Source organism: Salinisphaera japonica YTM-1, from assembly GCF_003788585.1.
Classification (GTDB): Bacteria; Pseudomonadota; Gammaproteobacteria; order Nevskiales; family Salinisphaeraceae; genus Salinisphaera; species Salinisphaera japonica.
This window is the reverse complement of the sequence record NZ_AYKG01000014.1, coordinates 1-57,174: the sequence shown is the minus strand read 5'-3', so window position 1 is coordinate 57,174 and position 57,174 is coordinate 1. Positions and strand designations below refer to the sequence as shown.

Below are 57,174 nucleotides of genomic sequence, written 5' to 3'. Positions count from 1 at the left end.
TATCGCCGATACGCCCGATTTGTAAACGCCGGGCAAAAAAAGACGCAATCCAGGGATTGCGTCTTTAGGTAGCCGCCGCTCGTTGCCGAGCGGCGTGTTGTTGGCTAGCGGATCAGGGCGTCAGCACGTCGCCCACGCCGCCGAGCAGCCCGCCCAGTAGATCGCCGAGCGTGGTTCGCAGATTGCTTAGAGCGTCGACCAAGCCAGCCCCTGGCCCGTTCTCCGATCCATCCTGAAGATCAGAGATATCTAGGTTGTCGAGGGCGTTCTCCAGCGACGACAGGGCATTGTTGACGTCGTCGTCACCGTTATCGCCCGTCAGGCTTATGTTCGACAGTGAGTTATCGAGTGTATCCAAGGCGCCGGACAGACCGCTTGAGAGACCGGTCGTTCCGTCACTCAGATTGATGGCGTCGATCGAGCTCTTGATGTTGGTCAAAAGACTCTCGAGCACGTCGTTGTCGACATCATTACCGCTGTCAGCCAGGCGGTTCTGAAGCTGACTCAGCGTATTGGTCAGTGTCGCGACCGGATCACCATCGCCAATCACAGAAGTCAGCTGCATGCGCAGCTGGTCGAGACCCTGCTTGATCGCATTGTCGTTCATCTCGCCCAGATCGGCGTTGGCCAACGAGGCCAGCAGAGACTGCAACGGGTTGTCGGAACTGCCATCCTGCACGCTCTGTATCGTGCCGTTCAGGTTGTCGAGAACGTTGGCCAGCGGATCGGATACCGCGCCGTTGGAAGCATCGAGCCGTGTAATCGCCACTTGTAGTTGGCTGAGCGCGCTCTGGGCGGCATTGGACAATGCGTCGTCTGCATCCTGACTGGCGAGCGCGTCGCGAACCTGCATCAACGCATTCTGTACTGCCGCACTGGCGTTACCTCCATTATCGTCGCCCAGGCCGGATAGAGCCCCTTGAAGCTGGCTCAGCGTATTTTCCAGCGGGTTGTCGTTGTCGCCAGCGTCGGGATTGAACCCACTCAGGCCGGTTGTGAGGTTTGTTACCAGGTTATCGAGCGAGAAGTCGCCGCCGGCCATTGTCAGCTGCGACAGCTGATCCTGGAGAGTCATGAGCGCCGAGTTCACATCGCTCGACAGATTTTGGGTATTGCCCCCATTGAGTGCGGCGGCCAAGGCGTCGGTGACGCGGGTGACGGCATCGTTGAGTCCGTCGCTTACCGCGTTGTCGTTGCCAAGATCGGTCAACTGCGCGGTCAGACCCGAGAGGGCGTTGGAAAGCCTGTCGGTGTCAGTGACTTCACCGCCATCCGGAATCGTGCCGTTCTGTACGCAGGCAGAAAATACGTCGACATTCGAAAGCGCATTCACGCCACCGTTCAAACGTAGACGGATGGCATCGAAAGTCTGGTTGGTCTGTACGAGCGCCAGCTGACGGCTATTGTCGCCGATCAGTCCCAGTAGATCCAGATTCAGCAGGTCCGAGTCGTTCGAGTCGGCGACTTCTTCACCGTCGTTGAACAACGTGACATCCAGACTACGAATGAGATCGAGCGTCAGGACGTTGTCGGGACGCCCCAGAACAAATCCGACACGACGGTTGCCGGAGTAATCCTGGTTCCCGGTTATCGTGATGAAGGCGCTGCCGCCCAGAGCGCCGACCGTGGTGTTCAAACGGGCCGCGTTGTCCAGGTTGCTGTCGATAGCGTTGTTCGGATTCTGTACGCCGCAGAGCAGACACACGCCGTCAGCACCGGAGGCCACGTTGACATCATTGCTGTCGTCGTCGGCGTTCGCGATCGGCGAGAATGCGGCATTGTCGCCAAAGCTGCAGGAAGATGCCGCGACGTCCGAATCGGTATCGCAGACATCGCCCACGCCGTCACCGTCGGTATCCGTCTGATCCGGGTTGGGGGTGGTGGGGCAGTTGTCATCGTCGTTGTTGACGCCATCACCATCTGCGTCGCCGTCACCGTTGCCTTGGTCGCTATCACAGGCATCACCGATGCCGTCGCCGTCTGAATCCTGCTGATCCGGATTCGAGGTCAGCGGGCAGTTGTCCGGGCCATCGGCGATACCGTCATCATCGTCGTCGTTATCGCAAGCATCGCCGATGCCATCGCCGTCGGTATCGGTCTGGTCCGGGTTTGCGATCGCCGGGCAGTTGTCGTTGTTGTCGTTGATGCCATCGCCGTCGGTATCGACGGGTTGCATGCTGTCGTTGCCGTTATCGGCCTGGCCTAGATCGACGTCTTTATCGTCGCTACAGCCGGTTACCAGTAGCGCACAGGCTATAAGCCCGGTCGCTCCCCAATACTTGATATCGGACATTGTAGTCTCCCTTGTGATTTCGGTACTAAAACTTTTTAGAACCGATGTCCAAGAAAGTTACAAAGCTTTAGCTTCTCGTCAACATTAATCGGAACGGTTTGTTTTTTTTTCATGAAGACTCAAAGATAAAATTTTAAATACATGATTAATATAATAATTTTTATATGTTACGCAATTTTATTAGAATCTAATAAGTTGGTAAAAATATAATAAAAAGCCGATTCGGCGCAGTATAAAAATTTATTTCTTATGGTAGCAAACGGTTATTAGTCGAACGATGTCTTTTGAGTTAATCGACCAACGATCACATCGATCAAGCCGTTGAAGCGAAAGGAACGATCGATAGTTCGTGCTCGTGCTGCGTAGACATATTTGATGGCCACCCTCGGTGTCGCGCTGAGCGTTTTGGCGGCCAGGCCAAGTCTGTCGATCAACTGGTGTATGAGAGAATTCAACCCCTAATAGGTCCAGCGTTGCCGGCGTGAGTATTTGCCGGTCAGCGCTGAGCATGGGGTGATCACCGGGCTGCCTACGGCTGGCTTCATGCTTGATCGCACGTAAAAAGGCGCAATCCGAAGATTACGCCTTTAAGCATCGCTCGATGCGTTGGGCGGGGTCGGCCCGAAGGCCGCCCCTTTTGGGTTAGCGGGGTTGTCTCACGCAGACCGCGGAGACATCCACGACGCTGCCGATATTGGCCAGTCCGCCGACCAGGACACGGCCCGCATTGAAGGGCTGGTCAGAGCTGAAGACCAGCGCTTGCTGGGTCACGTCGTTAATGACGTCAAACAAGCGCATCGTCAACGGCAGGTCGCCGAGCGTCGAGGCAAGCACGCCGTTGTTCAGCGTCTCGAACGACACGGCTGAAAGCAGGCTGCGACTGAGCAGGCCACCTTCACGCGAGACCAGGAAGGCAACTTCCGAGCCGGCCGGGAACATCCGTGCCGTATCCGTGACCGTGACGCCCGCGTTGCTGAGCACGTTGAACGGGATCGAGATACGCGAGACGTTATCCGGATTGTCGTCGATCAGGTTCTCCGGATTGCGAATCGAGCAGCCGAGACAGAAGGGTGAACGCTGACGCGTCACCTGTGCCGTGCTGCCGGTGATCGGGACGAAGTCCTGATTTGTGCCACAGGCGATCGCGTTGCTTGAGTCGCAGGCATCGCCCACGCCGTCGCCGTCACGGTCTTCCTGAGCCGGGTTCTGTGTCAGCGGGCAGTTGTCGTCACAGTTCGTGCGATCACCCGCCGTACAGGCGTTGTCGCCCTGCGTGCCTGAGTTGTCGCCGTCGTCCAGGATGCCGTCGTTGTCGTCGTCGGCGTCACAGGCGTTGCCCTGGCCGTCGCCGTCGGTATCGAGCTGATTGGCATTGGCCACGTTCGGGCAGTTGTCGTCGTCATTGACCACACCATCACCATCAGCGTCGTTGTCGGCGCCGTTGTTGTTGGTGTCATCACAGGCATCGCCCACGCCATCGCCGTCGGTGTCTGTCTGCTGCGGGTTGGCCGTCAGCGGGCAGTTGTCCGAGCTGTTGTCGATGGTGTCGCCGTCCTTGTCGATATCACAGACATCGCCGATGCCGTCGTTATCGGTATCCAGCTGATTGCTGTTGGCTGTCATCGGGCAGTTATCGACGTTGTCGTTAACGCCGTCGTTGTCCGAATCGTTCATCTGCGTCGGGGTGTCGTCACAGACATCGCCGATGCCGTCGCCATCACTGTCTTTCTGATCGCGGTTGGCGATCATCGGGCAGTTGTCCTGGCTGTTATTGACGCCATCACCGTCGGCATCGCCGTTGGCGCCCTCGTTACCGTTATCGGTATCGCAGGCATCGCCAATGCCATCGTTGTCGACGTCATTCTGGCTGGGATTGCGAGTCATCGGGCAGTTGTCGATCCCATCCGGCACGCCGTCGCCGTCTGAGTCGTTGCCGCCGGTGTTGCCGTCATCGCCGTCGTTACCGCCGGTGCTGCCGTCGTCGCCGCCGTTACCGCCATTACTTCCGTCGTCGCCGCCGTTACCGTTGTCGGTACCGTTGCTGGGATCACAGGCATCGCCCAAGCCGTCGCTGTCGCGATCTTCCTGTCGCGGATTGGCGATCATCGGGCAGTTGTCGTTGGCATCGTCGATACCGTCGTTATCGGAGTCGTTGCCGGGGCCGTTATCGGTACCTTCGTTGACGCCGTCGTCGGTATCACAGGCGTCGCCCGTGCCGTCGTCATCGCGGTCAGCCTGGTTCTGGTTCGGCGTCATCGGGCAATTATCGTTGCCGTTATTGATGCCGTCGTTATCAGCATCGCCGTTGTTGCCACCCATGTTGCCGTCGTCGGCGCCATCGCTCGGGTCACAGGCATCGCCCACACCGTCGCCGTCCGAATCAGTCTGATCGGGGTTAGGGATCGTGGGGCAGTTGTCGTTGGTGTCATTGATGCCGTCGTTATCGGCATCGTTATTGCCGGCGTCGTTGCCGCCGTTGTTATTGCCATCGTTGTTGTCGCTATCGCAGGCATCACCCACGCCGTCGCCGTCGCTATCGGTCTGATCGCGATTGGGGATGAGCGGACAGTTGTCGGTGCCGTTGTTGACGCCGTCGCCATCGCGGTCGGTGTCACACACGTCGCCAATGCCGTCACCGTCGGTATCAGCCTGGTTGGCGTTCGGGGTTACGGGGCAGTTGTCGTCACAGTTTTCGGTGTTACCGGCGGTGCAGGCGTTATCGCCTTCGCCGTCGGTCGGGGTGCCACCCATGCCACCGTTCATGCTGTCGTTATCGTCGCCGTTGTCGCCGTTGTCGCCGTTGCCGTTGTTGCCGGTGGCGCCGTCGTTGTCGCCGTCGTCCGGAATACCATCGTTGTCGTTATCCGGGTCACAGACATCGCCAAGGCCGTCACGGTCGGTGTCGAGCTGATCAGGATTGGCAATTAGCGGGCAGTTGTCGACTGCATCATTGATGCCGTCGCCGTCGGTATCACGCGCTGAGTCGTCTTCGTTGGGCGTGCTGTCGCACACGTCGCCGATGCCGTCGTTATCCGAATCCTGTTGGTTCGGGTTGACGTTGACCGGGCAGTTATCACTGCCATCGGGAATGCCGTCGCCGTCATCGTCGGTGTCACAGACGTTGCCAAGGCCATCGTTATCGCTGTCCAGCTGGTCAGCGTTCGGGATAGTCGGGCAGTTATCCGTGTTGTCGATGATGCCGTCCCCGTCGGTATCGTTCGGGGCATTCGGCGTGGCGTCGCAGGCATCGCCCTGGCCGTCATCATCGCTGTCGGTCTGGCCCGGGTTCGAGACCATGGGGCAGTTGTCGGCGTTATCGGCCACACCGTCCATGTCGTCGTCGTTCGGCGTATTCGGGGTGGCGTCACAGGCGTTGCCTACGCCGTCATTGTCCGTATCTTCCTGGTTCGGATTGACTACGAGCGGACAATTGTCGCGATTGTCGTGGATGTCGTCGTCGTCATCGTCGGAATCGCAGGCATCACCGAAGCCATCGCCGTCGGTGTCTTTCTGGTTGGCATTGGGAACCGTCGGGCAGTTGTCATCGCCGTCGGCCACGCCGTCGTTGTCGTCATCGGTCATTTGGCCGGGGGTATCGGGCGCGCCACTCCCGTTGCCTTTGTTTCCGTTCAGATCTACATCTTTGTGATCGCTACAGCCTGTGACGGCGAGAGTGCACGCCATCAAAGCCGCAAAGAACGCATATCGCATGCTTTGCATCAAACCGCTCCCTTTGCAGGTATGGCCGATTTTCAGATCGGCTCGTTATGGGGAAGCAGAATTTCGGTTGTGCCCAATCTTCTGTCAATTGTCTCTGATTGCAGACACAAAAAAGCGACCGTTTGGTCGCATTGAAAGCACTTTGATACCAAGCAAAGCAATCTTTTTTACGGGTCGATGAGCGCTCGTCTGCACCATTTTGTTCCAATGTTTTGCACTACGACTGCGCTCTTTTCGCCAATCTTTTGAGTGGAGGCTGTCATCGTGTACGGCGTGTCAGTCGGGTGTTCCGAGCAGTGCCCGTAGTGCCGCGGCCGGGTCGGGTTGTCGCATGAATGACTCGCCGATCAGAAACGCGCCGAAATCGGCGGTGGCCAGGCGTGTCATGTCCTCGTGTGTGAAAATCCCTGACTCGCTGACGAGTAGGCGGGTGGGGGCGACGTGCTCGCGCAGGGCAAAGCTGGTGGCCAAGGTGGTCTTGAACGTCTTCAGGTCTCGATTGTTGATGCCGAGGATGGTGTCGTTCGGTAGGGCCAGGACACGATCAAGCTCGTCGCGGGTATGCACCTCAGCCAGCACGTCCATGCCCAGCTCGCGTGCTCGGCCGGCCAGCTCAGCCATGAGATCGGTCGATAGCGCGGCTGCGATCAACAGGATGCAATCGGCCCCGAGCGCCCGCGACTGATCGATCTGTATCGGATCGATCATGAAGTCTTTTCGTAGCACGGGAAGATCGCAGGCGTTTCTGGCCTGGGCCAGAAAGTCGTTGTCGCCCTGAAAATAATCGCGATCAGTCAGTACTGACAGGCAGGCGGCCCCGCCGGCGGCATAGCGCTCGGCCAGCCAGGCAACATCGAAATCCTCGCGGATCAGCCCTTTGCTGGGCGATGCTTTCTTGATTTCGGCGATGACCGCGCGGGGCGATTTGGCGGCCAGTGCTGCGGCAAAACCGCGAGGGGTATCAGCAGCAGCGATCTCGTCAGCCAGCCGGGCCGTATCCAGCCCGGTGCGATAGGCCGTGATCTCGTCACGCTTGGTGGCCAGGATGCGGTCGAGCACGGTATCGGTCGTTTGAACGCTCATGGGGGGTTATCTCGCGACGGTGCGCTGCTGTGTGAAAGCCGCGATATCGGCCAGGCGCTGGGCGGCTGCGCCCGAGGCAAGCGTTTCGCGCGCCAGGGTGACGCCGGCCTGCAGGGTGTCGCGCACGCCGCCGACATAAAGTGCGGCCCCGGCGTTGAAGGCCACGATATCGCTCGCCGGAGAAGGCCGGCCGGCCAGCACATCGCGCACGGTGATCAACGATTGCCGGGCATCGGCCACGCGAAGCGTATCCAGCGTGGCCCGCTCCAGGCCGACGTCCTCCGGGGCGATCTTGTAGGTCGTGACCTGGCCGTCTTTGAGTTCGGCCACGCGCGTCGGGGCGTTGATCGAGAGCTCGTCCAGGCCGTCTTCGCCGTGCACGACCATCACGTGCCGGCTGCCCAGCCTGTGCAGCACGTGGGCCAGCGGCTCGCAGAGATGGCCGTTGAACACGCCCATCAATTGATTGCGCGCGCCGGCCGGGTTGGTCAACGGGCCCAGCATGTTGAACAGCGTACGAATACCCAGCGCGCGGCGTACCGGCACGGCGTGTTTCATCGCCCCGTGATGGGCCGGGGCGAACATGAAGCCCACGCCCAGCTCACGGATGCCGGCTGCGACATCGGCCGGCGTGGTATCGAGCGCGATACCGGCACCTTCCAGGAGATCCGCACTGCCGGATTTGCTGGAGACCGAGCGGTTGCCGTGCTTGGCGACACGGCCGCCCGCCGTGGCAGCCACGATGGCGGCCGCGGTGGAGACGTTGAAGATGCCCGCGCCGTCGCCGCCTGTGCCACAGGTATCGACCAGATGCTCGGCCAGATCGGGATCAACCGGTACCGACGTGGCCAGCTCGCGCATGACGCCGGCGGCGGCGGCGATCTCTTCGATCGTCTCGCCTTTCATTCGCAGGCCCATCAAGAAGGCCCCGATTTGCGAGGCTTCGACCTGCCCGGTCATGATCGCGCGCATGGCCCCGGCCATTCGCGGGCCGTCCAGATCGCGCCCGCGGGCGATATCGTCGAGCAGGGCCGCGTCGATCATGCCGCCTCGGGGCTGATCTCGCCGCAGCGCTTCAAGAACGTGCGCAGCATTTCATGGCCGTGATCCGAAAGGATGGATTCGGGATGAAACTGCACGCCTTCGGCGCCGGTGGGGGTATGGATCATGCCCATGATTTCGTCCATCGAGCCGTCGTCGTGTTCGGTCCAGGCCGTGATCTCGAAATCATGGGGCAAGCCGTCGCGGGCCACGATCAACGAGTGATAGCGCGTGGCCGTGAGCGGATCGGCCAGGTTTTCGAACACGCCGCGCCCGGTGTGGCGAATGGTTGAGGTCTTGCCGTGCATGACCTGTCGTGCGCGGGTGACCCGGGCGCCGAACGCCTGGCCCAGTGCCTGGTGGCCCAGGCAGACGCCGAAGATCGGCAGCCGATGGGCCAGCTTTTCCATCAGCTCCAGCGACACCCCGGCTTCGTTGGGCGTACACGGCCCCGGCGAGACGACCACACCGGTCGGGGCCATGGCTTCGATTTCGGCCACAGTGATCTCGTCGTTACGTACGACATGCACTTCGGCATTCAGCTCGCCGAGATACTGCACCAGGTTGTAGGTGAACGAGTCATAGTTATCGAGCATCAGAATCACGTCATTGCTCCTTGCCCGCGCCTTGGGTGGTGCGCCGGGTCGACAGCCCTTGCTCGGCCAGGGCGGCTGCCCGCATGACCGCGCGCGCCTTGTTCATGGTCTCTTCCCATTCGGCCTGGGGCTCGGAATCGGCCACGATGCCGCCACCGGCCTGAACATGGATCTCGCCGTCCTTGATCACGGCGGTGCGAATCGCGATTGCCAGATCCATGCTGCCGTTGCCGGCCAGATAACCCACCGCACCGCCATAGACGCCGCGCTTGACCGGCTCGATCTCGTCGATGATCTCCATGGCCCGAATCTTGGGCGCGCCGGATAGCGTGCCGGCCGGAAAAGCCGAGCGCAGGGCGTCCATCGGGGTCAGATCGGCGCGTAGCTTGCCCGTGACGTTGGATACGATATGCATGACGTGTGAGTAACGCTCGATGGCCATGCGCTCGGTCAGCTTCACGCTGCCCGGCTCGGCCACACGCCCGACATCGTTACGGCCCAGATCGATGAGCATGAGGTGCTCGGCGATCTCTTTCGGGTCAGCCAATAAATCGGCGGCTAGTGCCTCGTCCTCGGCGGCATCGATACCGCGTTTGCGGGTGCCGGCGATCGGGCGCACGGTTACTTCGCCGTCCATGGCGCGCACCAGAATCTCGGGCGAGGCGCCCACCACGTGATGATCGTCGAAATTGAAGAAGAACATATACGGCGACGGATTCAGGCTGCGCAGCGCCCGGTACAACGACATCGGCTCGGCCGCGAAGGGGGCCGACAGGCGCTGGCTGGGCACCACCTGCATGATATCGCCGGCCTGCGTGTAGTCGCGGATACGCGCCACGGCCGCCTTGTAACCGGCCTCGGTCAGGCCCGAGACAAAACCCGAGTCGTTGAGAGTCGGGGTGTCGGCATCGGTGCGGGTGGCCGGCTGTGCCAGTGGGGTGTCCAGCGCATCGAGAATCGTGTCCAGGCGCTGCTCGACCCGTGCCCGATCGGTCGCATCGTCTTTCAGATGATGGGCCACGACATACAGCTTGCCCGAGAGATTATCGAAGATGACCAGCTCTTCGGCGACCAGCAGCAGGATATCCGGCAGGCCGAGCGGGTCGTCCTTGTCTGCGCCGCCACCCGCCAGGCGCGGCTCGATATAGCGAATCGTATCGTAGCCGAAATAACCGACCAGGCCGCCGGTCAGGCGCGGCAGCTCCGGTAGGCGGGGCAATGGCCGCGCATCGTTGAACGCCTGAATCCAGGCCAGCGGGTCGGCGGTTTCGATTGTCTCGCACGCCTGGCCGTCGCGCTCGTGGACGAGCGTGGTGCCGGTTACCCGAATACGCTCGGCAGCCGGCAGGCCGATGATGGAATAGCGCCCCCAGCGCTCGCCGCCCTGGACGGATTCCAGCAGAAAAGAGTAGGGGGCGTCGGCGACTTTCAAATAGGTCGAAAGCGGCGTGTCGAGGTCGGCCAATGCTTCAACGACCAGTGGCACGCGCACGGCAAGCCGGGTATCAACGGGCCGGGAATCTACGGACTGGGACATAACGCATCGTTCGGTTTTCAGGCAACTAGGATAACGGCGCATGCGGGCGCCGGCCGGGCGAGTTCAGCCTCGCCAGCACGCTAGTGGCCATCGCAAGGCCGCGTTGATGCGGCAGCCGACGTGTCGTGTCGAACGATTCATTTTCATGGCTGAAATCCTGCCGGAATTCGAACGTCTTGCCAAGGTCCAGGCCCGGGCTCCTCGCAAACGATTGGTATCACTTACGGCCACTTGTGGACTGTCGAAGTCGTGGCTAGTGTTATTACTTAGCGCTCACGTCACACTTGAACGGTATGTCCATTTTGAGTGATCAGACAAAACGCGATATCGACGCCCTGGTTTCAAGCGGACGATATCGGTCGGAAAAGGATGTTATTACGGACGGTATTCGTCTCGTGCGCGATCGTGAACATCGACTGGCATTGCTCGATAATGACGTTGCGCGCGGTGTGGCCGATATCGACCATGGGCGTGTTCGAACAGCCTCAGACGTCTTTACGCGTCTGAGAGCCAGATACGCGCAATCGGTGGCTGAATCGACAGAACCATCGTCGTGATCGTTGAAATAACCGCATCAGCAGAGCGTGATCTCGAAAACATTGCCGATTACATCGCCCGAGATAGTGCGCTGGCCGCGCTGCGTTTCATTGATGCCTTGCAGGCGAAATGTGTTGATCTCGGCGAATTACCGTATGCGTTCCCGTTGATACCGCGCTACGAAAAACACGGTATACGCCGTCGAGTTTATGGTAACTATCTAATTCTCTACCGTGTCGATGCCGAGCGCGTGGTGGTGCTTCGTATCTTGCACGGCGCGGTCGCCTACGAAGCGGTTTTGTTTCCAGACTAACGGTCGGCCGTTGCCTGTATCGTCCTTGAAAGCCGAGTCAGCCCGCGTTGAGGGCCTGCTTCATCGCGCCGATCGTCTCGCCGTAATCATCGGTTTTGAAGATGGCCGAGCCGGCGACGAAGGTATCGGCGCCGGCGGCGTAGATGTCCGCGATATTGTCGATCTTCACGCCGCCATCGACCTCGATACGGATCTCGCGGTCGGTGCCTTGGACCACCATATCCACGATCTCGCGGGCCTCGGCGATCTTGGCCAGCGATTCGGTGATGAACGACTGCCCGCCAAAGCCCGGATTCACCGACATGATCTGGATGATATCGATCTTGTCGAGCACGTATTTCAGCCATTCAAGCGAGGTGGCCGGGTTGAACACGAGCCCGGTCTTGCAGCCCAGATCGCGCGCCAGGGCCAGGCTACGATCGACATGGCGGGTGGCTTCCGCGTGGAAGGTGATCGAGGCCGCCCCGGCCTCGGCAAAGCCGCGGATGAGATCGTCAACAGGCTCACACATCAAGTGTACGTCGATCGGGATGCCCGGGCGCGAGGCGCTCAAGCGTTTGGCCAGTGCGGCACAGACCGGCGGGCCGAACGTCAGATTCGGCACGTAGTGATTGTCCATCACGTCGAAATGGATCCACTGGGCACCGGCATCGATGACGGCCTCGCACTCGTCGCCGAGGCGGGTCATATCGGCAGACAGGATCGAGGGCGCGATCAGCGGGGTGAAAGGAGAACGGGCCATGGGCTCAGCAAGACGAAAATTTGAGTGCCAAAGCTCGGCCAAAGCCGGGTCCACGTCAAGGCTGCGCTGATAGAATGCGCGCCCGTCACACGCGCCGCACAGGAAGCCCCGGCATGGCCGACGTATTGTTCGAGTCCGATATCCAGTCGTTATCTTTGGTCATGCGCGGCAAGGTCCGCGATGTGTATGCCGTGGACGCGGATCATCTGTTGATCGTGGCCACGGATCGGCTTTCGGCGTTTGACGTGATTCTGCCGGATCCGATTCCCGGCAAGGGGCGCGTGCTCACGCAGGTATCGAATTTCTGGTTCAAGTATTTTGCCGGCACCGTGGCCGATCAGCGGGCTGATATGGCACTCGATGGGGTGCTCTCGCCGGCCGAACTGGCCCAGGTCGATGGCCGTGCGGTGATCGTCAAGCGCTTGAACGCGCTGCCGGTCGAGGCGGTGGTGCGCGGTTATGTCGTGGGCTCGGGCTGGAAGGATTACCAGGCCACCGGCGCGATCTCGGGCATCACCCTGCCCGAAGGCCTGCGCCAAGCCGAACAGCTGGCCGAGCCGATCTTCACGCCGGCCACCAAGGCCGAGGCGGGCGATCACGATGAGACCATCGCGTTCTCGCGCATGGCCGATATCGTCGGGCATGCGCGGGCCGAGGAGATTCGTCGCGTGTCGGTAGCGCTGTATACGCGGGCGGCGGCCTATGCCGCCGAGCGCGGCATCCTGATCGCCGATACCAAGTTCGAGTTCGGCGTGGACGAGGGCGGCACGCTCACCCTGATCGATGAGGCGCTTACGCCGGATTCATCGCGCTTCTGGCCGGCCGACAGCTATGAAATCGGCACCAGCCCGGCCAGTTTCGACAAGCAGTATGTGCGCGACTATCTGGAAACGCTGGACTGGGACAAGACCGCGCCCGGCCCGCGCCTGCCGCAAGATGTCATCGACAAGACTGCGGCCAAATACACCGAGGCCCGCGACCGGCTGATCGGTTAGGCGGGCCGGCGTGCTGCGCCGGGCCGGCGGATCAGCCGCCGCCCGTGCCCGCAGCCGATGTCTTCAGTGCCTTGTCCAGCTGGGCGATGACCGGGTTGTAGTTGGTGCTGCGGTTTTGTAGCGCCAGAAACACCGCATAGCCGTAGGGACGCACATCGTTGGGGCCGCCGCGTTTTTTCAGATCGGCATCGTGGTCGATCACATAGCTGACCATGCGCGGGTCGTTGCGCTTGATGGCAAACAACAACGGCGTGAGACGCTCGGAATCCGTGCGCGGGTCGGTGGCGTCGATATCGCCCCCGTGGGTCAGGTAATAATCGCCGCAGGTATACGGGTCGCCGTTCAACGCCGCCTCTTTTTGCAGGATTGCGACCAGCCCGCCCTTGTCGGCCAGTGCCTGGGTGGCCGCGCTAGACGCGTTGTCCTTGGCCGCTTTCTGGCAATAAGCGATCACGGGCTCGACCTTGGCCGGCGGCGCCTTGGACGGCGCGGGTTTTTGTTCGCCTCGCGCGGCCTCCGGCGATTTCTTGGCTGACGGCGCGGCGGATTCGCCGGTCGTGGCGTTGTCGCTCGGCGGGTTGTCGTTGTCTTGCTGGGCGCTTTGAATCACGAACCCGCCGATGACGAGGATCGCTAGAATGCCTATCGCGATACCGATCTTTTTCATGCTGTGCCTTGGTTGCGCGCGGGGTGAGGGCGGCTATTCGCTGCGATGCCCGAACAGCTGATCCAGCTTGTCCTCGAACTGGTGATAGCCCAGATGATTGTAGAGCTCATCGCGGGTCTGCATCGTTTCAAGGGCTGGCTTCTGGGTGCCGTGCTCGCGGATCGTGGCATAGACATCGAGCGCGGCGTTGGCCATCGCCCGCGACGCAGATAGCGGATAGAGCACCATCGCCACGCCCTGATCGGCCAGCTGGCCGGTGGTGTAGAGATCCGTCGCCCCGAACTCGGTGATATTGGCCAGCACCGGCACACCGAGATCGGTAAAGCGCTTGTACATGGACAGATCCGTCATCGCCTCGGCAAAGACATAGTCCGCGCCGGCTTCGATACAGGCCGCGGCTCGCTCGACCGCGGCCTCCAGGCCGTCCACGGCCAGCGCATCGGTACGGGCCATGATCTTCATGTCCGAGCGCGCGTCCACGGCGGCCGTGACGCGATCGACCATTTCGGCCTGGGTGACGATCTCCTTGCCCGGGCGATGGCCACAGCGCTTGGCCGCAACCTGGTCCTCGATATGCACGGCGGCCGCCCCCGCGCGCTCCATGCGTTTCACCGAACGCTCAATATTGAACGCGCTGCCCCAGCCGGTATCGATATCCACCAGTAGCGGCGTGTCACAGGCATAAGTGATGCGCGAGACGTCTTCCAGCACATCGTTCATGGTCGTCATGCCCAAGTCCGGCAGGCCATACGACCAGTTGGCCACGCCGCCGCCGGAGAGATAGATCGCGCGAAAGCCCGAGTGCTCGGCCAGCATGGCCGAATAGGCGTTGATCGCGCCCACGATCTGTAACGGGTTTTCTTCAGCCAGGGCAGCAGCAAAACGCTGCGGGGCAGATAAGGACATACCAGAACTCCAATAAGACCGAGGTGCGGCGATCAGCTCAGCCAGCGAACCGAAAAACGAATGAACCAGCGCGTGAACGCGTTGTAGGGCGGGCGGAACAAGAACGCCAGCGAGAACCGATCCTGCAACACCGAGCGCTCATGTGAAAACGCCTTGAAGCCGGCATGACCGTGGCTGTTGCCGATACCGGAGTTGTTCACGCCGCCAAAGGGCAGCTGTCCGTGCAGAAAATGCAGCATGGCCGTGTTGATACAGGTGCCCCCGGCGCTGGTGCGTGTCACCACGGTATCGATGACCTGTTTGTCCTTGGCATAGATATACAACGCCAGCGGTTTGGGCCGGGCGTTGATGCGCGCGATGGCCGAGTCCAGATCGTCATAGGTCAGTATCGGCAGCACCGGGCCGAAGATCTCTTCTTCCATGACGCGCGCATCGTCGCCGACATCGGTGAGCAGGGTCGGGGGGACATAGCGATCATCGTTGGCCGGCACGTCGCCCGTGGCCAGGCGCGCGCCGCGCTCACGGGCGTCTTCCAGCAGGCCGCGGATACGCTCGTAGTGGCGCTGATTGACGATACGACAATAGTCGTCGTTGTCCCGGCGCGTATCAGCCGTGCCGTAGAGATGATCCAGCGCCTTGAGGGCTTCATCGATGAAGGCCTGTCGTATGTCCTTGTGAACATAGACATAGTCCGGTGCGATACAGGTCTGGCCGTTGTTGGCGAACTTGCCCCAGACGAGCGTGCGGGCGGCGTTTTTCAGATCCGCCGAGGCGTCCACGATGACCGGCGACTTGCCGCCCAGCTCCAGCGTGACCGAGCTCAGGTGCTTGGCCGCTGCGGCCATCACGATCTTGCCCACCGCCGGTGAGCCGGTGAAAAACATATGATCAAAGGGCAGGGCCAATAACGATTGCGAGGTCTCCACCGCGCCCTGCACCACGGCCACCTCGGTCTCGTCGAACAGCTCGGCCACCATCTCGGACATCAGCCGCGCACAGTGCGGCGTCATTTCCGACGGTTTGAGGATCACCGTGTTGCCGGCCGCGATGGCCGACACCAGCGGGCCGAAGGACAGGTTGATCGGGTAGTTCCAGGGCGAAATGATCAGACAGCGCCCGCGTGGCTCTTGGATCACCTTGGCACTCGTGCCCAGCATGAGCAGGGTCGGGCGCTTGCGCTCGGCCTTCATCCAGGATTTGAGCTTGCGCATGGCGTGATGCGCTTCCTCGACCACCGGCAGAATCTCGGTGACCTCGACCTCGGCCGAGGGCTTGGCGAAATCGGCATGGCAGGCCGCCATGATGTCCTCGCGGCGGGCGAACATCAGCGCGCGCAGGCGCTTGAGCTTGTCGATGCGCTCGCCGGCCGTGGACTGTCGCAGGGCCAGTGCCGTGTCTTTCTGAGCAGCGAACAGTCGCTCGATCTCGTGGCGATCGGTATCGGCGATGGTTGACGTGGAATCCGCGGCCGGGCCGCGATCCGTCATGGCAGTAGCGCTCATTTGTCCTCCGGGCAGTGTGCCCTCGCAGTAACGGATTATCGTCGAGCCGGTGGGCCGGCTTTATTGATGACGCGGTAGCGCGCGTTGGTTATCAGGTATGACCGGTTTTGAGTTTCCGGGCAAGGCCATCGACCAGCGTGCTGTCGCGTGCATAAGACGTGAAGAACATATGCGCGAACAGCCCGACCAACGCGTGATGATCGGCCGGTGAGCGCTCGCCCAGCGGCAGCACGATCGCCTCGACCTGGGCGATGAACGCATCGGCCACGCGCTCGGCCGACAGCGGGAGCACCAGCGCGCCGTCATCGACTGCGGCCTGCAGGATCTGGGCGGTCGCCCCGCGGGCCATGGCCTCGAAATCGCGCTGGACCGTCATCGCCTCGTCCACGGGTGCCGTGGCCGGGCGCAGCCAGAATCCGGCTACCCCGTGGGCCACACACGGATCGGCCAGCGGATTCTCCAGTCCCTCAAAGGCTGCCAGGATCTGTCGGGCGGGCGCGTCTTCCATGAGCGCGGCCGCGAATACGTGGGTCTCGAACAGGCCCACCATGTCGCGCATGCAATCGGCATAAAGCGCTTGCTTGCTTTCGTAATGCCAATACAGCCCCGGTTTGGTCAGCCCGCATTCACGCGCCAGGTGCGTCATGGAGACACCGTCGTAGCCAAAACGCCCGAACAGCGTGAAAGCCGTTCGACGTACAAGATCGACGGATGGCGATGCGGCGGTTGAAACGGTAGACACGGTCGGGACGTATACAAGAAAAGAGAGGTTGTCGGATTTGAGACTAGCACGCGACGCCTCGAAAGCGGCTTGACCGATCGGTCAGCCAAGCGATAAGTTACAGTCGTTGGTGTAAACGATACAGCGATCAGTGAAGATCGCGCGGAGGAGACAATGTCCACCCCTGAAATGACGCTCGAAGAAGCGCGGGCCTATGACAAGAAGCGATGGCTGTGGCCGATGGGTTTCGGCATCATCATCCTGGTCGGCGCTGCGCTGTTGACCGGTTGGTGGTTCAACATCACTTGGCTGCTGTTTGCTGGGCCCATTATCGTCTATGGCGTCGTGCCTGCGCTGGATTATCTTATCGGTAAAGACAGCACGAACCCGCCGGAGCGGGTGCTCGACGTGCTTGAGGATGACCCTTACTACCGATATTCCACGTATCTGTTCGTGCCGGTGCAGTTCGTGTTTCTGATTGTGGCGACCGGCATCGTCGGCACCAACGATTTGACGTTCCTTCAGTGGCTGGGTATGACCAGCAGCCTAGGCATGCTATCCGGTGTTGCGATTAATACCGCGCATGAGTTGGGCCACAAGAACACCCGTCTGGAAAGTTGGCTGGCTAAAATCGTGCTGGCGCCCGTCGCATATGGCCATTTCTATGTCGAGCACAACTATGGTCATCACTCAAATGTGGCCACACCGGAAGACCCCGCCAGCGCGCGCATGGGCGAGAACTTTTGGCGTTTCTTGTGGCGAACGATGGGGGGCAGCGCGAAATCGGCGGTGCACGTAGAGAAAACACGTTTGAAACGCAAAGGCCGAGGCTTCTGGCATTGGCGTAACGAGCTGCTCCAGTCTTGGGCGATGACGGTGGCGTTATTCACGGGGCTGGTGCTCGCATTTGGGGTCGAAGTATTGCCGTTTCTCATCGTTCAGGCCTTCATCGGGGCCTCGCTGCTGGAAGCGGTCAACTACTGCGAGCATTACGGGTTGCTGCGTAAAAAACGCGGCAACGGCCGCTATGAACGCTGCCGCCCCGAGCACTCGTGGAACAACGATCACATCGTGACCAATATCTTCTTGTTCCACCTGCAGCGTCACTCGGATCATCACGCGCATCCGACCCGTCGCTATCAGTCGCTGCGTCATTTCGACGAGGCGCCTGAGCTGCCCACCGGGTATGCCGGCATGATCGTGCTGGCCTATATTCCGCCGCTGTGGCGCAAGGTGATGGACAAGCGCGTGGTGGCGCACTACGACGGCGATATTCGCCAGGCCAACCTGCAGCCGTCCAAGCGCAAGAAGCTGCTGACCCAGTATCCGCCGCCGAGTGGTGCTGCAACAGCGTAAGCTGCAATGCCGTAGTACTTTCCATCGCCGGTGATCGAGGCGTCTGATAGCCTTGGGTCACCTGAACGGGCGCTGTCCCTACAGCGCCCGTTTTGTATGATCGAACGCAAGAAACATCGCCTAGGAACACGTTATGAAGAAATGGCAGTGCATCGTCTGTGGCTTTGAATACGACGAAGCCCAGGGCATGCCCGACGAAGGCATCGAGGCCGGCACCAAGTGGGAAGATATTCCCGACGACTGGACCTGCCCGGACTGCGGCGCGCCGAAGGATGACTTCGAAATGATGGAAGTCGAGTAAGCCAAGCGCTGACTTGTCAGACAGGCCGGCATGCCCGGCCTTTGACTGAACTCTCGGGGCCGCATCGTGCGGTCCTGTTCGATTGTCGATAGAACGAGACCTCATGGATCCGATCATCATCATCGGCACCGGCCTGGCTGGTTACAGCGTGGCGCGGGAGCTGCGCAAGCACGACACTGAAAAACCCATCGTTCTGATCACGCGCGACGACGGGGCCAACTACTACAAGCCGGATATCTCCGAGGCCAAGGCCAAGGACAACGCGCCGGACGATCTGGTGCAGAAAACCGCCGAAGAAATGGCCGACATGCTCGATGCCACCGTGCGCACCTACGAGCAGGTCGACACCATCCAGCCCGAGGCACACCAGATCCAGCTGGGTGAGGAAACGCTGACCTACGACAAGCTGGTACTGGCCTGGGGCGCGGACACGATCACGCTGAATCTCGGCGGCGATGCCGCCGAAGACGTGCACAAGATCAACAGCCTGCTGGAATACCGCACGTTTCGTTCCAACCTGGACAGCGACGCCGAAGTGGCCGTGCTGGGCGCCGGCCTGATCGGCTGTGAGTTTGCCAATGACCTCATCCAGTCCGGGCACGAGGTCAGCGTGGCGGATCCGTCCGAGTGGCCGCTGGCCCAGCTGATTCCGAAAGAGGCTGGCAAGGCGGTCAAGAAAGCGCTGGCCGAGGCCGGCGTGGAATGGCATCTGGGCCATGCCGCGACCGGTATCATGCACGGCGACAACGGCCGTTATCAGGTCGAGCTCGACAACGACGACATCATCGAGGCCGATATCGTGCTCTCTGCAGTGGGCCTGAAAGCGGGCATCGAGCTGGCCGAGAAGGCCGGGCTGGCCGTGGACAAGGGCATCAAGGTCGATCGCACGTTGCAGACCTCCAACGCCGATATCTACGCCCTGGGCGACTGTGCCGAGGTCGACGGCATCTGGCGGCCGTATGTTGCCCCGCTCATGCAGTGTGCTCGCACCTTGGGCAAGACGCTGGCCGGTGGCGATGATGATGCGCCGGGCAAGGTCAAATATCCGACGCTGCCGATCATGGTCAAGACCCATCTGTGCCCGGTGATCGCTTATCCGCCGGCCGATCGCAGCGGCGAGTGGACAATCGAGGGCGATGATCGCAGCGTGGAGGCCTCGTATCTGGATGACGAGGGCAACCTGCTGGGCTTTGCCCTGACCGGTGAGGCCACGAAAAAACGCAAGGACTACCTCAAGAACGCCCCGGCGATCATGGATTGATCGGGCGCGTGATTGCGTGCTTCAAAGCCCGCACGAACGATTCGTGCGGGCTTTTTTGTGCTCGCTAATCCGGGGCAGGCCTTACGCACTCGTTATGGGCAACCGCGGCCAGGCGCTCGCCGGCCCAGCGTGCGCCCTTGATATTGCCGGCCATGGGGCCGAGCGACAGGCTGGCCGCCCGGCCCACCACATGCAGGCCCGGGGCGACCTGTAAATCATCGTCGAGCGGTACATGGCCCTGGCCATCGGTCCGGGCGCCGGTATCGGCGAGCACCCGCGCTAACAGGCTGTCTTCGCCGGGCTCTGATTGAAAGCCGGTGGCCAGAATCACGCGTTCGGCGGCCAGTACGCGCCCGTCGGCCAGGCGTAGCGCATTGTCCTCCAAGGCAACCGGCTCGCCGCGGATCCAGTCCAGCGCGCCGGCCGCCAGCCGGGCCGTGATATCGGCGTGAACATCCGGGGGCAGGGTGCCCGGGCGGCGTGCCTGGGCCAGCAGCGCCGTACGCTGGGCGATTGGGGCGGCCAGAAACGGGCGCATTCCCAGCGGGCCGGCATAGCGCGGCTCAGAGTCGAAGTCGCAGGCGTCGGGCGCGCGTCGTGTCAGCCAGGCGACCCGATGCCCCTTGGCACTGGCGCGCAGCGCCAACTGGGCCCCGGTGATACCGCCGCCCACGATGACGGTGGCCCGGCCCGGCGCGCCAAGATGAAAATCATCGTCAAAAACGTGTTCACAGGTGCCGAGCCCCGGCGGGCGCCACGGCTGGCCCGGCCCGGTGGCCAGTACGACATGTCGGGCTGTCGTCGTGGTGGCGTCGTCCAACACGACTTGCCACAGGTTCGAATCGGGGCTCACGCGGCGGGCGCGACGGCGAATCTGATGCACACCGGCCAGCTCGGCCTCGGCCAGCGCGTTGAACAATGCCAGCGAGGGCCGCTTGTAATAGCCCAGCAGATGACGTGCGTCGTAGCCGGCGCTGTGACTGAACCGCAGCAGGCTGCGCCGGTGCTGCCCGAGATGGTGCGCGTTCGATGAGCGTAGATAGCGCATGCCGGTGGCCGCCGCCCGTCGATGCCAGGCCTGCATCGGCGGCTCGGGATCCACGAGCGCCAGCGCAAGCGACGGGTCGGCCGCAAGCAGCGCGGTGGCAACGAACCGCCCCTGCGGGCCCGCGCCGATGATCAGCCAGTCGTAATGCGCCATGACGACCGGCCGGCTAACCCATCTGGCGCAGCTGGGCGCCGGTCATTAGCCAGCGCAGGGTGCCCGTGCCGCCTTCGGGGGCGCCGGGGAACTCCAGCAGGGCGGCGCCGGCGCGCTGGAAAGCCAGCAGCCGGTCGCGCTTGCGCGTCAGGCTCCACGACACCCAGGTCGCCAGGTCCGGTTCGTGGCCGACCAGCACCACGCGCCGCTCGCCGAAGTGGGTATGCAGCCAGCCATCCAGCGCGCCCATATCCACCGGCGGGGCCAGCACATCGGCCTGGTCCACCGGTGCGTCATCCAGATAGGGCGCGATCAGCGCGGCCGTTTGGCGAGCGCGCAGTAGCGGACTGGTCAGAATGTCGTCGACCGGCATATCGGCCAGGAGCTTGCGCAGCCCGATGGCCGCTGCCCGCGTGGCGCGCTCGCCTTGAGCCGTCAACGGGCGCTCGGTATCGGACAGGCCCATGCCGTGGGCGGTTGCGGCATCGAGCGCAATGCCGTGGCGAATCACGATGATATCCATGCCGGCGATTGTGGCTTGTTAACGCGCGTCAGGCCACTCCAGTCAATGATTCGTGCCCCGTGCGCGCCGCTTGGCTTGCAACATCGTGCTATCAGCGCGCGTGCTGCTTTAGGCAAATTTCATCGCCACCCCCGCGGGCGGCGGCGCCATCGGCCAAAGGCTTGCCAGAACAGCCATCTGCGCGCCCCCATCGGTAGCGGGTCGTTTATCGCTCGTCGGCGCTTGGGCAGGTGTGTCAGACACAACACCTGCGGGCCGCGGTGTGCCGGTGGCGGTTTTATCGGCGACGGCGCAAAGCCTTTGCAGAAGCGCCGCCACGCAGTTATCCACCGAGTTTATCCACAGTGTTATGCACCTTGATGAGCGGGCGTCGGCACAACATGTAGTGATTCAGGCGATAAATACCGGGGATTGACCACAGCATCTAGTGGGGTATCTTTAGCAACCAACGCACCGGCCGGCGTCGTCATACGTCGTTCGGCCACCGCAGGACACCGCGATCAAAGCGGCGCGCCACCCATCTTCTCGGGAGCAGACATGGCAGACACACAGGTATCGGAGCGCACGGAACACCGCCCGCAGGCCAGCAACCCGCCCAGCCAGGGCGCGGCCCTGGCGGCCACGCAGCCGGGCTCGCACAAGGTCATCCGTCGCAACGGCAAGGTCACGCCGTTCGATGCCTCCAAAATCGAGCTGGCCGTCACCAAGGCCTTCATCGACGTGGAAGGCCAGCAGGGTGCGGCCTCAAGCCGTATCCGCCAGACCGTGAAGAACATCACCGAGCAGGTCGTCCAGGGTGTGACGCGCAGCCTGCCCGGCGGTGGTGCCGTGCACATCGAGGACATCCAGGACTACGTCGAGCTGGCCTTGATGCGCTCGGGTGAGCACAAGGTGGCTCGTTCCTACGTGCTCTATCGCGAAGAGCGTGCCCACGAGCGCGCGGCCAAGACAGCCGAAACCGGCCAGCCCGCCGCCGCCCCGGCCGCTGATATTCAGGTCAACTTCAAGAACGGTCAATCTGCCGCGCTTGATCGGGATCGTCTGCAGCGTGTGATCGCCGAAGCCTGTGAAGGCATCGACGGCGTGAACGCACAGACCGTGTTCGACGACACGCTGAAAAACGCCTACGACGGCATCACCGAAGACGAGCTGTCCACAGCACTCATCCTGTCGGCCCGTCAGCGTCTGGAAGCCGAGCCCAACTACGGCAGCACCGCCGCGCGCCTGCTCATGGACAAGCTGCGCCACGAGGCGCTGACGTTCCTGGCCGATGGCCAGGTCGAGTACGCCACGCACGCCGAGATGCGCGGGCAGTACGCGACCTATTTCGCCAACTATATCCATCGCGCCGTGCATCACGAGCTGCTGGATCCGCGTCTGGCCGAGTATGACCTCGAGCAGCTGGGCAATGCTCTGATCGCCGATCGCGATCTGGAGTTCACCTACCTGGGCCTGCAGACACTCTACGATCGTTACTTCATCCATCACGATGCGACCCGCTTCGAGCTGCCGCAGGCGTTCTACATGCGCGTGGCCATGGGCCTGGCGATCAACGAAATCGAGCGCGAAGAAAAAGCCATCGAGTTCTACAAGCTGCTCTCCTCGTTCGATTTCATGAGCAGCACGCCCACGCTGTTCAACTCCGGCACCCTGCGCCCGCAGCTCTCGAGCTGCTATCTGACCTCCGTGGACGATGATCTACATGGCATCTACGAGGCGGTGCAGGACAATGCGCTGCTGTCCAAATTCGCCGGCGGCCTGGGCAACGACTGGACGCCGGTACGCGCCATGGGCGCCCACATCAAGGGCACCAACGGCAAAAGCCAGGGCGTGGTGCCGTTTCTGAAGGTCGTCAACGACACGGCCGTCGCCGTGAACCAGGGCGGTAAGCGCAAGGGCGCGGTCTGTGCCTATCTCGAGTCCTGGCACAAGGACATCGAGGAATTCCTCGACCTGCGCAAGAACACCGGCGACGATCGTCGGCGCTGCCACGACATGAACACCGCGAACTGGATCCCGGATCTGTTCGTCAAGCGTGTCCTGAACGACGAGCCGTGGACCCTGTTCTCGCCCAACGACGTGCCCGAGCTGCACGATCTGACCGGCCGCGCCTTCCAAGAGGCCTACGAGGCCTATGAGGCCAAGGCCGCGCGCGGCGAGATCACGAACTATAAGACCATCCAGGCCGTCACTCTGTGGCGCAAGATGCTATCCATGCTGTTCGAAACGGGCCACCCGTGGTTCACGTTCAAGGACCCGTGCAACCTGCGCAGCCCGCAGCAGCACAAGGGTGTCGTACACAGCTCCAACCTGTGCACCGAGATCACGCTCAACACCGAGCCGGGCAAGGAAATCGCGGTCTGCAATCTGGGTTCGATCAACCTGCCGCAGCATATCGAGAACGGTGTCTTGAACACCGACAAGCTGCAGGCCACGATCAACACCGCCATGCGCATGCTCGATAACGTCATCGAGTACAACTACTACAGCGTGAAAACCGCGCGAGACTCCAACCTGCGTCACCGCCCGGTGGGCATGGGCCTCATGGGCTTTCAGGACGCGCTTTACAAGCTGAAACTGCCCTACGAATCCGACCAGGCCGTCGAGTTCGCCGATCGCTCCATGGAGCAGATCAGCTACTACGCCATCCAGGCCTCGACCAACCTGGCCGAAGAACGCGGCGCCTACAGCACGTTCCAGGGCAGCCTCTGGGATCAGGGCGTTCTGCCGATCGATTCCATCAAGCTGCTGCGCGACAACCGCGGCGCGGAATATCTCGACCAGGACGAGTCGCAGACGCTGGATTGGGACACCCTGCGGGCCCGCGTACAGCAGGTCGGCATGCGTAACTCCAACTGCATGGCCATCGCGCCCACCGCGACCATCGCCAATATCACGGGCGTGAGCCAGTCCATCGAGCCGACGTATCAGAACCTGTACGTCAAATCGAACCTGTCGGGCGAGTTCACCGTGGTCAACCCGTATCTCGTGGATGACTTGAAGGAGCGCGGCCTGTGGGATCAGGTCATGGCCAACGATCTGAAATACTACGACGGTTCCGTGCAGGCCATCGATCGCATCCCGGACGAGCTCAAGGTGCTCTACAAGTGTGCCTTCGAGATCGACCCGCGCTGGCTGGTCGAGTCCGGCTCGCGTCGCCAGAAATGGCTGGACCAGGCCCAGAGCCTGAACCTCTACATGGCCGAGCCCTCGGGCCGCAAGCTGGACGAACTCTACAAGTTCGCCTGGAAGAAAGGCCTCAAGACCACGTACTACCTGCGCACCATGGGCGCCACGCATACCGAGAAATCCACCATCTCGGATCATCGCCTCAATGCCGTGGCCAACGGCGGCAAAGGCTCCGGCGGCGGTCACGTGGCCGGTGGCTCGAACGGCGGCAGCCCGGCCGCCGGCAGCAATGGCGGTGCCACGAACGGCCAAGCGGCCAACGGCGCCAGCGCAGCACCTACGGCCAGCGCAAAAAGCCCGGCCCCGGCCGCCGCACCCGTCGCCCCGATGGCCTGTGCCATTGACGATCCGGACTGCGAGGCCTGCCAGTAGCGCGCCCGACGCTGGGCGGCGGCGCCTGAAACGCGCCGTCGTCCAGCCGCCAACGAACATCGTATTTAACGAAAGACTCGAACAAGGACACCGTCATGCTCGACTTCGAAGACACCCCGCGACAGGGCACCCCGAGCAACCCGGGCGCCTCGACCAACCCCAACCCGGCCGGCGCCACGCCCGACCCGCACGCGCTGGACAAGCAGCCGGCAGCCCCGCAACAGGCCGACGACGGCGAAGCCGTCACCGGCCTGGAGCAAGTCGAGCTCGGCGGTAACCGCGTCTCGGTGGATGAAAAAGCCATCATCAACTGCCGCGCCGACGTGAACCAGCTCGTGCCCTTCAAGTACACCTGGGCCTGGGAAAAGTACTTGAACGCCTGCGCCAACCACTGGATGCCGCAGGAAGTGAACATGGCCGCAGACATTGCCACCTGGCAAGACCCGAACGGCCTCACCGACGACGAGCGTGAGATCCTCAAGCGCGGCTTCGGCTTCTTCTCGTCCTCCGAGTCGCTGGTGGCCAACAACCTGGTGCTGGGCATCTACAAGCACCTCACCAACCCCGAATGCCGCCAGTACCTGCTGCGCCAGGCCTTTGAGGAAGCCGTGCATGGCCACTGCTTCCAGTACATCGTTGAATCGCTGAACCTCGACGAGGGCGAGATCTTCAACATGTACCGCGAGCTGCCCAGCGTGCACAACAAGGCCTCCTGGGCCATGCAGTTCACGCAGTCGCTGTCCGACCCGGACTTCAAGACCGGCACCCCCGAAAACGACCAGATCTTCCTGCGTGATCTAATCGCCTTCTACTGCATCTTCGAAGGCATCTGGTTCTATGCCGGCTTCGTGCAGTTCCTGAGCTTTGGCCGTCGCAACAAGATGACCGGCACCGCCGAGCAAGTGCAATACATCATGCGCGACGAGTCCATGCACCTGAACTTCGGCATCGACGTCATCAACCAGATCAAGATCGAAAACCCGCACCTCTGGACCGAAGCGTTCCAGGAAGAAATGCGGGCCAAGATCGACGAGGCCATGCACCTCGAAATCGAATCCGCCCACGACACCATGCCCCGCGGCGTGCTCGGCCTGAACGCCGGCATGTTCGACGAATACATGAAATTCATCGCCAATCGTCGCTGCAGCCAGATCGGCTTGGCCGAACTCTATCCGGGTGCAGAAAACCCGTTCCCGTGGATGAGCGAGATGATGGACCTCAACAAGGAGAAGAACTTCTTTGAGACTCGGGTGATTGAGTATCAGAGTGGTGGGGCACTTAGCTGGGATTGATTCGCCGTGCGATTCGAGTGGGACGAGGCCAAGAACGACGCCAACCGGCGTAAACATGGCCTTGGCTTCGAAACCGCATGCCGTGTTTTCGAAGACCCACTCGTCCTCAGCCAACCCGAGCGTATGGTCGATGACGAGCAACGCTGGCAGACGATAGGCGAAGTTGCCGGCGTTGCGCTCGTTCTGGTTGCCCACACCATCCGCGATGGGCAAGATGATGAGGTCATTCGCATCATCTCAGCGTGACGCGCTACACGCCATGAGCGAAAGCAATACCGATAAGCCTGATCTTGGCGATCAAGAACACAACCGGTCGGCTGCAATGTCGGGTGGCGATATTGATACGTCGGATATCCCCGAGGTCGCGGATTGGAGCAGCGCTGAGCGTGGCCGGTTTTATCGTCCCGGTTCGACCGAAAATGCGCCGCTTTATCTCGACAGCGATGTGACGGCTTTTCTCAGGGAGCGAGCTGCGGCTCTCGGTATTCCGTTGGGGGATTTGGCTAACGAAATGCTCGAGAAAGACATTGAGTTGATTCGGTCCGTTGATTTTAAGTAAATCGACGGTTGGATAAATAAAAAAGACGAACCAAAGTTAAAATATTTTGGGTTGGGGATAGTGGTCTACCGCCTATTTTCCCGACACAAGGTCTTGAATATCTAGAGACTATTTTTAATAACGAATCAGGCGAGTTGGTAAGTTCGAGGGGTTGGTGTGTCAAATAGAGCTAGAACACAGACGGTGCGGTTTGGGAGTCTTCGGCTAGATCCGAACAACCCGCGACTACCGCCAGAACGTCGATCAAATAAGCAGCAGGCCCTGCTGGAAGCGATGCTAGAGAACGAGGATGTTCTTGGTATTGCCAAATCAATCGCCTCGCGAGGTTTTTTTCTGCATGAACGAATGATTGTTCGGCAAGAAGGGCGTCTTTATTACGTCGTGGAAGGAAACCGTCGGCTGTCTGCAATGAAGCTTCTAGTGAATCCGGAGTTAGCGCTTACTAAGCGGCAAGTCTCTATGTATCGTCGTCTCTCCGAAGCCGCGAATCTTCAATCCATAGAGAAATTAGATGTAGTTATAGTCGACGATAGACAAACGGCAGCCGGCCTATTGGCAGACTTGCATATCGGCTACGCAAAAAAACCCTGGACGGCGCTTCAACAGGCGAGATTTTACCGCGAACTAGTGGAAGATGGCCTCACAGTTGAAGAAATTTCAGAAGAGACTGGAAAAAGCGCGTCAGAAATGCGCGAATATTTGCGTTCGGAACAGCTCTATCGTGTCGCTTTGACCCTTGATTATCCATCTGACACACGTGCAAAAGTTGAATCCGTCAACTTTCCGCTCACTACACTCGATAGATTTATTGAGTCCAAAACCGCAAGAAGGTCGCTTGGCATTAGCATAGACGAGATTGGCAACCTCGAGGGCACTGTCAACTTGGATCGGTTTCGCGCAGTGTTGAAGCGGGTGACTAGCGATATTGTCACTGAGAAAAATTTTACTCGGCGAGTAAATAAGGACGAAGATTTTCGGACATATTTTGAAGAGATCGAGAGCGATATCGACGTGGCGCAAGAGGCTGGCACATTTTCGTTAGCTACTTTGATCCCTGAAAACAAAGAAGCCAAGCCTTCGGAGGTGCCCGCTTCGCCTTCTCCGGCGCCTCGAAGAAGAAATAGGGTTAATAAGAGCATTGTTCCGCGCGGCTTTTCTTGTACTAGTCGTAGTGATCGAGTGCGCGCTGTGTTTAATGAGCTGAAAGCAATGCCAATTGCTCACAGACGTAACTCGACTGGGGTGATGCTGCGCGTGCTATTAGATATCGGGTTATGGAATTTTTTGGTTGAGCAAAAACTGGATCAGCAGGCCGTGAACCATTTCGATCCGCAATATAAGAAACGAAAAAACAATAACAAAGACTGGACGCCGCCGCTTCGGGATTTAATAAGTTATGTCTGCGAACAGCGATTGCTACCGGGCGTTAACGGTGATGGTTATAAGGCGTTGCGCATGTTGGTTAGTCGCGATAAAACTGACGTTCTCACCATAGATGGCTTCAACCAATTCGCGCATAACCGTTTCGTAACTCCTACTGAATCTGAGCTTCGAGAAGTTTGGTCTAGAGCAACTCCAATGCTTGAGGTCATTCTCAATGATCAACAGCCCAATGAAGAGCAGTAATGGGTAGAGCGTTTAGTCCTCTACGGTATCCTGGTGGGAAAGCTAAGCTATCTGCGTTTTTAGCTAATGCTTTAGAGGCGAATGATTTCGATGATCCAATTTACGTAGAACCCTATGCCGGTGGAGCGGGCGCGGCATTAACACTTTTGTTTTCGGAGCGAGTCCAGTCAATTTTGGTTAACGATGCGGACCCTAGAATATACGCGTTCTGGAAAGCAATAACGGAATATGCTGATAAATTTATAGAATTACTTCAGAATGTGAAGCTGGATGTAGAGGAATGGTATATACAGCGCCAAATTTATTTGGAGCCTGAAATGCACGACCATTTATCCCTCGGGTTCGCGACTTTTTTTCTGAATAGGACCTCAAGGTCCGGAATAATTCATAACTCTGGGCCAATCGGAGGGTATAAGCAGAATGGCGCGTATAAAATCGACGCTCGATTCAATAGGGCCGATCTCGTCAAGCGTATAAGGCACGTGTCTATGTACGCCGATCGAATCGATGTCCAGAATCTCGATGGTTTGGCCTTATTAGAATCTCTAAGGCAACCTAACGGCTATGCACAGGAGCAGTATTTTTTATATTTAGATCCGCCTTACTATATAAAAGGTGGTGAACTTTACCTTAACCAATTTTCCCCGGATCAACACGGGGCGTTAGCGCAATATCTCGAACGTCCTTATCCGCATAAATGGATAATGACTTACGATAATGTCGAAGAAATTGCGCATCTCTACGAAAGCCAGAATCAAATAACATTCGACTTGGCGTATAGCGCATACGAACGGCGTAAGGGGAAAGAAATCCTAATATACCCAGACGGCGTGGTAGTGCCGGACGAAACAGAGCAACTCTTGAGGCGAGCCAGCTAAGGGAACCCACAGCGGAACCCTCGCAATAGAGAACCCTCAGGGACAGACCACGGTTTCTTAACATCGTCGGGCGGTGAATTTAGTTAACCGGCCCATTGCTGGATTAAATACGCAGCGGCGGTTATACAGCGGCTTTGCGTAGGCGAATCTTAAGTATTCGCACTGCTTTTGCTTGCTATAACCCTGCCGACAATAGAGGGCCGACACGTAATGGCCGGTTGTCGTTCCATTTTTTTCTCGACCGGGTACGGCCCGCTTTGGCCTGCACCGGCTGTTAAGCGGCCAGTGCAGGCCCCGCGCGGGCTTAGGCCAGGGCGGTGAGTACGAGTTTGCCGCGGGTGCGACCGGATTCGAGTTGTCGGTGGGCCTTGGTCAGGTTGTCGACGCTGAGCGGGCCGATGACGTTGCCCAGGGTGGTGTGAATACGGCCTTCATCGAGCAGGGTGGCCAGTTCGGCGAGGATTTCGCCGTGGCGTTCGGGGTGGTAGCCGTGCATGGGGCGGGCGAACATGAATTCCCAGCAGAAGGTGGCAGCCTTGGGTTGCAGGGCGTTGATATCCACGGTTTGCTCGGTTTCGGCGATGGCGACAATGCGCCCGAGCGGGCGGATGAGTTCGACCATGTTGTCCCAGTGCACGCCGATATCGTGGCAATTGAAGATGTAGTCGACCGTCTCGTGCCCGGCGGCGCGTAATTCGGGAATCAGGTCATGGTGATTGATGACGGCGTGCGCGCCGAGCGTGCGGCACCAGTCGGCGGTTTCGTCGCGCGAGGCGGTGGCGATGATGGTCAGGCCGGTGAGCTGGCGGGCAAGCTGGATGACGCTGGATCCGACGCCGCCGGCGCCGTTGATGACGAGCAGGGTCTGCTCGCTGTGGGCTGTGTCGTCTTGCGCCAGGCCGAGTTTGTCGAACAGGCCTTCCCAGGCGGTGAGGGAGGTCAATGGCATGGCCGCGGCTTGTTCGTCGTTGAGCGTCTTTGGCGCATGGGCCACGAGGCGGCTATCGACGATTTGTTGTTCGGCGTTGCAACCGGGCCGGTCGACCTCGCCGGCGTAATAGACACGATCGCCGGGCTGGAAATGGGTGACCGCGTCGCCCACGGCCTCGACCCGGCCCACGGCGTCCCAGCCAAGGATGGTGGGCTCGCTGATATTGCCGAGCGCGCCGGCTCGAATCTTGGTATCGACCGGGTTCACGGCCACGGCATCGATGCGCACCTGGAGATCCAGGCGGCCCGGGCTGGCAAGTGGCATATCGGTGTCTTCAAAGACGTTCGGCGCGTCGATATCGCTCGCGCCGCGGGTAGTAATTGCTTTCATGATGAAATCCTTAGGCTGAATACGAAACAGCCGCATGGCTATCGAATGTCGATGCCGGGGCGGCCTTTGATAACTGCCCGAGCGTATCAATCGAGGGGCCATCTGTAGACATGCCTAGGGGCCCTGACCCTCTCGACACGGCACCTGATCGCGCCGGGGTTCCCGTCGGCAAGCGGATCGTTTGATTCGCTGTTTCTGTGCGAACAATCACGGATTCGTGGGCGGGTTACTGTATGAAACACTCGGTGCATTGAATCGGGGTGGGTTGATGATTGGCTGGAACCACCCAGCGTTACTTGGACGATAGCGCTGTGGTACGGGAGGCCTGTCGAACGTGCACCGATCAAACGGCGCAAACGCCAGCGCTAGCGGCTGATCCGCGCCATGTCTATTTCTGACCACACGCTTATTGAACAAGGATGCCTGTTATGTCTGATACCTCTGCGCGCCCGGTCGCGCTCGTAGCCGGTGCGGCCGGCATTATCGGCAATGCGGCGGCCCACGAGCTGAAAGACAACGGTTGGACAGTGCGCGGGTTGGGCCGTCACGTGCTCGGTGATATGGATACCGTCCAGGCTGATCTGACCGATCCCGAGGCGACCCAAGCCGCTCTGGCCGAGGCAGCCGACACCACGCATCTATTCTATGCCGCGCTCAAGCCCGGCGACGATCTCGCCGCTGAGGCCGAGGAGAATGGCCGCATGCTGGCCAATCTGCTCGACGGCCTGGAGCACGTGGGCGCGCCGCTGCAACGGGTGGTCATTTATCAAGGCTTCAAGATCTACGGCATTCATCTCGGTGCCAACGTACGCACCCCGGCCCGCGAGTCCGACCCGCCGCATATGCCGCCGAACATCTACCAGGCCCAGGAAGCACAGTTGGCCGCTCGTGCCGAGCGCGCCGATTGGGATTATGTGGCCTTGCGGCCCGATGTGGTCGTGGGCGATGTCTATGGCAACGCGATGAATATCGCGCTCGTGATCGGTGTGTTTGCCGAGATCTCCCGGGCGCTGCATATACCGCTGCGGTTTCCGGGCACGGACCGGGCCTATGAACAGATGGTGCAAACCACTGATGCCGGTTTACTCGCCCGTGCCAGTCGGTGGGCGGCCGACGAGGCCCCGGCCGGCCAGGCTTACAACGTGACTAACGTGGATACGTTTCGCTGGGCCCGGTTGTTCCCCGACGTGGCCGACCATCTGGGCCTGGAACTTGCCGAGCCGGTGCCGCTGGATCTGGCCACCCACATGGCCGACAAGGCCGAGCTGTGGCGCGAGCTGGCCGACAAGCACGACCTGATCGAGCCTGATCTTGGCAAGTTGGTGGGCTGGGGATTCGGTGATTTCGTGTTCAAGACCGAAACCGACGTCGTCTCCGATACCAACAAGATTTATACGGCCGGATTCACCGAGCGCATGGATTCCAGCGCCTCGTTGCTGGCCGCGATCGACAGTCTCAAGGCGCAACGCATTATTCCGTAGCGCGGGATAAAAACGGGCTGTCTGTTTTGAATCGGCGTTTCGATCTGTTGTTCCAAAATCTGTAAAATTTGGGTTGTGACGTCGTATGCCGATAAAAATATGGTCGGCGAGCATTAATCTTTAGGAGATCAGCATGGCTGGTGGGTTGTTTGGAAAAGCTAAACGGTGGTTCAGCAAGCCGGAGAATCAACAGAAAGCCAAGCGCGCGGCGCGGAAGGCGTATCGGAAGTATAAAAACAAGAACGGGCGTTGACCGCGGCACGTGGTGGTATGCCGGGCCCGCACTCGGCATGTGCAGCCGCGTGACAAAAGAAGAGCACTTGTGGCGTTTTCGCGCTCTATTGGTGAGAGCCAACGCGATGAAACTCGCTCACGGTGTTTTTGACCAGCGAGCGCGGTGGGTGGGATTGAACCCGAGCGTATTGGCATGTAGTGCTTTCGCCCGGACCACAGACGGGTGCGCTTGCTGCGAGCGAGCATCTAGCCGTGTAAGGCCCTTGGCCCTCGATACTTTATGCTGCGCTTTGACTCAAAAGCGTGGGTGTTTGCTATGCGTGGATTGATTGCTATAGCCGGCCTGGTTGGTGCGGCTGTATTTTGCTTGCCCGGCCTGATGACAACCACGGCGCTGGCCGCCGAGTCGTCGGTGACCGAGCTCAAGACCATCGATACGAAGGTCGGCGACGGTGCCAAGGCGACGCCGGGAACGCGTGTGACGGTGGATTACACCGGGTGGCTTTATGATCCGGCGGCCAAGGATCACCACGGGCGAAAGTTTGATAGTTCGCGGGATCGGGGCGAGCCGATCAGCTTTGAATTGGGATTTGGTCGGGTGATTGAGGGCTGGGACCGCGGCATTTCCGGCATGCGCGTTGGCGGCCGGCGCGAGCTGATCATCCCGGCGGACATGGCTTATGGCGCGCAGGGGCAGGGCCAGTCGATCCCGCCGAACGCGCCGCTGATCTTTGATGTGGAACTTGAGGATGTCTTGCAGTAAAGACGGTGCCGGCGATTACTGCATCGGTGCTGCGCCGTCCGGCCGGCCGCCCCTGAACATCTCGGCGCTATAGACAGCTAGATTCCCAGGCACTGACGAGCCTGCCGAGCAGGCAAGCGCGGGATGGGTAGCACGGCGATACAGACCTATCTGAAAATCTGTCTAACTGGTTTAGTATCGGCGCTTCACGTTTTGCCACCGTTACCGGTCGGCCCGCCCTGAAGGAATGTGTTGTATGACCGCTACGATTCACACGGTTGCCGTCGAAAAAGCCAGCGGTGAGCTGGCCCGCGAGCAACAACTGGCCTGGAAACTGGCCGAGTTGGCCACCCGCGCCAAGGATGCGCCGCAGGATGACGAGGCGGTGGCGATGGCCAAGAACCGCATCATCGATAACGCGGCGATCGCACTGGGGGCGGCCAACGAGACGGCGGTGAAAGTGGCACGCGCCGATGCGCTGGCCTCGCAGGGAACAGGCAGCGCGACGATCTGGGGGCTGACGGAAAAATTCGCCCCGGTGCCGGCGGCGTTTGCCAATGCGGTCGCCGTGCGGTTTTTGGATAACGATGACTGCTATTTGGCGGCCGAGTATTCGCACCCGGACGACAATATCTCGCCGATCATCGCGGTGGGCCAGCAGCTGGGCGTAAGCGGGGCGGATATGCTGCGCGGTGTCGTGGTGGCTTACGAGGTGCATGTGGCACTTGTGGGCACGGGCGACGGCACGGGCATCTGTCTGCACAAGCACAAGGTCGATCACATGACCCATATCGCGGCCGGCACGGCGGCGGGGTTGTCGTCGATGCTGGGGCTGACGACCGAGCAGACGTACCACGCGATCAATTTCGCGGTACATAACGCGATTTCCTCGCGCCAGTCGCGCAAGGGCGATATCGGGGCCCAGAAAGAGTTCGTGCCCGGTTTTTCCGCCGAGATTTCAATCAAGGCGGTGCATCACGCCATGCACGGCCTGAAAGGCCCGAACCCGGTCTACGAGGGCGTGGATTCCATCATTCGTCGTTTTCTCAACGGGCGCGACGACGACAGCGCGGTCTACAAGATCGAGCTGGCCGAGCCGGGCGTCGATGCACTTGCCAATATCATGAAGACGTACCCCAAGCAGCACGCCTTCGAATATCAGGGCCAGGCCATCATCGATCTGGCGTTGCAGCTGCGTGACCAGCTGCCGAAGCAGGGCGACGGTATCGATCTGGACCAGATCGAGAAGATCGTGCTTGAGACCAGCCATCACACGCATCATGTGATCGGCACCGATGCCAACGACCCGCAGAAGATCGACCCGGATTCCCCGCGCGGCACGCTCGATCACAGCATCATGTTCGCCATCGCCCGCTGTATTCAGACCGGCGAGTTCCACAAGGACCGTGCCTATCAGATGACGGCGTCCGAGAAAGACGAGCTGCGCGCCTTGATGGCCCGGATCGAAACCCAGTTCGACCAGCGCTGGGAAGATCTCTACCACGACCAGGACCCGAACGTGCAGGCCTACGGCGGGCGCATGATCGTCACCCTGGCCGACGGGACCGAGGTGGCCGACGAGAAAACACGTGCCAACGCGCACCCCGGCGGCGATACGCCGTGGCAACGCGCCGATTACGAGGCCAAGCTGGCCGACTACACGAAGGATCTGGTCAGTGATAACGAGCGGGCCCGCTTCATCGCCGCCGTGAATGACATGGATTCACTGTCTGGCGACGCGCTCGCCGAGATCAATCTGATTGTGGACGCCGGCACGCTCGACACACCGGCGACCCGCGGTATTTATTGACCGCCTCGGGCGGCGCTGAAGCGCGCTTTTCCATAGCCCGATAATCACGGCCCGGACGCCTGCAAGGTGTTCGGGCCTTTGTGTGTGTGACGCCGGCGCCGTAGCACGATGCCGGGGCGCCCGTATGGGAAGACAAGACAACGCCAGGGGGCGTGATCCGATGGGCCGGCGACGACGACGCAGGCAGGCGAGCGGGCTGGACGTCATCGCAGCGATGCCGTGGCCCCCAGGGGTTGCTTTGGCGGTGATTGGCTACGCGCTCGTGCGTTATGGCATCGGTTGGGCCGGCGCCGTCACGGGCAATCCCTATCTGATCGCAATCACGGCCGGGTTCCATGACGCCAGCTTCGCGCCTTTGGCATGGGCGACTCTGGGGCTGTGCTGGCTGGGCGCGCTGTTGGCGTTCGTGCGCCAGCGGTCATCGTCGAAAAGCCGGCGTGGTCCGGTCGAAGCTTGGGCGCAACGACACGGCCCGAAGCACGCGGCACCCACGCTTGACCCGAGCGATCTCCGGCCACCGACGACCGCCGGCCCCGGGCGGGCATTATCCAGCTCGCGCGATTCTCCGGCACCCGTAACCGCCGACAATATCGCCAACTTGAGTTGGCTTCAGTTCGAACATCTGATCGCGGCCAGTTTTCGTGCCAAGGGGTTTGCCGCGGAGGTGACGCCCGACGGGGCCGATGAAGGCGTGGATATCGTCTTGCGCGAGCGGAACAACGTGTTGCTCGTTCAGTGTAAGCACTGGTTATCCAAACCGGTCGGCGTGGCGACCGCGCGCAAACTGCTGGGTACCCTGCATGCCAAGAACGCGCGCAAGGCGGTACTGGCGACCTCCAACCACCTGACACCGCACGCCCGGGTCTTCTGTAACGATAACGCGATCTATGTGATCGACGCTGACACGTTAGTGTCCTTCATCGACGCCGGATCGATGCCCGGGCTGCGCGATATCGATCCGAACCGCCGGTCGCGTTGCCCGTTGTGTGGCTCGGCCATGGTCGAGCGAAACGCGCGCCAACCCGGCCCGTCTTTTTTTGGCTGTTCCCGCTTCCCGGCCTGCAGAGGGCGGCGTTTTACGCTTGGATGAGCCCGGCCGGCGTGCGTAAGGTAGCGTCGCCACGATGCTCTATGCTGGTGGCTGATCCACTCCAAAACCGGTGCCAGACATGCATACGAACAAGCCGAAGCAGCGCTTCGCTGCCCTGGTCACGATCTGTTTACTCGGCCTGGTGGCCACGAGTGCCGCGGCTGCAGACAGCACAGTCGCCGAGCTCAAGACGATTGATACCAAGGTCGGAACCGGCGCCGAAGCCGTATCGGGCGCCGACGTGACCGTGGACTACACCGGCTGGCTCTACGACGCGGATGCCCCGGACAATCACGGCAAGAAGTTCGACAGCTCGCTGGATCGCGGGCAGCCATTCACGTTTGTACTGGGTGCCGGGCGCGTGATCCAGGGCTGGGACAAGGGCGTGCAGGGGATGAAGGTCGGCGGCGAGCGCACGCTGATCATCCCGGCGGACATGGCCTATGGCGCGCAGGGCGCCGGCGCCCGTATTCCGCCCAATGCCCCGCTGATCTTTGACGTGGAGCTGAAAGACGTCGAGCAATAGCGTGTTAAACCGGGCTATCGCTGGCGTGAGTCCGCGTTCGACCGACCGCTGACGCCGGCCGCTGAGAGGCCGTTCAACACGGGCCTCGGGCAGTGACCTAAACGTCGGCAGAATGGTCTGTGTAATACCAGACGGGCTGCCCCATCAGCTCTGGGTCGCGCGAACGTCGTCATCAGCGCCAGCGCGCGGCCCGCATCGGCAGGCTAGCGGCGCTGGGCCCGATTGGCCGTTAGCTGATCGACGGGAAACGATTCGGCCGATCCGGGTTTGCGGGCGAGCCCGTGTTGCGAGGATCGGCAACGATATATGAAGCCCGCCGCCACTCGCTGTATGCCACAGTAGCCGGTCGCCCGATAAGAAGCGCCAGTGCGCAGGATGAAGCTGATGGTGAGCGGTGCACGAGACGGTATTCGATTGGCGGTGGCAGCAGCGGCGGCCTGTGTGGCTTTGTATTTCCCGCAGCCGCTGGTGGCACGCATCCAGGCTGATTTTGATGTGGCAGCCGTCTGGGCGGCCATGCCGATGACGTTCGCTTTTATCGTGCTGACCTCCGGGCCGGTGTTGTTCTCCCGCTTCATCACGCTCGAGCGCGCGCTGCGCATGATTGTGGTCATCGAGCTGATATTGGCGGTGCTGTTCGCCGTGCAGGCATTTACCCAGTCGCCGGCGGCGTACTTCGTGCTACGGGCGATGCAGGTGCTGTTGTTGCCCCTGCTCATACCGGCCATCATCACCAGTGCGTCGAATCTGGCGGCCTCGAACAGTCGGGCACGGGATCTGGCGCTGTACACGGCGGGCACGATCGTGGGCGGCGTGGCCGGGCGGCTGTTCGCGCTGGCCTCGGCCGGCTGGGCGCACTGGCAGCTGGGCGGGCTGGCCGCGACTGCCGCGCTGGTGGTGTCGGCCGTGATCCTGCGCCATCCGCCGGCGTTGACGAACGTGGCCCGCGGGCCGGCCGCCACCGATGCCACGAGCGCGCCCGTGGCCGAGACGGATCAATCCTGGCGAGCGCCGGTGAGCCTGGCGTTTCCGGGGTTGGCGCTGGCCTTTGCCACGCTCACCGCGATTCTCACGGTGCTGCCGCTGGAGATCGGTTACGGCGGGGGCGGCACGCGCACGCTCATGTTGGTTTATGCCGGCTACGGCGCGGGTATCGTGACTTCGTTGGGCGCGCCGGCGGCCACCCGCTGGGCCGGCGGTCTGGCCAACGCCACGCCCATCGCCGCGCTGGTTTTCGTGCTGGGCCTGGTCGGCGTGATCGGCGGCGGCGCCGTGGCGCTGGCGGTGGGCGTGGTGGCCATGTGTGCGGCCATGGTCTTTCAACAGGCCACGCAGATCGTGTTGCTCAACGATTATTTCTCGCGCCGCCAGTCGGCCACGGTGAGTGCAGTGTTCGTGGCCGCGGTGTTTGCCGGCGGCATCGTGGGGTCGAGCCTGTTGGTCGGGCTCTATGAGTGGCTGGGCTGGCTCGCGGTCTGTGGCGTGTGCGGGGTGTGTTCGGTGGTCGGCGGTGTCTGCATGGCGATTGCCGCGCGCTGGCCGTCCGGGCGCCAGACCGCCCGGACGATGTGCTGACGCCCTGGTAGCTACGCCGTCTTTTCAGACGCCGCGGCTTCATCATCGGTACGGGCCAGTCGGGCCACGCGGCTGATGGTCAGGCCCTGTACGCCGATGGAAAAGATCACGGCGATATAGGTCATGTTGACGATCAGGTTGCGGGCATCGCTTTCAGGCAGTGACAAGGCCAGGGCCACGGAGATGCCACCGCGCAGGCCGCCCCAGGTGAGAATCTTGATCGCGTGCGGGGTGAAGCTGCGGCGCGTGCGCAGGATCGTGATCGGCACGCTCACGGCAACAAAACGGGCCACCAGGATGATCGGAATAGCCGCCAGGCCGGCGATGATCGCGTTGGTCGAAAAACTGATGTGCAGCACTTCCAGGCCGATGAGTACGAACAACACGGCGTTCAGAATCTCGTCGATCAGCTCCCAGAACGTATCCACGCGGTCGCGGGTGTGCTCGGACATGGCCTTGTCGCGGCCGTGATGCCCCACGAGCAGGCCGGCGGTGATGATCGCCAGCGGGCCCGAGACATGCAGCGCCGAGGCCATGGCATAGCCGCCGATGACCATCGCCAGCGTGATGAGAACCTCGGTCTTGTAGTCGTCGATACCGCGTAGCAGCACGAAGCCAGCCAGGCCCACCACCAGCCCGAAGCCGATACCGCCGATGGCCTCGGCCGAGAACAGCTGGATCAGATAACCCGGCTCCAGGCTGGCGGCGATGTTCGGATCGGCGACTTCCGACAGCGCCACGAACAGCACGATCGCGATCGCGTCGTTGAACAGCGACTCGCCCGTGAACTGGATCTCCAGCGTCTTGGGCACGCCGGCCCGCCGCAGGATCGCCAGCACCGCCACGGGATCAGTCGGCGATATGATCGCGCCGAACAGATACGCATAGATCGGGGCGATGCCAAGATCAAGCGCGATGAACACGCCCCAGGTCAGCGTGCCGACAATGATCGTAGACAGCCCCAGGCCCAGTGTTGCCAGCAGGCCGACGACCAGGCGCTCGCTGAACAGTTTCTTGGCCTCGACCTGCATGGCCCCGGCAAACAGCAGCGCGCCCAGCATGCCGTCGAGCAGGGTGCGATTGAACTCCACCGCGTTGACGAGATCGCCGGCGGGGCCGGCCACATCGGCCCCGAACGGCACGGCCGCCAGTGCCAGCAACGAGAACACCAGCGCCAGCAGCATCACGCCGACGGTTGAAGGCAGACCGATCAAGCGTCGGTTGAGCCAGGCGAAAAGCGCGGTCAGCGTAAGTAGCAGGCCGGTGAGTTCAAATACGTTCATTTATCGATCCCGCAGGGATACGCATGGCTGCCCAGTGTAGCGCCCGGCAACAAAAAAACGGCCCTGTCGATTCGACAGGGCCGCAGGGGGCGTATCCGTCGCGCGGTTCCGGGGGGGCGGATCTAGCCCATCAATTCGACGCGCAGATCGGCCGGAATCGCATCGCTGACCTTGTCCACGATGTTGGCATCAAGCTCGCGACGCAGCAGCGCATAGACCGCGCGCGATAGGGTCATGGCCGTGGCGGTATCCAGATTATCGCTGGTCGCGGCGACCGAAGCCGCCCAGTCACGGCTTGTACGCTCGAGGTGCGGTGTCTTGGCGGGCACGTAGTTTTCGTAATAGATACCACGTACCAGCAGGGGGAGCTGGTCGCCCAGATTGGTCGCCAGATCGACCGGCATGGTGTCGCGCAGGGTCACCAGTACGCCGCGCAGGCCAGCCAGGGCGAACGTTTTATCGCTCTGGCCGGTGTCTTCCATCAGGGCGTTGAGCCAGCGATTGGTTTCCTGAACCGTGCGATCGATGATCGGCAAGCCTTGGTCGGACATAACATCCGTTGTCGTTGAAGAACCATTGCCGACAATGTGGTGGGCCAGGCCGAGGCCTGCAATACGCGCCATTACGGAGTTGGGGCAATGACGACCGCCCGACGCGATCATCGATCGATCCGGGCGGTCCGCTGCCGCGGCGTTGGCCGATGAGGGGCCGATGAGGGGCCGATCAGCCCGGCGTCGGGGCATCCTCGGCGATCAGGCCCTGTTGTTTCATCTCCTGCCAGAACGCGGCCGGTATGGCCTGTGTCATCGAGGCATGGTTGGCCCGGGCCTGCTCGGCGTTGCGCGCGCCGGGGATGGTCGCGGCGACGATATCGGGGGCCGTGGTGAACTGCAGGGCCGCGGTGCGCAGATCGGTGCCGTGTTTGTTGGCGAGCTTGTCCATCCGGGCCCGCTTGTCGGCAAAGCCGGCAGGCACATCGCCGCCATAGAGCCAGCGCTCGGTGCCGGCCAGATAGCCGGCGCCGAGCGGGGCGCCGATGATCAGGGCGACATCGTTGGCGCGTGCCTTGGGAAAGAGCTTGGCCAGGGCCTCTTTGTGATCGAGCAGGTTATAGCGCGTGGCCTGCAGCATGATGTCCGGATCGGCGGCGTCCATGGCCTCGAGACAGGTCTCGAGGTTGTTCACGCCCATGCCCCAGCCGCCGATGATGCCTTCCTCGCGCATGCGGGTAAGCTCGGGCATCGCGCCTTTCTTGGCGATTTCCAGCTGCTCGCGCCAGTCCTTGCCCAGCATCGGCTCGGTGATGTCGTGAATGGTCACGAGATCGATCTTGCCCACGCCCAGACGCTGCAGGCTGTCCTCGACCGAGCGCCGCGTGCCGGCGGCGGTGAAATCGAACTGATAAGAGAAGTTCAGATCGCCTTTCCAGATGCCCGGATTCGGCGGGTTGGCGTCGGCTTTAAGCAGACGTCCGGTCTTGGTCGCCAGGACATAGTCCTCGGGGTTCTTGTCGTCCAGGAAATGCCCCAGACGACGCTCGGACAGGCCAAAGCCATAGAACGGCGCGGTATCGAACAGACGCGTGCCCACGGCCCAGGCCGCTTCGAGCATGGCCTGGGCCTGATCATCCGGGGTGACCTCGAAGATATTGCCGAGCTGGGTGCCGCCGACGCCGTATTTGTATTTCGGCGGGAACAGCTTGGAGGCCAGCGGCGGGTTGTCCGGCAGGGCGCTGGGCAGGGCCTGGCTCGGCGTTTCGCAGGCCATGTTGTTGGCCGGCGTGCTGTTGCTTTCGGCGGCGAATACACGCGCGCTGACCAGGCCGGCCACGGAAGCAGCCGCGCCACTCAGGATTTGTCGACGAGTTGCCATAAATCTTGTTACCTAGAGGTTATTGTCTTCTACGTTGCCATAGTTACGAGCAATAATCAGGTTGCGGGCCCGGGCCATGATGCCGGTTCAGGCCGAGCGGTGATGCGGCCGTGCTGCCGGTCAGCGGCCGACAGCTGCTTTCAGTTGCCCGGTGATATAGGCGAAGGTGCGGTTGTAGCTGGCTTTTTCGGCCGCGCTTAAAAACCCTTGTTCTCGGATCAGCCGTTGGGCGCTTGTCCACACCGCGCCCAGCTGTTTGCGCAGCGCGGCTTCTCGCGTCTTGGAAAGTGCCTGGGCATCGGCGACGCTGTCGATATCGCGCGTGAGCGTTTTGATGCGGCGCTGTAACGCTTGGGCATCGGCGTGGTTCACGCGATACTGGCCGTTATCCAGGTGAACCTCGAAGCCGCTGCCGCGTACCAGGCGAATCAGGGCATCGGCGGCGGTGTATTGGCCGTCCAGCGCGTTGGCCTGGGTGCTGCCCAGCGCGCCGGTATTGACCGCCACCGGGCAGCCGCTGGTGTGGGCAAACTGTTGCAGTGCTTGGTCCAGGCGCTGCTCAGGATAGTCGTAAGTGGCCGTGCCCGGCGTGCACGCCGCCAGAACAGAGGCAGGGGCCGCCAGCATGAGCAGGCCGGTAGCAACAAAGTACGAAACACGCATGACAACACCCCGATACGGCCAGTAGTGGCCCGGAAATACACAATCAATATACGCCGGGTTAGCTGGCCGCTGCCTGATCGCGAGCCGGGCACCAGGCTGCATCGAATACGCCACGCGGATAGTAGAGCGCGGGCCATCAACGAGCAGGGCATGGGAGCGTCGTATGCGCGTCATGATTGATACGGATTGACGCCGCGGCACTGTCGTTCGATAAATACGTCAACGATCGTGCGCTGTAATGTCCTCGCCACGAACGCTATCGCCGCAGCGTGTTTGCGACTGGGCGACGGTCTCGTTTTCCTGACAAGGTATCGCCATGGTTGAACCCGCCCGCATGCCGGATGGCGCGCCCGTGCCGGTCGGCGTGGTCGATCTGATCGGCCATACGCCGCTGGTGCAGCTGACGCGCTATCTCGGGCGCGAGGATATTGTGCTTTTCGCCAAGCTCGAGGCGGCCAATCCCGGCGGCTCGGCCAAGGATCGCCCGGCCCGGCACATGGTCGAGCAGGCCCTGGCGCGTGGCGATATCACGCGCGAGTCCACGCTGGTGGAGTCGTCGTCGGGCAACATGGGCATCGGCCTGGCCCAGATCTGTCGTTACCACGGGATCGCGCTGATCTGCGTGGTGGATGTGAACGCACAGGCACAGAACGTGGCGATCATGGCGGCGCTGGGGGCCACGATTCATCGTGTGAGCCAGCCGCTGGCCGGGGATTTTCTGGCTGCGCGCATGGCGGCCGTCGAGCAGATCGTGGCCGAGACATCGGGCGCGGTCTGGCTCAACCAATACATCAATCGCGATAACCCCGGCGCCCATCAGATCGGGGCGATCGTGGAGATCGATGCCGCCATGGTCGGGGCGATCGATACGCTGTTCGTGGCCACTAGCAGTACCGGCACCGCCCAGGGCTGTCGCGATTATCTGGCCGAGCAGGGCCGCGATACGCGCGTGATCGCCGTGGACGCGCAGGGCAGCACGCTGTTTGGTGGGACGGCCGGCACGCGTTTCATTCCCGGCATGGGCGCCGGGCGCGAGCCGGGGCTTGCCAAGGGCCAGGTGTTTTCACGCGTGGTACGTGTCGGCGACGGTCGCTGTGTGGCCGGCTGTCGCCGGGCGGCCGAGCGCGAGGCGCTTTTAGTGGGCGGCTCGGGCGGCGGCGTGCTGGAAGCCGTGCGCGGCCTGGCCGACGAGCTGGCCGGTCAGCGGGTCGCGGTCATTCTCCACGACAGCGGCACGCGCTATCTGGATACGATCTTCGACGACGCGTGGGTGGCCCACAAACTCGGGCTCTCACCGGCCGATATCCGCCGCATGATCGACGATATCGATGCCTGAGGCGGATCCCACTCGAGCGATCGCTATCGTGGGCGGCGGCCCGCGCGGGCTGTTTGCCCTCGACTGCCTGTGTGGCTGGGCCGCGCGTTATCCGCATCGCCGCCTGGCGATCACGTTGCTTGACCCGGCGGCCCGGCCGGGGGCCGGGCCGGTTTACGATCCGAACCAGCCGGACTATCTGTTGATGAACTTCGCCGCCGGGCTGATCGATGCCTGGGACCGCTCGTTTGCGAGCAACGCACAGCGTCCTGCATTGGTGGACTGGCTGGCCCGCACGAACTCGGCCAGCGCCGATCCCGGCGCTTATGTGCCCCGGGCCACCGTCGGGCGCTATCTCATGGCCTGCTACGAGATACTGGCGCGCGGCTTGCCGGCCAACGTGCGCCTTGTGCACCGACAGGCCTTTGTCGACGAGGTCAGCCGCTGCGGGGCGCGCTGGCAGATCGCGGGCGCCGGCCATACCGATCGGGCCGATGAGGTGTTGATCACGACCGGCCACCAGGCCTGGCAGAGCAAGCCGGGCGCGCGCCCGGTATCGGTGTTTCCCGCCGCGCGGCTGGCAGAACACGATGACACGCCGGGGGCCGCGCTGCGCTGCAAGGGCTTTGGCCTGACCTTCATCGATGCGGCGCTCGCCCTGACCGTTGGCCGGGGCGGGCGGTTCGAGACGCGTGGGTCGGGGCAGCTGCGCTATCGGGCCAGCGGGCACGAGCCGGCGTGTATCCGGCCGGTCTCGCGCACCGGCCGGCCCATGCTGGCCAAACCGGATCCCGGCGTGATTCAGGCCACGCCCGCCCGCGACGATATCGTCGCCGAGCTGTCGCGCTGGCTGGCCGAGCGGCCCCGGCCGATTCATGATTTCGTCGGCGGTATCTGGCCGGCGTTTTTAACCGCGGCCGATGCCTATATCCAGGCGGCGCCGGGCACCACACGGGCCTGGTTCACCGCCTGGTGTGACACCCATCAAAGCGCCGACGAGGCTCGGGCCACGCTGCGGCAAAGCTGGGCGATGGCCACCGGGCGCTGCCCGCCCGGGCCGGGTGTGGCGCTGGCACTCGTCTGGCGCGGGGCCTATCCCGCGCTGGTGCGTATCGTCAGCCACGACGGGCTCGCGCCGGCGGCCTGGGACGCGTTCCGGGCCGCGGCCACCGAGATGGAGCGGATCGCCTTCGGCCCGGCGGCGAGCAATATCGCGCGCCTGCTGGCACTCATCGACGCCGGGCAGGTGGATCTGTCGGCGCTGGGCGCCCCGGCGGATGCGGCCTGTGATATCGATGCCACCATTGCCCCGCCATATCGCCTGGATCCAGCGGGGCCGTTGCCCGGGCTCGTCGCGCGTGAACGCCTGGCGCGTACGGCCTACGACACGCTGGCCGTGAACGCGCATGGCCGGCCGATCCATGCCCCCAGCGGCCGGCCTGTCGCCGGGCTGGCCGTAATCGGCCGTGTGACCGAGCTGTCGGTGCTGGGCAACGACACCTTGAGCCGGCGCCTGCACGATACGATGCGCGACTGGGCGGCCACGGTGTTCGACGGCCTGGCCCACACAGACCGCCTGGCCTGATGGATGCCATCCGGCCCCGATATGAACGAGCGCCTATGACTGATCTTTCGACCGGCTGCCGGGGCGTGGTGCCCCTGCGCGCCCGGCTTGCCCCGTGGATGAGTGCATGTCTTGCCGAGCATGCCCCGCACGCGCTGCTGGCCCGCTACGGCTCGCCGCTCAACGTTCAATCCACCGTGCCGTTTGTGGCTCATATGCAGGCTCTCGTGGACACGGGCGCCGCCCGGGGGCTGGCACTCACGCCGTTTTTCGCGCGCAAGGCCAACAAGTGCCTGTCGTATGTCAAAGCCGCGCGCGATAACGGCTTCGGCATCGATGCCGCCAGCCTGGCCGAGGTCCAGCAGGCGCTGGATCTGGGCGTCCCCGGCACCCGCATCGTGTGTACGGCCGGGGTGAAACCCGACGCGCTGATCGCGCTGTGCGTGGCCCGCGATGTGACGGTCATCGTGGATAACGACGAAGAACTGGCCCAGCTGTCGGCCCGCGCGGCCGGGCAGGGCACGGTGTGTCGTGTCGGCCTGCGGGTGGCCGGTTTCGAGCACGCCGGGGATACGCTGCATTCACGGTTTGGCTATCACGTCGACAGGCTGGCCACGCTCATCGAGCGCGTGTTGAGCGACCATGCCGATACGCTCGATCTGGCCGGGCTGCAGTTTCACCTGGGCGGCTATGAGCACGGCCAGCGGGCCTCGGCCATCGCGGGTCTGTTGCCGGCGCTAGGCGTACTGGCGGCGCGGCGTCGCGAGACGAATCGCCCCACGTTCATGGATATCGGCGGCGGTATCCCGATGCGCTACCTGGCCGAGCCGGCCGACTGGCCGGCCTATCTGCAGGCCCACGGCGAGGCACTGGACGGCCGGCGCGCCCCGATCACCTACAACAACGATGCTCTGGGCCGGCGGGCCACGCCTACCGGCGGCTGGAGCGCCCCGGATGCCTATCCCACGGGACATGATCTCGTGCAGGCCGACTGGATGGCCGCGGTGTTGGACACGATCCATGCCGGGCGGCCACTGCACGCGCATCTGGCCGAACTGGGCGTGACGCTATGCTGCGAGCCGGGGCGCAGCGTGCTGGATGATTGCGGCATGACGCTGGCCCGGGTGGTTCACGTCAAGACCGATACGGCCGGGCGTCATGTGGCCGGCGTCGAAATGAATCGCACCCAGTTTCGTACCGGGTTTGCCGAGGTGATGTTCGACCCGTGTCTGGTCGCGCATCCAGAGCGTGCGGCCGGCGCGCCGCTTGAGGCGTATCTGACCGGCACGTACTGCACGGAATCCGAGTTCATCTTCAAGCGTCGTTTCGTGTTCGATCAGGGGTTGGCCCGCGGCGACACCCTGGTGCTGGCGAACTCGGCCGGTTATCTCGTGCATTTTCTGGAAAGCCGCTCGCATCAGTTCGAGCTGGCGGCCAATGTCTTTATCGACGCCGACGGGGCACTGGTGCGCGACGGCATCGACGGCTAGCCGGCCCGGCTCACGCTGGGCCACGTCGAATCAATTTGCGCCAACGCGGGCCAAGGCGGCCCGCGCAGCCGATCAGCGCTGTTCGGTCAGTGCCTCGACGGCCTTGTTGGCATCCGCGAAATGATCGCCTTCGAACTCACGCAGTTTGTCGATGACCTCGTCAGGGGCGCCGTTGCCGGCGGCCACGCCCGCCAAGTTACCGCCGGTGGCCGGAAAATTAGCGCCTTCGAAATACTTGGCGAGCTGGGTCGGGTCTTGTTGCATCACGTGCTCCGGGAAGAAAACGACGCGCGGTAGGTCGGCGCGCGCTATCAATCGTCTGTGCTCAAGCCGCGCCTGCCTATCCGTTGCCTTACGGAGCGTCATGCGACAAAGGCCGCATATTCAAAAACCGAGCGATCGCTCTATTTTTGGAGGCCAAGGAGACAGATGATGCAGCAAAGATTCGATTTGACCGGCCGCGTGGCGCTGGTAACAGGCGCCGGCACCGGCCTGGGCCGTGGGTTTGCCATGACGTTGGCCGAGGCCGGGGCCGGCGTGGTGCTGTGTGGCCGCCGCGAGGGCCCGCTGGCCGAGGTCGCCGAGCGTATCCGCGGGGCCGGCGGCCGTGCGCAGCCGGTCACCATGGACGTGACGGATTCGGCCAGCGTGGCCGCGGCCTTCGATAGCGCCGAGGCCGCGTTCGGCTGTGTGGATATCACGGTGTGCAACGCCGGGGTCGCCCAGCCGGCGTTCGCCATGGACCTGGCCGAGGATGACTGGTTGAAGACCATCGAGGTCAATCTCAACGGGGTCTGGCGCGTGGCCCAGGAAAGTGCCAAACGCCTGGCGGCCCACGAGCGCGCCGGCTCGATCGTGAATATCAGCTCGATACTGGGGCATCGCGTGGCCGCAGCGGTCGCGCCCTACGCCGCCTCGAAAGGCGCCGTTGAGCAGCTCACCCGGGCGCTGGCGCTGGAATGGGCACGCTACGGCATTCGTGTGAACGCGATCGCCCCCGGCTATATCGCGACCGAAATGAATCAAGCGTTTTTCGAGACACCGCCCGGTCAAAAAATGATCAGCCGTATTCCACAGAAACGGCTCGGCGATATCGACGATCTGGCCGGCGCGCTGCTGCTGCTGGCCTCCGAGGCCGGTCGTTATATCACCGGCACCACGATCGCCGTCGATGGTGGTCATCTCCAGTCTTCGTTGTAGGCGTTTTATGGATTTTTCTCTGTCCCCCGAGATTGCCGGCTTTCGTGATGCGATTCGTCGTTTCGTTGACGCTGAACTGATTCCGCTGGAAGCCGATCCGGCCAGCTACGACGCGCATGAAAACATCGCCCCCGACCTGTTGGCGCGCATGCAGGCACGCGCCAAGGCGGCCGGGCTGTGGGCCTTGCAGATGCCGGTCGCCCGCGGCGGGCAGGGGCTTTCGATCGTCGGCATGGCGGCCTGCTATGAAGAGATGAACCGCTCGATCTTCGGCCCGGTTGTCTTCAACGCCGCCGCTCCAGACGACGGCAACATGACGGTGCTGGAGAAAGTCGGCACGCCGGCGCAGAAGGACCGGTTTCTCCAGCCGATCGTCGACGGCGATGTGCGCTCGTCGTTCGCCATGACCGAGCCGGCTCCGGGCGGCGGCTCGGACCCGACCATGATGATCACCACCGCCACCCGCGACGGCGATGACTGGGTGATCCACGGCCACAAGCACTACATCACCGGTGCGGGCGTGGCCAAGCATTTCATCCTGATCGCCAAGACCTCGGACGATCCGCGCAAGGGCCTCACCGCCTTCCTGTTCCATGCCGATGATCCGGGCTGGGAGATCGTGCGCCGGATACCCATCATGGGCCCGGAAGAACACGGCGGGCACTGCGAAATTCGTTTCGACGGCCTGCGTATTCCCGATGAAAACCGGCTGATGCAGGTCGGCGACGGCCTGAAGGTGACGCAGATTCGGCTGGGCACGGCCCGCCTGACCCATTGCATGCGCTGGCTGGGCCTGGCCCGGCGTTCGATGGAGATCGCCGCCGATTATGTGGCCGATCGTGAAGCCTTTGGCGTGCGCCTGGCTGATCGCGAGGGCGTGCAGGGCATGCTCGGCGAGGCCGCCATGGCCATCCAGACCGGGCGCCTGCTGACCATGCACGCCGCCTGGGCGCTGGATCAGGGCAGTTTCGCCAAGAAAGAAGTCTCCATGGCCAAGGTCAACGTCTCGGAGACGTTGCACAAGGCCGTGGATACGGCGATTCAGCTCAACGGCGCGCGCGGTTATTCCAAGGACACGGTCCTGGAATGGATCTATCGCTATGCCCGCCAGGCCCGGCTGGTGGACGGGGCTTCGGAAGTCCACAAGATGGTCTTTTCCAAGACGCTGATGGCCGAGGGCACGGATTTCTGGCACTGGCCGGGCCAAACGCCATGACACAGGCCGACTGGTCGCAGCTTGTTCCGAACGCGGCCAATCACGCGCCGCTGTCGCCGGTATCGTTTCTCAAACGCTCGGCGCGGATCTATCCCGACAAGACCGCGATCATCGATGGCGAGGCTCGCCTGACCTATCGCCAGTTCGAGCAGCGGGCCCGGGCGTTGGCTGCCGGGCTGGCCGCCTGCGGCGTGGTAAGCGGTGACACGGTGGCCGTTTTGTCGCGTAACCGCCACGAGATGCTGGAGGCCCGTTATGGCATTCCCATGGCGGGCGCGGTGATGAACCCGGTCAACACCCGCCTGGATGCCGCCACGATCGCCTTCATTCTGGGCCACGGCCGCGCACGGATCGCGATCGTGGACACCGTGTTTGCTCCGACCGTGCTTGATGCCTGTGCCCGGATGGCCGCGCCGCCGGCGCTGGTGTGGATCACCAACGCCGGCAACGCCACCCCCGAGCCCGGCCAGGCCTACGAAACACTGCTGGCCGCCGGGCGTGATGATTTTGCCCCGGTCACGCCGGCCGATGAATGGGCGCCGCTGACGCTGTCGTATACCTCGGGCACCACGGGCGACCCCAAGGGTGTGGTGTATCACCATCGCGGCGGGTATCTGGCCGCCATGAGCAACGCCATGGCCTTCGAGATGACGCAGTCCTCGGTCTATCTCTGGACCTTGCCGATGTTCCACTGCGACGGCTGGGGCTATGTCTGGTCGGTGACCGCGATGGGCGCCACGCATGTCTGTCTGCCGGGCATCGACGCCGCGCGTATCTTTGACGAGATCGAGACACACGGCGTCACCCATCTGTGTGGTGCGCCCATCGTGCTCAACACGCTGATCGGTGCTTTCGATGCGGCCGGCAAGCGGCTGAGCCAGACCGCCATATTCGCCCTCGGCGGGGCGGCACCGCCGGCGGCCGTGATCCGCAAGGCCCAGACCATCGGTTTCGCGATCACCCACCTCTATGGCCTGACCGAAACCTATGGCGCGTCGGCGCTTTGTGTCTGGCAGCCCGATTGGGCAGCGCTGGATACCGAGACACTGGCCGCGCGCATGGCGCGTCAGGGCGTGGCCAATTACGCCATCGAGGATGTCTCGGTGCGTGATGTGAACGGTGCTGCGGTGCCCGCCGACGGCGCCACCATCGGCGAGATCTGTATCCGTGGGCACACCGTGATGGCCGGCTATCTGGACAACCCGGCCAAGACCGCCGAGGCGTTTGCCGACGGCTGGTTTCACACCGGCGATCTGGCGGTCTGTCATCCCGATGGCTATGTCGAGATCAAGGACCGGGCCAAGGACATCATCATCTCCGGCGGCGAGAACATCTCCAGCCTCGAGATCGAGGACGTGCTCTATGATCACCCCGCGATCGTCGAAGCGGCGGTGGTGGCCGCCCCGGACGAGACCTGGGGCGAGGTGCCCTGTGCGTTCGTGACCCTGGCCATCGACACGGCGCTGACCGCCGACTCGCTCATCGATTATTGCCGCGAACGCATGGCCCACTTCAAGGCGCCCAAGCGCGTGGTCTTTTGTGAACTGCCCAAGACCGCGACCGGGAAGATACGCAAGAACGTCCTGCGCGATCGATTCTGAAGCTCACACTACGGCTGGCTGCGCCAGGCCCAGATGCGCGCGCAGCAGCCCGCGCAGGTGGGCGCCGTAGCGCGATACGCTGGTGTTCTGGGCGCGGTATTTGCCGCGTTTGAGATACCAGTCCTGCAACATGGCCTTGGTCATCGAGGCCGTCAGGCGTGCATCGACGGCTGCGAACCGGCCGGTCCCGATACCGTCGACGATGATGTCGTGAAACAGGTCTTCGGTCTCGCGCTCGATGGCGAGTGCATCGGCGCGGTGGGCGGCCGGCAGATGCCGTGCCTCCATGTACGAGAAATAAAACCAGGGCCGCATGGCCTCAGTCAGAAACAGATGGCTGGTCACCGCGGCATCCAGCCGGGCCAGCGGGTCGATGATGCCGTGGGTGAAATCAGCCAGTATCTGGCGGGTGAGCATGAAGCCATGGCTCTGGATCAGGCCGACCAGATCATCCTTGCTCTGGATCAGCGCATAGAGGCCGCCCATGGACAGGCCGGCCTCCTGACACAGTGCGCGCATGCTCATGGCCGCAAACCCGCGCCGATTGGCCAGATGCAGGGTGGCATCGATCAAGCGGGCCAGATTGCGCACGGCCACCCGCTCTTTCTTGATACGGATCATCTGCGGGTTGGCGCGATACAGCGCGCGACAGATCTCGGTCTGTGACAGATCGACCGCGGCCATGAACCGGTCGAAGTCCAGAATATCCGGCGCTGGGCTGTGCGGCGTGGGCATGACGGTCAAGTCTACGACAGTGTTGTTGTCATGAAACCGTTACAGGCCATGTGCAACCTGAGCGCCTCGTTCAAGGGGTAACAGCCCGCGATTGTGCGGTCTGTAGCAGACGAGGGGAAATGATGGGGAATCGGTTATACCCGCTGAGTGGGCTGGCGGCGGCATGTTGGCTGGCCACGGCCGCACCGGCTGCCGAACTGTCGCCGGCCGGTGCCGATCCGGCGCTCGTCGAGTTGCACCGACAGGTCTCGATTGCCGGTGGGGCCAGCTATCTGGACCACGATGAAGCGATTGGCGACCGTCGCGAGCATGACACGGGCTGGTTGCCCCAGGTGCGAGCCAGCGGCGGCTGGCTGTTCGATAACGGCCTGTTTCTCGAGGCCGGCGCGGCCTACAGTGGCGGTGAGACAGACTATGGCCTGTCGGGGGCCGACGCGCCTCGCAACGACCGCGATAGCGATAATGATCTTGTCTCGACCTACGGCAAGTTCGGCTTTTCTGCCGCGGCCTCGGACCGGGTGTTGATCACGCCCTACCTGAGCTACGGCTATCAGCACTGGCAGCGAGACATCAGTTACGGCATCGATTACAGCCGCGATTACGACACCTATTTTCTGGGCGGCGGGGTACTGGCCGATATCGGTATCGTGCATAACTTGATCGCCAGCATCGACCTGATGGGCGCCTCGACGTTTGCCAACGAGCAGACGCTGGATATTCAGGCACCGGGTTTCCGAACGCTCAACGTATCGAGCGATAATGCCCCGCTGGCGCGCGCCGAGTTCAGCCTGGATTATCTGCTGGCCCCGCATGTCCATGTGTTCACGGCCGCGCGCTATACCTATATCTCGCGCGAGACCCCACAACAGGCCGACGTGGCCACGGCCGGCCAAGCGCGAGCCGACTACGATAGCGATACGCACGAGGTAAATCTGAACGCTGGGCTCCGGCTGACGTTCTAAAAAGCCCGCAAGCCAAAGGCCTGCGGGCTGAGGGCGTGTCGCAAGCCGGGCGGATCAGTTGACGGTCTGACTGTCTGGGTCGTTGTTGCTCTGGGGCGTGTTTTTCGTGGCGGCCTGAGGCTTGGCCGTATCGCGATCGCCGGTGTTCGAGCGCTTGTTCTGGCTGTCCATGCGGGCCAGATGTGAGCGGAGCTGCCAGAGTTGCTTGTCGATCCGGTGGGTGATGCCGATCAGCAGATCCTGGGTGACCAGATCGTCGCCGGTCTTGGCGATCCGCTGATAGAGCGCGTTGGACACCGTGGCCCAGTCTTTTTCCAGCAGCGCCAGCGTCTGCCTGGCCGAGCGTTTGGCAACCGGCGGTGCCTTGGGCAGGGCGGTTTTCGATACCTTGCCGGGCCGGCCGTCGGCGGCCTTGCCCAGGGCACGAATCCGCTCGGCGGTGCGGTCGATGGGCGCGCTCAGTGAGGTATAGAGCTCTGAGTAAAACTCGTGCAGCTGATAGAACTCCAGCCCCACGACGTTCCAGTGTTCCTGATGGGCGGCGTGCTTGAGCGCGATCAGGTCATACAAGGTGGCTTGCAGCGCCTGGTTCGAGGCCCGGCGCAGGTCAGCCGAGAGCGGATACTGGGCGTTGTGGCCAACGGTCTTGGACGCTTGCTGGTTCGTTGTCTTGTCGGCCTGGCCCTGGCCCTGGCTTTGGGCAAGGGCCGGTGTGGCAATGCCAGTGGCGATGAGCGAGGCAGCGGTCACGAATGTGCGATAAGTCATGCAATCTCCATGTCAAAGCGCGGGCAAAGATAGACGCCCGGCGTCGAACTACTGGGGTACGCCGAAAAAGCCGGCGTTGGAGGCAATCGTGTTCACCGTGTGCCCGCTAGGGCCTGTTGAGGTTTCATACGAGCGCCGCGTTGGAGACCGCAAATCGTGGCCTGCAAGGCGGGAGTCGCCGCGTCGTGGCGTGCCACGATCTAGACTCGTAACGCCGCAGGGCGCCCATCTTCGATTTTTTATGGGCGGCCCAACCCTTCGGGACAAGCGCTGTTTTGCGGCAATACAGCGTTCTAGTCCACTAGCGCAGAATGACTGCGCGGCACGGGCTACGCCTCGTCTTGCCGCAAAACAGCGCTTGGCGCGGACTCGTATAAAACCTCAACAGACCCTAGAAACAGCGCGGTTTCGGCGAACAGCTGCGGTGCATTCTTTTCCAGTGCTGCAAAATGCGTGGCGTTGCCGATGATCACGTAGCGCTTGGTATCGGTGCCCAGGGCATGAAACAGGCCCAGTGCATCGGCATTGCTTGAGGTGGGATCGGCATCGCCGCGGATCACGAGGGTGGGTACATCGATCGCGCCCGCGTCATAGATCGGGTCTTCATGGAAGATATGCCAGATATCGACCAGTACGCCGTTCGGCGCCTTGACGGTCTTGGCATTCTTGCCGGGTTCGGCGGCGAGCATGTCATCGAACCAGGCCTTGAAAACAGCAGGATCGCGCCAGGCGCCTGGCTCATCCGCGGTGATCTGCTCGGCCCAGCGTTGATCGGCGGCCTCGCGCGTGATCGTGCGATAGGCGCCGATATCGCCCAGGGTGTCCGTGTCGTCGGGGGCGGCCAGTTTGTCGGTCCAGGCCGTATTCGTGGTGCTGTAGACCGGGGCATAGAGCACCAGCCGGTTCAGTTTGTCGCCGTGGCGGGTTGCGTAGAGCCCGGTGGTGACCGTGCCCCATGACCAACCCACAAGATCCACCGTGTCGACATCGCTGTCGCGGCGAATACGCTCGATGACGTCGTCGATATCGGAAACGACATCGCGCGCCCGGGCGAACGGCGGGTTATCGGCGGCCGGGGCCTGCATGGCGACCGGGCGGGTCGAGCGGCCATAGCCACGCACGTCCATGGCATAGACATCGTAGCCACGCGCTGCCATGCGATCCATCCAGCTCGGCCCGCCGGCCACCGGCGTTGCGAACGTGGTGCTGGGATAACTCGCGCCGTGGACGAACAGCACCGCGCGATGCTGATCCGTGTCGCGCGTTGGCGCGGCGTGGCGTACGAACAGCTCGATGTCGTGTGTGCTTTGTACGCGCATCGCGGTGTGGTCGGCGGCAGGCGCGGCGGTCAGGCCGGCCACCCAGCCGATCGTGATCAAACTACAGGTCAGCCCGAAACGAGAGAACGTCATGGCTTATTACAAAAGCGAAGGTGATGACCTGACAGTAGCAAGGCGCTCGGGCCGGCTTCTATTGGCCGATCGGAGAACGAAACAGACCGGCATCATGTGTATGCGTCATGCAGTGATGTTATGACGTACTTTTGTCTAAGTGCATGACTGACAACGCTCTTATACCGTGCCGCCTGCTAGGGCCTGTTGCCGTTTCATACGAGCGCCGCGTTGGAGACCGCAAATCGTGTCCTGCAAGGCGCGAGTCGCCGCGTCGTGGCGTGCCACGATCAAAACTCGTAACGCCGCAGGGCGCGATTTGCGGCCCAACCCTTCGGGACAAGCGCTGTTTTGCGGCAATACAGCGTTTTAGCCCACTAGCGCAGAATGACTGCGCGGCGTGAGCTACGCCTCGTCTTGCCGCAAAACAGCGCTTGGCGCGGACTCGTATGAAACGGCAACAGGCCCTAACAGATCCTGGCGGTTTTTCGGAGGGCGATTTATGCGGCTGATCCCGCGCACGACATCGGCATTGTTCATCGGCATGGCCGGTTTGACGGGTCCGGCGATGGCCGAGACCTCTACCGAAGCGCTCGAGGACCGGGTCAAACGCCTGGAGCAGATCATCCAGGCTGCCGGATTGACGCTGCCCAAGGACGGCAAGCCGCAGGCCGGCGCGAAAACGCCCGACACGGCGGCCGGCGATAACCAGACGGTCGCGGCCAACACCGATAGTTCCACCGATGATGGGTCACAGACCCAGACGCCACGCGCGGATTTCTCTCAGGAGCCGGTGGCCCAGGAGCTGCTGAGTGACGAGGCCGGGGAGCAGGCTGATTTCGTCGCCGCCAAACCGGCCGCAGAAGACAATGACCCGTTGCAGTTCAGCATCGGCGAGCACACCACCGCGGACATCGGCGGGTATGTGAAGGTCAACGCCAATTTCAGTAATTTCAGCACCGGCGACTCCACCGATCGACAGCGCGAGTTGTATACGCCGTCGCGCGTGAACGTCGGCCAAGGCCCGGGCTCGGAGGCCACTGATTTCTCGGCCCGCTGGACACGTATCAATCTGTTGACCAATACCCGGCTCGGCGGCCACGAGATCGAGGGCTATGTCGAGTTCGATTTCTTCGGCGACGATGCCAACGAGGCCACGACGGGCTCATACGGCATGCGCTTGCGCGATGCGATCTTCGAGCTCGACAAGACCTGGCTGTTCGGCCAGACCGACTCGACCTTCATGGATACCTCGGCCACGCCGGAAACGCTGGACCAGATCGGCCCGTCTGAATCCATCAGCCTGATTCGCCAGACCCAGATCCGTTATACCAAGAACAACTTCGCTGTCGCGCTGGAAAACCCGAGCGTGACGGAAGAATTCTTTGATCGTGACACCAACACCGGCACCACAGCCACGCTACAGGAAGAAGACTGGCCTGATCTGGTCGCCGACTATCGCATCGAGCATCGTCTGGGCCATGTCGGCTTTGGCGGCATCGTGCGCCGGGTGAGTAACGAAGGCATCGATGATCCGGTGACCGGCGAGCGTTTCGACGAGGACGCGACGGTCGGTTATGGCTTTCGCTTGTCCGGGCGCCTGAAGGTGGGCAACGGCGGCGACGATCTGCGGTTCTTCTCGACCTACGGCGATGGCCTGGGCCGCTATGTCGCACTGGGTCTGATTCCGGCCGGCACGATCGACGCCGACGGCAACGTGGAGACGATCTCCTATGCCTCGGGGTATCTGGCTTACAAGCATGTCTGGTCGCCGAAATGGCGCTCGAACGTGGTGCTGGGCACGCTCCAGGTCGACAACAACGGGCGTAACGATTTCGGCCCGCGCGACGCAGCCACGCAAAGTGCCTCGAGCTTTCACGTGAACCTGATCTGGAACCCGATCACCCCGCTGTCGTTCGGCGGCGAGTACATCTATGCCGAGCGCGAGATCGAGTCGGGCGCCGACGGCAACCTCGACCGGCTGCAGTTTTCGGCCAAGTACGCGTTCTGATCGGTGTCTTGCCCCGATCGGTGATCGGACGGATAGCCAAGCGGGCCGGGCAGCACGCATAGTCACGCTACTGACTTAAGGCCGGTCGCCCGGCCGGCTATCTACGGGAAACGCACATGGTCTCGTTCATGAATCGCTCGTTCGGTTTTTCGGCGGCGAGCATCACGCCGGATCGGTCGTTTCCCACGGCCGACAACGTGGATCTGGATCGTTATATGCGTGACTGGTATGTCATCGCGCATATTCCGCCCAAGGTGACCCGAACCGCCCACAACTCGATCGAGCGTTATCGCCGCAAGGGCGATGACCAGATCGATGTGACCTTCACGTTCAGAAAAGACGGGCCGAACGGCGCGCATAAAACCATGAACCCCACGGGCTTCGTGGTGCCGAATACCGGCAACGCCGTCTGGGCCATGCAGTTTGTCTGGCCGATCAAGATGCAGTTCGTGGTCTCGTACGTGGACGACGACTACCAGACGACCATTGTGGCCCGCGAGCGCCGGGATTTCGTCTGGATCATGGCGGCCACGCCGCAGATTAGTGACGACGCCTACGATGCCCTGGTCGAGCGGGTGCGACAGATCGGCTATGACATGTCCAAGTTGCGTAAAGTGCCCCAGCAACCGGCCGAGTCACACGTATCACTGGCGTGAGGCGTGCCGATCGATAAGGTGCTACTGCCCGGGCGGGCGCCGGCCGAGCCGCTTGCGCCAGAGCTTGCTGACGATTCCCTGGGCCACGAAGCGCGCCAGTGCGACCGACAGACCGCTGGCGCCGGCCCACAGGATGAGATCGCGCCAGCTGTTGGACGGCTCGGCGGCATCCTTGGGCGGGGTATCGCCGCGCAGTTGCCGCCAGGCCCGATCAGCGCTCTTGCGCGCGACCATGCTGGCGCCGATCACCGCACCCGCGCTGAGCGCGGCCCAGACGATACGCTCCTTGTCAGCCTGATTCATGGCGTGTTGCTCATTGTTGGACAGAACATGAAGTGTGCCACGTCGTGGGCGGCGTGATAGCGCGTATCGCTACGGATCGTCTGAAACCTCAGCACGCCCTAGGTGTTCAGTCCCGCCGTATGATGGTTTGACGCTAACGCAAGAGGTCAAAGCG

Annotated in this window: 50 protein-coding genes; 27 read left to right on the top strand and 23 right to left on the bottom strand. The window is 62.3% G+C overall.

Translation table 11 applies throughout. From position 1 onward, the window contains the following. Window positions 1–112: 112 nt before the first annotated feature. From SAJA_RS06105 to trpE, 6 genes are all read right to left on the bottom strand, one after another. Complete coding sequence (locus tag SAJA_RS06105) at window positions 113–2,293, bottom strand: thrombospondin type 3 repeat-containing protein (RefSeq protein ID WP_123657776.1); 2,181 nt, start codon at window positions 2,291–2,293, stop codon at window positions 113–115. Between the two features lie 642 nt (window positions 2,294–2,935). Beyond that, entirely contained in the window at window positions 2,936–5,875 is a 2,940-nt protein-coding gene (locus SAJA_RS15530; protein WP_184999772.1) for a thrombospondin type 3 repeat-containing protein, read from the bottom strand. Between the two features lie 414 nt (window positions 5,876–6,289). Next, on the bottom strand, window positions 6,290–7,096 hold the full coding sequence (gene trpC / locus SAJA_RS06085; protein WP_123657775.1) for an indole-3-glycerol phosphate synthase TrpC: 807 nt from the start codon (window positions 7,094–7,096) through the stop codon (window positions 6,290–6,292). A gap of 6 nt (window positions 7,097–7,102) precedes the next feature. Further along, window positions 7,103–8,140: an anthranilate phosphoribosyltransferase gene (trpD, locus tag SAJA_RS06080; protein ID WP_123657774.1), complete on the bottom strand. Its 1,038-nt coding sequence runs from the start codon at window positions 8,138–8,140 to the stop codon at window positions 7,103–7,105. Next, a complete protein-coding gene (locus SAJA_RS06075; RefSeq protein WP_123657773.1) occupies window positions 8,137–8,742 on the bottom strand; it encodes an anthranilate synthase component II in 606 nt (201 codons plus the stop codon). The genes trpD and SAJA_RS06075 overlap by 4 nt, the downstream gene beginning before the upstream one ends. A gap of 1 nt (window position 8,743) precedes the next feature. Then, window positions 8,744–10,270, bottom strand: coding sequence for an anthranilate synthase component I (gene trpE, locus SAJA_RS06070; protein WP_123657772.1), 1,527 nt, complete (start codon window positions 10,268–10,270; stop codon window positions 8,744–8,746). 293 nt (window positions 10,271–10,563) lie between these two features. Between trpE and SAJA_RS06065 the strand changes: the two genes are divergently transcribed. Together SAJA_RS06065 and SAJA_RS06060 are read left to right on the top strand one after the other, a co-directional pair. Then, complete coding sequence (locus SAJA_RS06065) at window positions 10,564–10,827, top strand: ribbon-helix-helix domain-containing protein (protein WP_123657771.1); 264 nt, start codon at window positions 10,564–10,566, stop codon at window positions 10,825–10,827. Beyond that, window positions 10,824–11,120 (top strand): type II toxin-antitoxin system RelE/ParE family toxin, encoded by a 297-nt coding sequence (locus SAJA_RS06060; RefSeq protein WP_123657770.1) that lies wholly within the window; start codon window positions 10,824–10,826, stop codon window positions 11,118–11,120. The genes SAJA_RS06065 and SAJA_RS06060 overlap by 4 nt, the downstream gene beginning before the upstream one ends. Before the next feature lie 37 nt (window positions 11,121–11,157). Here the strand turns inward: SAJA_RS06060 and rpe are convergent, their stop codons facing one another. Beyond that, a complete protein-coding gene (rpe, locus tag SAJA_RS06055) occupies window positions 11,158–11,862 on the bottom strand; it encodes a ribulose-phosphate 3-epimerase (RefSeq protein ID WP_123657769.1) in 705 nt (234 codons plus the stop codon). Between the two features lie 113 nt (window positions 11,863–11,975). Here rpe and SAJA_RS06050 point away from each other — a divergent pair, with 113 nt between their 5' ends. Beyond that, entirely contained in the window at window positions 11,976–12,857 is an 882-nt protein-coding gene (locus tag SAJA_RS06050; protein WP_123657768.1) for a phosphoribosylaminoimidazolesuccinocarboxamide synthase, read from the top strand. A gap of 31 nt (window positions 12,858–12,888) precedes the next feature. Here SAJA_RS06050 and SAJA_RS06045 read toward each other — a convergent pair whose 3' ends face one another. The 4 genes from SAJA_RS06045 to SAJA_RS06030 form a co-directional block, all read right to left on the bottom strand. Continuing rightward, on the bottom strand, window positions 12,889–13,524 hold the full coding sequence (locus SAJA_RS06045) for an ankyrin repeat domain-containing protein (protein WP_123657767.1): 636 nt from the start codon (window positions 13,522–13,524) through the stop codon (window positions 12,889–12,891). A gap of 33 nt (window positions 13,525–13,557) precedes the next feature. Then, window positions 13,558–14,430, bottom strand: coding sequence for a methylisocitrate lyase (prpB, locus tag SAJA_RS06040; protein WP_123657766.1), 873 nt, complete (start codon window positions 14,428–14,430; stop codon window positions 13,558–13,560). 32 nt (window positions 14,431–14,462) lie between these two features. Further along, window positions 14,463–15,932, bottom strand: a complete 1,470-nt coding sequence (locus SAJA_RS06035) for an aldehyde dehydrogenase family protein (protein WP_123657765.1) — start codon at window positions 15,930–15,932, stop codon at window positions 14,463–14,465. A 91-nt stretch (window positions 15,933–16,023) separates the two neighbouring features. Beyond that, window positions 16,024–16,674 (bottom strand): TetR/AcrR family transcriptional regulator, encoded by a 651-nt coding sequence (locus SAJA_RS06030; protein WP_184999771.1) that lies wholly within the window; start codon window positions 16,672–16,674, stop codon window positions 16,024–16,026. Window positions 16,675–16,827: 153 nt separating this feature from the next. On the opposite strand from SAJA_RS06030, the gene SAJA_RS06025 reads away from it, so the two are divergent. The 3 genes from SAJA_RS06025 to SAJA_RS06015 all read left to right on the top strand — a co-directional run bounded on the left by SAJA_RS06025 (window position 16,828) and on the right by SAJA_RS06015 (window position 19,571). After that, a complete protein-coding gene (locus SAJA_RS06025; protein WP_123657763.1) occupies window positions 16,828–18,009 on the top strand; it encodes an alkane 1-monooxygenase in 1,182 nt (393 codons plus the stop codon). A 133-nt stretch (window positions 18,010–18,142) separates the two neighbouring features. Further along, window positions 18,143–18,310: a rubredoxin gene (locus SAJA_RS06020; RefSeq protein WP_123657762.1), complete on the top strand. Its 168-nt coding sequence runs from the start codon at window positions 18,143–18,145 to the stop codon at window positions 18,308–18,310. 103 nt (window positions 18,311–18,413) lie between these two features. Beyond that, the gene (locus SAJA_RS06015) at window positions 18,414–19,571 is read left to right on the top strand and encodes an NAD(P)/FAD-dependent oxidoreductase (RefSeq protein ID WP_123657761.1); all 1,158 of its coding nucleotides are present in this window, start codon (window positions 18,414–18,416) and stop codon (window positions 19,569–19,571) included. Window positions 19,572–19,635: 64 nt separating this feature from the next. Here the strand turns inward: SAJA_RS06015 and SAJA_RS06010 are convergent, their stop codons facing one another. Together SAJA_RS06010 and SAJA_RS06005 are read right to left on the bottom strand one after the other, a co-directional pair. Then, window positions 19,636–20,772 (bottom strand): FAD/NAD(P)-binding protein, encoded by a 1,137-nt coding sequence (locus SAJA_RS06010; RefSeq protein WP_123657760.1) that lies wholly within the window; start codon window positions 20,770–20,772, stop codon window positions 19,636–19,638. Window positions 20,773–20,785: 13 nt separating this feature from the next. Then, entirely contained in the window at window positions 20,786–21,295 is a 510-nt protein-coding gene (locus SAJA_RS06005) for a SixA phosphatase family protein (protein ID WP_123657759.1), read from the bottom strand. A gap of 537 nt (window positions 21,296–21,832) precedes the next feature. On the opposite strand from SAJA_RS06005, the gene SAJA_RS06000 reads away from it, so the two are divergent. From SAJA_RS06000 to SAJA_RS05975, 6 genes are all read left to right on the top strand, one after another. Next, on the top strand, window positions 21,833–24,856 hold the full coding sequence (locus tag SAJA_RS06000) for a ribonucleoside-diphosphate reductase subunit alpha (protein WP_123657758.1): 3,024 nt from the start codon (window positions 21,833–21,835) through the stop codon (window positions 24,854–24,856). A 95-nt stretch (window positions 24,857–24,951) separates the two neighbouring features. After that, on the top strand, window positions 24,952–26,148 hold the full coding sequence (locus SAJA_RS05995; RefSeq protein WP_123657757.1) for a ribonucleotide-diphosphate reductase subunit beta: 1,197 nt from the start codon (window positions 24,952–24,954) through the stop codon (window positions 26,146–26,148). Between the two features lie 6 nt (window positions 26,149–26,154). Next, entirely contained in the window at window positions 26,155–26,394 is a 240-nt protein-coding gene (locus SAJA_RS05990; protein WP_123657756.1) for a BrnT family toxin, read from the top strand. Between the two features lie 13 nt (window positions 26,395–26,407). Beyond that, the gene (locus SAJA_RS05985) at window positions 26,408–26,707 is read left to right on the top strand and encodes a hypothetical protein (protein WP_221180144.1); all 300 of its coding nucleotides are present in this window, start codon (window positions 26,408–26,410) and stop codon (window positions 26,705–26,707) included. Window positions 26,708–26,980: 273 nt separating this feature from the next. After that, the gene (locus SAJA_RS05980) at window positions 26,981–28,333 is read left to right on the top strand and encodes a hypothetical protein (protein ID WP_123657755.1); all 1,353 of its coding nucleotides are present in this window, start codon (window positions 26,981–26,983) and stop codon (window positions 28,331–28,333) included. Further along, window positions 28,333–29,211, top strand: a complete 879-nt coding sequence (locus SAJA_RS05975) for a DNA adenine methylase (RefSeq protein ID WP_123657754.1) — start codon at window positions 28,333–28,335, stop codon at window positions 29,209–29,211. Before SAJA_RS05980 ends, SAJA_RS05975 begins: the two co-directional genes overlap by 1 nt. Window positions 29,212–29,515: 304 nt before the next feature. On the opposite strand, the gene SAJA_RS05970 is transcribed toward SAJA_RS05975, so the two are convergent. Next, a complete protein-coding gene (locus SAJA_RS05970) occupies window positions 29,516–30,532 on the bottom strand; it encodes a zinc-binding alcohol dehydrogenase family protein (RefSeq protein WP_123657753.1) in 1,017 nt (338 codons plus the stop codon). Window positions 30,533–30,960: 428 nt separating this feature from the next. On the opposite strand from SAJA_RS05970, the gene SAJA_RS05965 reads away from it, so the two are divergent. The 6 genes from SAJA_RS05965 to SAJA_RS05940 all read left to right on the top strand — a co-directional run bounded on the left by SAJA_RS05965 (window position 30,961) and on the right by SAJA_RS05940 (window position 37,990). Further along, the gene (locus SAJA_RS05965) at window positions 30,961–32,013 is read left to right on the top strand and encodes an NAD-dependent epimerase/dehydratase family protein (protein ID WP_123657752.1); all 1,053 of its coding nucleotides are present in this window, start codon (window positions 30,961–30,963) and stop codon (window positions 32,011–32,013) included. 613 nt (window positions 32,014–32,626) lie between these two features. Further along, on the top strand, window positions 32,627–33,010 hold the full coding sequence (locus SAJA_RS05960) for an FKBP-type peptidyl-prolyl cis-trans isomerase (RefSeq protein ID WP_342777538.1): 384 nt from the start codon (window positions 32,627–32,629) through the stop codon (window positions 33,008–33,010). Between the two features lie 235 nt (window positions 33,011–33,245). Then, window positions 33,246–34,799, top strand: coding sequence for an MmgE/PrpD family protein (locus SAJA_RS05955; protein WP_184999770.1), 1,554 nt, complete (start codon window positions 33,246–33,248; stop codon window positions 34,797–34,799). A gap of 214 nt (window positions 34,800–35,013) precedes the next feature. Next, window positions 35,014–35,889, top strand: a complete 876-nt coding sequence (locus SAJA_RS05950) for a restriction endonuclease (protein ID WP_221180142.1) — start codon at window positions 35,014–35,016, stop codon at window positions 35,887–35,889. Between the two features lie 79 nt (window positions 35,890–35,968). After that, window positions 35,969–36,415 (top strand): FKBP-type peptidyl-prolyl cis-trans isomerase, encoded by a 447-nt coding sequence (locus SAJA_RS05945; protein ID WP_123657750.1) that lies wholly within the window; start codon window positions 35,969–35,971, stop codon window positions 36,413–36,415. Between the two features lie 387 nt (window positions 36,416–36,802). Next, window positions 36,803–37,990, top strand: coding sequence for an MFS transporter (locus tag SAJA_RS05940; protein WP_123657749.1), 1,188 nt, complete (start codon window positions 36,803–36,805; stop codon window positions 37,988–37,990). Between the two features lie 11 nt (window positions 37,991–38,001). On the opposite strand, the gene SAJA_RS05935 is transcribed toward SAJA_RS05940, so the two are convergent. From SAJA_RS05935 to SAJA_RS05920, 4 genes are all read right to left on the bottom strand, one after another. Beyond that, a complete protein-coding gene (locus tag SAJA_RS05935) occupies window positions 38,002–39,273 on the bottom strand; it encodes a cation:proton antiporter (protein ID WP_123657748.1) in 1,272 nt (423 codons plus the stop codon). A gap of 122 nt (window positions 39,274–39,395) precedes the next feature. After that, entirely contained in the window at window positions 39,396–39,824 is a 429-nt protein-coding gene (locus SAJA_RS05930) for a DUF2267 domain-containing protein (protein ID WP_184999768.1), read from the bottom strand. Window positions 39,825–39,996: 172 nt separating this feature from the next. Then, window positions 39,997–41,145, bottom strand: a complete 1,149-nt coding sequence (locus tag SAJA_RS05925) for an aldo/keto reductase (RefSeq protein ID WP_123657746.1) — start codon at window positions 41,143–41,145, stop codon at window positions 39,997–39,999. Window positions 41,146–41,265: 120 nt separating this feature from the next. Beyond that, on the bottom strand, window positions 41,266–41,808 hold the full coding sequence (locus tag SAJA_RS05920; RefSeq protein WP_123657745.1) for a hypothetical protein: 543 nt from the start codon (window positions 41,806–41,808) through the stop codon (window positions 41,266–41,268). Between the two features lie 316 nt (window positions 41,809–42,124). On the opposite strand from SAJA_RS05920, the gene SAJA_RS05915 reads away from it, so the two are divergent. Genes SAJA_RS05915 through SAJA_RS05905 form a run of 3 tightly spaced genes read left to right on the top strand, consistent with a single transcriptional unit; the run spans window position 42,125 to window position 46,177 of the window. Beyond that, complete coding sequence (locus SAJA_RS05915; RefSeq protein ID WP_123657744.1) at window positions 42,125–43,144, top strand: pyridoxal-phosphate dependent enzyme; 1,020 nt, start codon at window positions 42,125–42,127, stop codon at window positions 43,142–43,144. Then, complete coding sequence (locus SAJA_RS05910; protein WP_123657743.1) at window positions 43,137–44,708, top strand: FAD/NAD(P)-binding protein; 1,572 nt, start codon at window positions 43,137–43,139, stop codon at window positions 44,706–44,708. Before SAJA_RS05915 ends, SAJA_RS05910 begins: the two co-directional genes overlap by 8 nt. 35 nt (window positions 44,709–44,743) lie before the next feature. Next, a complete protein-coding gene (locus tag SAJA_RS05905; RefSeq protein WP_123657742.1) occupies window positions 44,744–46,177 on the top strand; it encodes an alanine racemase in 1,434 nt (477 codons plus the stop codon). Window positions 46,178–46,249: 72 nt separating this feature from the next. Here SAJA_RS05905 and SAJA_RS05900 read toward each other — a convergent pair whose 3' ends face one another. After that, on the bottom strand, window positions 46,250–46,441 hold the full coding sequence (locus SAJA_RS05900) for a DUF2795 domain-containing protein (protein ID WP_184999767.1): 192 nt from the start codon (window positions 46,439–46,441) through the stop codon (window positions 46,250–46,252). 168 nt (window positions 46,442–46,609) lie between these two features. Between SAJA_RS05900 and SAJA_RS05895 the strand changes: the two genes are divergently transcribed. The 3 genes from SAJA_RS05895 to SAJA_RS05885 are packed head-to-tail and all read left to right on the top strand — an operon-like array spanning window position 46,610 to window position 50,194. Beyond that, window positions 46,610–47,377 carry an SDR family NAD(P)-dependent oxidoreductase gene (locus SAJA_RS05895; protein WP_123657740.1) on the top strand — a complete coding sequence of 256 codons (768 nt, stop codon included), beginning with the start codon at window positions 46,610–46,612 and terminating at the stop codon, window positions 47,375–47,377. Window positions 47,378–47,384: 7 nt separating this feature from the next. Then, window positions 47,385–48,593 carry an acyl-CoA dehydrogenase family protein gene (locus SAJA_RS05890; RefSeq protein ID WP_123657739.1) on the top strand — a complete coding sequence of 403 codons (1,209 nt, stop codon included), beginning with the start codon at window positions 47,385–47,387 and terminating at the stop codon, window positions 48,591–48,593. Continuing rightward, window positions 48,590–50,194, top strand: a complete 1,605-nt coding sequence (locus SAJA_RS05885) for a long-chain-fatty-acid--CoA ligase (protein ID WP_123657738.1) — start codon at window positions 48,590–48,592, stop codon at window positions 50,192–50,194. The genes SAJA_RS05890 and SAJA_RS05885 overlap by 4 nt, the downstream gene beginning before the upstream one ends. 3 nt (window positions 50,195–50,197) lie before the next feature. Here SAJA_RS05885 and SAJA_RS05880 read toward each other — a convergent pair whose 3' ends face one another. Continuing rightward, window positions 50,198–50,929 carry a TetR/AcrR family transcriptional regulator gene (locus SAJA_RS05880; RefSeq protein ID WP_123657737.1) on the bottom strand — a complete coding sequence of 244 codons (732 nt, stop codon included), beginning with the start codon at window positions 50,927–50,929 and terminating at the stop codon, window positions 50,198–50,200. A 122-nt stretch (window positions 50,930–51,051) separates the two neighbouring features. On the opposite strand from SAJA_RS05880, the gene SAJA_RS05875 reads away from it, so the two are divergent. Beyond that, the gene (locus SAJA_RS05875; RefSeq protein WP_184999766.1) at window positions 51,052–51,891 is read left to right on the top strand and encodes a porin family protein; all 840 of its coding nucleotides are present in this window, start codon (window positions 51,052–51,054) and stop codon (window positions 51,889–51,891) included. A 54-nt stretch (window positions 51,892–51,945) separates the two neighbouring features. Here SAJA_RS05875 and SAJA_RS05870 read toward each other — a convergent pair whose 3' ends face one another. Then, entirely contained in the window at window positions 51,946–52,659 is a 714-nt protein-coding gene (locus SAJA_RS05870) for a Dps family protein (RefSeq protein WP_123657735.1), read from the bottom strand. Between the two features lie 329 nt (window positions 52,660–52,988). Further along, window positions 52,989–54,071: an alpha/beta hydrolase gene (locus SAJA_RS05865; RefSeq protein ID WP_123657734.1), complete on the bottom strand. Its 1,083-nt coding sequence runs from the start codon at window positions 54,069–54,071 to the stop codon at window positions 52,989–52,991. A gap of 481 nt (window positions 54,072–54,552) precedes the next feature. Between SAJA_RS05865 and SAJA_RS05860 the strand changes: the two genes are divergently transcribed. Continuing rightward, window positions 54,553–56,061, top strand: coding sequence for a DcaP family trimeric outer membrane transporter (locus tag SAJA_RS05860; protein ID WP_123657733.1), 1,509 nt, complete (start codon window positions 54,553–54,555; stop codon window positions 56,059–56,061). A 128-nt stretch (window positions 56,062–56,189) separates the two neighbouring features. Continuing rightward, the gene (locus tag SAJA_RS05855; protein ID WP_245963239.1) at window positions 56,190–56,717 is read left to right on the top strand and encodes a lipocalin family protein; all 528 of its coding nucleotides are present in this window, start codon (window positions 56,190–56,192) and stop codon (window positions 56,715–56,717) included. Between the two features lie 21 nt (window positions 56,718–56,738). On the opposite strand, the gene SAJA_RS05850 is transcribed toward SAJA_RS05855, so the two are convergent. Next, complete coding sequence (locus SAJA_RS05850; protein WP_123657731.1) at window positions 56,739–57,020, bottom strand: DUF4235 domain-containing protein; 282 nt, start codon at window positions 57,018–57,020, stop codon at window positions 56,739–56,741. Window positions 57,021–57,174 lie beyond the last annotated feature (154 nt).

What these genes read in the sequence shown, in the direction of transcription:
- SAJA_RS05920 (WP_123657745.1), bottom strand. Translation starts at nt 41,808, where the DNA reads ATGCGTGTTTCGTACTTTGTTGCTACCGGCCTGCTCATGCTGGCGGCC.
- SAJA_RS05910 (WP_123657743.1), top strand. Translation starts at nt 43,137, where the DNA reads ATGCCTGAGGCGGATCCCACTCGAGCGATCGCTATCGTGGGCGGCGGC.
- SAJA_RS05885 (WP_123657738.1), top strand. Translation starts at nt 48,590, where the DNA reads ATGACACAGGCCGACTGGTCGCAGCTTGTTCCGAACGCGGCCAATCAC.
- SAJA_RS06000 (WP_123657758.1), top strand. Translation starts at nt 21,833, where the DNA reads ATGGCAGACACACAGGTATCGGAGCGCACGGAACACCGCCCGCAGGCC.
- SAJA_RS05930 (WP_184999768.1), bottom strand. Translation starts at nt 39,824, where the DNA reads ATGTCCGACCAAGGCTTGCCGATCATCGATCGCACGGTTCAGGAAACC.
- SAJA_RS05950 (WP_221180142.1), top strand. Translation starts at nt 35,014, where the DNA reads ATGCCGTGGCCCCCAGGGGTTGCTTTGGCGGTGATTGGCTACGCGCTC.
- SAJA_RS05980 (WP_123657755.1), top strand. Translation starts at nt 26,981, where the DNA reads ATGCTAGAGAACGAGGATGTTCTTGGTATTGCCAAATCAATCGCCTCG.
- SAJA_RS05945 (WP_123657750.1), top strand. Translation starts at nt 35,969, where the DNA reads ATGCATACGAACAAGCCGAAGCAGCGCTTCGCTGCCCTGGTCACGATC.
- SAJA_RS05870 (WP_123657735.1), bottom strand. Translation starts at nt 52,659, where the DNA reads ATGACTTATCGCACATTCGTGACCGCTGCCTCGCTCATCGCCACTGGC.
- SAJA_RS06005 (WP_123657759.1), bottom strand. Translation starts at nt 21,295, where the DNA reads ATGGATATCATCGTGATTCGCCACGGCATTGCGCTCGATGCCGCAACC.
- SAJA_RS05965 (WP_123657752.1), top strand. Translation starts at nt 30,961, where the DNA reads ATGTCTGATACCTCTGCGCGCCCGGTCGCGCTCGTAGCCGGTGCGGCC.
- SAJA_RS05865 (WP_123657734.1), bottom strand. Translation starts at nt 54,071, where the DNA reads ATGACGTTCTCTCGTTTCGGGCTGACCTGTAGTTTGATCACGATCGGC.
- SAJA_RS05935 (WP_123657748.1), bottom strand. Translation starts at nt 39,273, where the DNA reads ATGAACGTATTTGAACTCACCGGCCTGCTACTTACGCTGACCGCGCTT.
- SAJA_RS05905 (WP_123657742.1), top strand. Translation starts at nt 44,744, where the DNA reads ATGACTGATCTTTCGACCGGCTGCCGGGGCGTGGTGCCCCTGCGCGCC.
- SAJA_RS05970 (WP_123657753.1), bottom strand. Translation starts at nt 30,532, where the DNA reads ATGAAAGCAATTACTACCCGCGGCGCGAGCGATATCGACGCGCCGAAC.
- trpD (WP_123657774.1), bottom strand. Translation starts at nt 8,140, where the DNA reads ATGATCGACGCGGCCCTGCTCGACGATATCGCCCGCGGGCGCGATCTG.
- rpe (WP_123657769.1), bottom strand. Translation starts at nt 11,862, where the DNA reads ATGGCCCGTTCTCCTTTCACCCCGCTGATCGCGCCCTCGATCCTGTCT.
- SAJA_RS05955 (WP_184999770.1), top strand. Translation starts at nt 33,246, where the DNA reads ATGACCGCTACGATTCACACGGTTGCCGTCGAAAAAGCCAGCGGTGAG.
- SAJA_RS06045 (WP_123657767.1), bottom strand. Translation starts at nt 13,524, where the DNA reads ATGAAAAAGATCGGTATCGCGATAGGCATTCTAGCGATCCTCGTCATC.
- SAJA_RS05975 (WP_123657754.1), top strand. Translation starts at nt 28,333, where the DNA reads ATGGGTAGAGCGTTTAGTCCTCTACGGTATCCTGGTGGGAAAGCTAAG.
- trpC (WP_123657775.1), bottom strand. Translation starts at nt 7,096, where the DNA reads ATGAGCGTTCAAACGACCGATACCGTGCTCGACCGCATCCTGGCCACC.
- SAJA_RS06020 (WP_123657762.1), top strand. Translation starts at nt 18,143, where the DNA reads ATGAAGAAATGGCAGTGCATCGTCTGTGGCTTTGAATACGACGAAGCC.
- SAJA_RS05915 (WP_123657744.1), top strand. Translation starts at nt 42,125, where the DNA reads ATGGTTGAACCCGCCCGCATGCCGGATGGCGCGCCCGTGCCGGTCGGC.
- SAJA_RS05895 (WP_123657740.1), top strand. Translation starts at nt 46,610, where the DNA reads ATGCAGCAAAGATTCGATTTGACCGGCCGCGTGGCGCTGGTAACAGGC.
- SAJA_RS06035 (WP_123657765.1), bottom strand. Translation starts at nt 15,932, where the DNA reads ATGAGCGCTACTGCCATGACGGATCGCGGCCCGGCCGCGGATTCCACG.
- SAJA_RS05850 (WP_123657731.1), bottom strand. Translation starts at nt 57,020, where the DNA reads ATGAATCAGGCTGACAAGGAGCGTATCGTCTGGGCCGCGCTCAGCGCG.
- SAJA_RS05890 (WP_123657739.1), top strand. Translation starts at nt 47,385, where the DNA reads ATGGATTTTTCTCTGTCCCCCGAGATTGCCGGCTTTCGTGATGCGATT.
- SAJA_RS05925 (WP_123657746.1), bottom strand. Translation starts at nt 41,145, where the DNA reads ATGGCAACTCGTCGACAAATCCTGAGTGGCGCGGCTGCTTCCGTGGCC.
- SAJA_RS05880 (WP_123657737.1), bottom strand. Translation starts at nt 50,929, where the DNA reads ATGCCCACGCCGCACAGCCCAGCGCCGGATATTCTGGACTTCGACCGG.
- SAJA_RS05860 (WP_123657733.1), top strand. Translation starts at nt 54,553, where the DNA reads ATGCGGCTGATCCCGCGCACGACATCGGCATTGTTCATCGGCATGGCC.
- SAJA_RS05855 (WP_245963239.1), top strand. Translation starts at nt 56,190, where the DNA reads ATGAATCGCTCGTTCGGTTTTTCGGCGGCGAGCATCACGCCGGATCGG.
- SAJA_RS06010 (WP_123657760.1), bottom strand. Translation starts at nt 20,772, where the DNA reads ATGGCGCATTACGACTGGCTGATCATCGGCGCGGGCCCGCAGGGGCGG.
- SAJA_RS06025 (WP_123657763.1), top strand. Translation starts at nt 16,828, where the DNA reads ATGTCCACCCCTGAAATGACGCTCGAAGAAGCGCGGGCCTATGACAAG.
- SAJA_RS05960 (WP_342777538.1), top strand. Translation starts at nt 32,627, where the DNA reads ATGACAACCACGGCGCTGGCCGCCGAGTCGTCGGTGACCGAGCTCAAG.
- SAJA_RS05900 (WP_184999767.1), bottom strand. Translation starts at nt 46,441, where the DNA reads ATGCAACAAGACCCGACCCAGCTCGCCAAGTATTTCGAAGGCGCTAAT.
- prpB (WP_123657766.1), bottom strand. Translation starts at nt 14,430, where the DNA reads ATGTCCTTATCTGCCCCGCAGCGTTTTGCTGCTGCCCTGGCTGAAGAA.
- SAJA_RS06065 (WP_123657771.1), top strand. Translation starts at nt 10,564, where the DNA reads ATGTCCATTTTGAGTGATCAGACAAAACGCGATATCGACGCCCTGGTT.
- SAJA_RS15530 (WP_184999772.1), bottom strand. Translation starts at nt 5,875, where the DNA reads ATGACCGATGACGACAACGACGGCGTGGCCGACGGCGATGACAACTGC.
- SAJA_RS06015 (WP_123657761.1), top strand. Translation starts at nt 18,414, where the DNA reads ATGGATCCGATCATCATCATCGGCACCGGCCTGGCTGGTTACAGCGTG.
- trpE (WP_123657772.1), bottom strand. Translation starts at nt 10,270, where the DNA reads ATGTCCCAGTCCGTAGATTCCCGGCCCGTTGATACCCGGCTTGCCGTG.
- SAJA_RS06050 (WP_123657768.1), top strand. Translation starts at nt 11,976, where the DNA reads ATGGCCGACGTATTGTTCGAGTCCGATATCCAGTCGTTATCTTTGGTC.
- SAJA_RS05985 (WP_221180144.1), top strand. Translation starts at nt 26,408, where the DNA reads ATGAGCGAAAGCAATACCGATAAGCCTGATCTTGGCGATCAAGAACAC.
- SAJA_RS06105 (WP_123657776.1), bottom strand. Translation starts at nt 2,293, where the DNA reads ATGTCCGATATCAAGTATTGGGGAGCGACCGGGCTTATAGCCTGTGCG.
- SAJA_RS05875 (WP_184999766.1), top strand. Translation starts at nt 51,052, where the DNA reads ATGGGGAATCGGTTATACCCGCTGAGTGGGCTGGCGGCGGCATGTTGG.
- SAJA_RS05995 (WP_123657757.1), top strand. Translation starts at nt 24,952, where the DNA reads ATGCTCGACTTCGAAGACACCCCGCGACAGGGCACCCCGAGCAACCCG.